The following is a 57671-nucleotide window of genomic DNA, read 5'->3' on the forward strand; positions in this document are numbered from 1 at the left end:
GGGGCCGGGGCCGGGGCCGGGGCCGGGGCCGGGGCCGGGGCCGGGGCCGGGGCCGGGGCCGGGGCCGGGGCCGGGGCCGGGGCCGGGGCCGGGGCCGGGGCGATGTTCCTTCACGCCACGTCGGCCTTCCGGTGGACGCACAGGGCCCAGATGACGAATCCGGACATGGCGATCACGATGACGGACCACACCGGGTAGTACGGCAGTGAGAGGAAGTTGGCGATGATGACGAGCCCGGCGATGCCCACGCCGCAGATCCGTGCCCAGGTCGCCTCACGGAACAGTCCGAAGCTGATGAGCACGGCTACCGCGCCCAGGATGAGGTGTATCCAGCCCCACCCGGTCAGGTCCCACTGGAAGACGTAGTTGGGCGTGGTGAGGAACACCTCGTCCTCGGCGATCGCCATGATGCCGCGGAAGATGCCGAGCAGTCCCGCGAGGGCCAGCATGACGGCGGCGAAGGCGGTCAGTCCCTCGGCCCAGGCGGACCTGGTCGAGTGCGTCCCGGGGGTGTGTGTGGCGGTCATCTCGGTTTTCCTTTCCCTGTCCTCCCGCGTCACGGACGGGAGGCGGCTCCGGTGCCGGCGTCCGCGGACGGGCCGCCGTGGCTGAGGACGAGCTCCTTGGCCCGGCGGAACTCCTCGTCGGTGATGTCACCGCGCGCCCGGAGCTCGGAGAGCCTGGACAGTTCGTCGGCGCTGCTGGTCCGACCGCTCTCGCCCGCGGTCTCGCGGATGTAGGCGTCGAACTGCTCCTGCTGCTTGCGCGCGTGCGAGATCTCGCGGTGGCCCATGGACTTGCCCCGCGCGATGACGTAGATGAGCACGCCGAGGAAGGGCAGGATGATGACGAAGATCAGCCAGCCGGCCTTGCCCCAGCCGCCCAGGCTGTCGTCGCGGAAGATGTCGCCGATGATCCGGAAGAGCAGGATGAACCACAGGATCCACAGGAAGAACCACAGCATGGTCCAGAAGGCGCTCAGCAGCGGATAGTCGTAGGCGAGATAGGTGCCCATCTCTCTGCTCCGTTCCGGGTCGGGCCCGGTTGCCGTTCCGGGCTTCCTTCAGCGTGCGCGGCCCTCGTACGGGAAGGCCTCACCCGCCGCGGGTGAGCGTGGGCGCACAGGGTTGGGGGCGGTCACGGGCTCCGGGCACCGTCAGTCCGGTAGACGCCGCAGCTCCACCACGTGGAGCCCGAGCGACTGGAAGCGGGCCAGCAGTCCGTAGAGGTGCGCCTCGTCCACGACCGGGCCGTACAGCACCGTCTGGCCGGAGATCACCACGTGTTCCAGCTCAGGAAAGGCGCTGACCAGCGTCTCCGACATGTGCCCGTCGACGCGGATCTCGTACTGCATGCTGTGATGGTCCGCCGCGGGGACCCCCGTCGGCCTCACCCTGCGGGGGTGACCCAGCTGTCCGCCTCCGGGCATCACGGCCTCCTGGGGTGTCGGGCCCGCCGCTTCGGCGGTGCCGACGGCGGGACGGTCGGGTTCGGGGGGCCGGGGGGCGGGGTCGGGGTCGCCCCACCCGTGCCGACGGCCGTGCCCGGGCTCGCGGTGGGCAGGTGGCGCGTCACCAGGAAGCTCGCCAGCGTGATGCCGCCGGTCGCGAAGATGGCCGCCTTCAGGCCGTTGAGCTGGGCCGTGGCGTAGGACTCCGTGACGGCGTCCACCTCGCCCGGGGGCAGTCCGGCCTGCTCCGCCGCCGAGTGGACCTGGTCGGTGGAGACGAAGCTGACGCCCGATTCCAGGGCGATGCTCGTCTGCCGGCGGGCCTCTTCGGACAGGCGCGGATTCTGCTCGACCTGCGTGGTGAAGGCCTGGGTCAGAGCGCCGATCAGGATCGACCCGATCAGGGCCGTGCCCAGCGAGGATCCCAGGTTCTGGGCGGTGAACTGCAGCCCGCCGACCTCGCTGCGCTCCTGCTCCCCGGCGGTGGACTGGACGACGTTGCCGAGCTGCGAGGCGAGCAGTCCCATGCCCAGGCCGAGGAGCGCCATGGCCCCGAAGAACTGGGCGTCGTCGATCTCCGGCCGGATCGTGCCGAGCAGCCAGGCGATCGAGGCCGCCAGCACGACCAGAGCCGCCCGCACGACCCGGCGCGGTCCCACCCGGCGCCCGAGGCCGGCCCCGCCCAGGGAGGCGACGAGCATGGTGACGGACACCGGCAGCAGCCGCAGTCCCGTCTGGAAGGCGTCGAAGCCCTGCACCACCTGCAGGTACAGCGGAATGGTGAAGAACAGTCCCAGCAGGATGAGGTTCTGGCTCACGAGGGTCATCAGCCCGGACCTCAGCACGGGTCTGCGGAACAGGGCCAGGTGGACCAAGGGGTCCTCTCCGCGCGCCTCCCGGTGCCGCTCCCAGGCCTGGAAGGCGTAGAGGAGGCCCACTCCGGCCGCGACCACGAACAGGGTGGGTGCGAAGCCGAGCACCGTGAAGGGGGGGTCGCGCGGCGCCACCCATCCCCAGGTCGTGCTCTGCAGCACGCCGAGGACGCCGATGCCCAGGCCGGCGGCGGACAGGACGGCGCCGACGGGGTCCAGGGCGGGGCGCCGGCCCGTCCTGGGCTGTTCCGTGATCGCCCGCCGGAAGAGCAGTACCGCGAGGACCACCACGACCTCGCCGGCGAAGACCAGGCGCCAGGTGAGGTACGTCGTCACCCAGCCGCCCAGCAGCGGGCCCACCGCGATGCCCGCGCCGGCGAGGCCCCCGATGACGCCGTAGGCGACGGACCGGTCCCGTCCCCGGTACGACTCGGCGACGAGGGCCGCCATGGACGGCAGCACCAGGGCGGCGCCGAGCCCTTCGATGATCGACCAGCCGAGCGCCAGGACCCACAGGGTGGGCGACACGGCGGTCAGGGCCGATCCCGTGCCGTAGACGCACATGCCGATCAGGAAGACGCGGCGGCGCCCCAGGATGTCCCCGATCCGGCCACCGATGATCATGAAGGCGGCCATGACCAGGGCGTACAGGGTGATGACGGCCTGGATCGCGGTCACCTCGGTGTCGAAGTCCTCGACCAGCTGGCTGATGGAGACGTTCATGACGGCGGTGTCGAGCACCATCAGGAACTGGGCCGTTCCCAGGACGATCAGAGCACCCCATCGTCTCACCGTGACCACCTCACCGGGTCGTGCCGGGCAGCCGGGTCGCCGTCACGGCGCGGGCGAGGGCCCGCCGATGCCATCGCATCCGAATCGGGGGTCGGTCGCCTCACCCGTCGCGGGTGAGCGGGGGTCACAGCAGACCCAGGTCGCGGGCCCGGCGCACGGCGTCGTTGCGCCGGTGGACCGCCAGCTTCCGGTAGACGCTCTTGAGGTGGGTCTTCACGGTGTTGACCGACAGATAGAGGTCGGCGGCGATGTCCTCGGTCGACATCATCCGGGCGAGCAGCCGCAGCACCTCGCGCTCCCGTTCGCTGAGCGCCTCCACCAGGGGCCCGGCCCCGACGTCGGGACCCGTCGCGGGGCCGTGCGGTCCGGCGGCGGGGCCGTGCTGCGGCCCGGCGACGGGACCGTGCGGTCCGGCGGCGGGGGCGTGAGGCCCGCTCGCGGTGCCGCCGGGTGCGGTCGCGGCCCGGTGCGGCGCGGTCGCGGCGCCGTGCGGCCCGGCGGCGGCGTGCGGCCCGGTCGCGGGCACGAGCCAGCCGGCCGCCAGTGCCCGCAGGGGCGCCGCCGTGAGGAACGGGCCGATCCAGGACCCGGCCTCCAGGAAGGGACGCCGCAGCTCCTCGGGCCCGGCATCCCTGAGCGCCCGGTCGAGCAGCCTGTGCACGGCGGCGAGGTCGCCCGCCTGGCGGGCGGCGCGGGCCCGCAGCAACGCGGCGCGTACGGTCACGGCCGGGCCGACGCGCGGGTGGCCCGGGAGGTCCTCGAGCAGGAGGAGGGCCGCGTTCCGGTCGCCGGCCGCGAGGTGCGCCCGCGCCGCGGCGACGCGGCACATCGGCTGGTCCGCGGCCGCGTCCCGAAGGACCTCGGCGGCGGCCTCCGCGCGGCCTGCGGCCAGGTGGACGGCGGAGGCGACCAGGGCGGCCTGGCCCTGGGCCCACGGGGAGCCTTCGGCGGCGGTGATGTCCTGTTCCGCGGCGGCCAGGGCGGCGCGGGTGCGCCCCTGTGCCAGGAGCAGCCGGGTGGTGGCGAGCCGGCGGGCCGCGGCCGTCACCGGGTCCGGCGCCGGCGCGTCGGGCAGCCGGGCGAGCAGGGCCTCGGCACGGGCCATATCGTCCCGCTCGACCGCCACCGCGGCGAGAACCGGCGGTCCCAGTCCGGGGCCGGCCGGCGAGGGCAGGCCGAACCGCTCCGTCTCCGCCGTCGCCGCGTCGATCCTGCGCTGGGCCCTGCCCGGCCACCCGGTGAGGTAGTCGATGAGCGCGAGCTGTTCCAGGGAGTCCCTCCTCGGCAGTGCCGTGGACGGGTCGCCGGGTCCGCGGGTGACCTCGGCGAGGGCGGCCCGCGCCTCGTCGAGACGTCCGGCCCACAGCCGGGACGAGCCCAGGTGGGTACGGAGCAGGGCGACGAGCTCGGGGTGCGCGTCGAGCAGCGCGGGCGGCACCGACCCCAGCAGTTCCGAGGCGGCCCGGGCGGCCTCCTCCGCACGGTGCGGGGCCCCGGTGAGCCGGCCCGCCAACGCCTGCAGCAGCGCGCAGCCGAGCCGGGCCGCCGTGACGTCGCGATCGGTGTCCGAGGCCAGCCGCTCCTCGGCGTGGTGGAGGTGGGCCAGGCCCCGTTCGAGCTCGTGCCGGGACAGGTGGCGCGCGGCGCGCACGAGGTCCGTGGCCGGGCTCGGCGTCGACGTACCGATCGCCGCCTCCAGCGGTGTCTCCAGGCCGGCGACCAGCTCGGCCAGCTCGTCCGCACGAGGGCCCGCGAACAGCTGCCCGATGGCCAGCCCGTCGACCAGGGTCCCGGCGACGAAGGGCCAGTCCCCCGCGGCCGCGCCGTGGGCCAGCGTCTCCGGCAGTGCCCCGGAGTCGCGCAGCCATCGGGCGGCCCGCCGGTGCAGCTGGCGCTCCAGGCCGGGAGAGCGCCGGCGCAGGTGGGCCAGGAGGATCTCCCGGAACAGCGGATGGAGCCGGTACCAGCCCTGCCCGAAGTCCTCGACGAAGGCGTTGTCGCGCAGCAGTCCGGCCAGGATCGGCGCGGCGTCGTTCCGACCGGTCAGCTCGTCCGCGAGGTCGGGGCGGAACCGGTCCAGCACGCTGACCCGGAGCAGCAGGTCCTGGGTCCGGGGCGGCTGCCGTTCCAGCACCTCGGCGAGCAGGAAGTCGGCGATGGTGCTCCGGCCCGCCTCGAACTCCTTCAGGTAGATCTCCGGATCGGGGCTCAGCCGGGCGGCCAGCGCGCACAGCCGGAGGCCCGCCGCCCACCCCCGGGTGCGCTCGACCAGCGCCCCGGCCGCCGCGACCGACAGGTCGAGGCCGTGCCGCTCCAGGAGGGTGACCGCCTCCTCGGCGGTGAAGGCCAGCTCGGCGGCCCGGATCTCGGTGATCTCGTCGGTCACCCGGTAGCGGTGCAGGGGGAGGAGCGGCTCGGTGCGGGTGACCAGGACGAGGCGGAGTCCGGGGCCGCCGTGGCGCAGGACGAACTCCAGCTGCCGCGCGATCTCCGGTGCGGTCACCCGGTCGAACTCGTCGATCACCACGGTCACGGGCCGGTCGCGGGCGCCGAGCTCCGCGGCGAGCCGGGACAGCAGCGTGTGGTCGACCTGGCTCGCCCGGGCGGGTGAACCGATCGAGGAGGGCATCGGCGCCCCGGCGGCGCGCAGGGCCTGGAGGAAGTGGGCCCAGAACATGCCGGGGCCCTGGATCGCCGCGTCGAGGGTGAGCCAGGCGACCGGCTGCGGGAGGTGGGCGGCCCAGTCGGCGACGAGCAGGGTCTTGCCCGCACCGGCGCACCCTTCGACCACCGTCAGCGGGGTCCGCGGCGCCTGCCCGAGGTGCTCGGCCAGCCGCGCGCGCCGCAGGAACGTGGCGGGCAGCGCCGGCGGGGCGAAGCGGGTCCGCAGGAAGGGGTCTCCCAGCGGGTCGACGCCGGGGACGACGGGTCTTCGCGGGGGGTCACCGCGCAGTGCCGCCACGCTCGCCACCACCCTCCGATCGGATGCCGGGGCAGTCCCTCTCCCCTCAGCAGTTTCCCAGCAAGGTCGCCGTCCCGCTCAGGGACCGATGGACCCCTCCGGGGTACCGGCCGGTCCCTACGGCGGGTCCCGGACGGACCCCCGGGCCGGGGGCGATCCTGCTCGGGGATCTCCCCACACCCCCCTCCCGGGTATCTGAACGCGGGGCTTCGCGGGCGCCTCCCCCGACCCGCCCAGCCACGGGGGTGCCGGCTCAGGACGGGGTGCCGGCGCAGTTCTCCTGGTGTGCCGGCGCAGGTCTCGGGGTGCTGCCTCGGGGGCGGGGGCCGGCGCAGTTCTCGGGGGTGGCGGCTCGGCCGCGGGGTGCCGATTCGGCCGCGGGGGTGGCGGCTCGGCCGCGGGATGCCTGCTCAGGTCGCGGGGGGTGGCGGCTCGGCCGCAGGGGTACCTGCGCAGTTCTCGGGGGTGCGGGCTCGGCCGCGGGGCGCCGGCGCAGGTCTCGGGCGTGGCGGCTCGGCCGCGGGGTGCCAGGTCAGGTCTCGGCGTACCGGCTGAGGTCTCGGGAGTGCCGGCTCGGCCCTGGTGGGTGCCGGGACCGCGGGCCGAGGGCCGTCCGCCCGGCCCGCGGGGCCGCCCGCTCGGGCGGCGGCGTGCCGTCTCAGTCCTCGGGCTGCCCGTCCCGGTCGGGCTGCGCGGGCGTCGCAGGGCCGAAGAGCTCGACGGCCCGGCGGACGCCCGTGAGGCCCTCGGCGAGGGCGCTGACGGAGCCGAGGGCACCCGCGACGAGGAGCAGGGACCGGCGCAGCCGCCAGACTTCCGGGGCGCCGCTCGTCGCCATCGCGTCGAGCGCGGCGAGCTCGTCCTCGGCGATCCCCCGGTCGGCGAACTCCCGTCGGTGTCCGGCCAGTTCGCGCCTGAGCCGGGACACGGCGGCGCGCAGCTCGGCCACCCTCGGGTCCACGCCGTCAGCGGTCACTCGCCTCTGCCCCACGCCTCGCAACACGGCTCTCCCCCCAGGGGGCTCCCCGCCCCCTCCGCACGTCCTTGTGCCGACCCGTCGGGCGGCGGTCAGGCGTCCGGGGTCGCGGGTCAGTTAACTCCTTCGCGCGCCCGGCGCGCCAGCGGGCGGACGCGATTTCAGGCATCCGTGTGGCGCGGCCCTGATGCGGTATGCAGTCCCCATGACGCGTGAGACGGAAGAACCCCTCGTGGCGGGCCTGCTGCTGGCCGCGGGCGGCGGCCGGCGGCTCGGTGGACGCCCCAAGGCCCTGCTCGCCCACCGCGGCCGTCCGCTCGTCGAGCACGCGGTACGGGTGCTGCGCGAGGGCGGCTGCGAAGTGGTGCACGTGGTGCTCGGCGCGGCGGCCGAGCGGGTGCGGGCGGAGGCACGGCTGCCCGGCTGCGTCCTCGTGGACAACCCGGACTGGGCCGAGGGCATGGGCTCCTCGCTACGGGTCGGGCTCGCGTCCCTCAGAGCCGCCGCCCCGCCGGTGGACGCGGCCCTGGTGTCCCTGGTCGACCAGCCGGGGATCGGCCCGCAGGCGGTGGCCCGGGTGGGTGCGGCGTACCGCTCGCACGACACGCTCGCGGCCGCCTCGTACAGAGGGAGGCGCGGGCATCCGGTGCTGTTCGGTGCGGAGCGCTGGGCGGGGATCGCGGCGGAGGCGGTCGGCGACCGGGGCGCACGGGATTACCTGGAGGCGCATCGGGATGCGATCACGCTCGTGGACTGTTCGGATGTGGCCGAGCCCTACGACATCGACACCGAGGCGGACCTGGTGCACCTGGAGTGAAGGTGGTGGCACCCAGCGCCACGTTGTGTCGACCCAAAGAATCTCGACATCAACAAACCATTGAACTTCCACCATGAGGAAACTAGTATCCACTGTTCAGAAGCGCCTGAACTCCCGTGACGGCGCTCCCGGCCGTATCCCGGCGCCTGTGGCACGGCGTGCCACATGACGACGCCCGGCGGCCGGCAGGCACCGCCCGTGAAGTCCGCTGAAGGAAGTGACAGTTCATGTCCGCACCAGCGCCGTCCTCCCTGGTCGTCGTCGAAGCCGAGCCCCTGCCGCGCCAGGAGGAGGTGCTCACCGACGCGGCCCTCGCCTTCGTGGCGGAGCTGCACCGTCGGTTCACCCCGCGCCGGGACGAGCTGCTCGCCCGCCGCGCCGAGCGCCGCGCCGAGATCGCCCGTACGTCCACTCTGGACTTCCTCCCGGAGACCGCGGCGATCCGCGCCGACGACTCCTGGAAGGTCGCGCCCGCTCCGGCGGCGCTGAACGACCGGCGCGTGGAGATCACCGGCCCGACCGACCGCAAGATGACGATCAACGCGCTGAACTCGGGCGCGAAGGTCTGGCTGGCGGACTTCGAGGACGCCTCGGCGCCCACGTGGGAGAACGTGGTCCTCGGCCAGGTCAACCTGATCGACGCCTACACGCGGAACATCGACTTCACGGACCCGCGGTCGGGCAAGTCCTACGCCCTCAAGCCGGCCGACCAGCTCGCCACGGTGGTCATGCGCCCGCGCGGCTGGCACCTGGAGGAGCGTCACCTGACCGTCGACGGGCGCCCGGTCCCGGGCGCGCTGGTCGACTTCGGTCTCTACTTCTTCCACAACGCCCAGCGGCTGATCGACCTCGGCAAGGGCCCGTTCTTCTACCTGCCGAAGACCGAGTCGCACCTGGAGGCCCGCCTCTGGAACGAGATCTTCGTCTTCGCCCAGGACCACGTCGGCATCCCGCAGGGCACCGTCCGCGCCACGGTGCTCATCGAGACCATCACGGCCGCGTACGAGATGGAGGAGATCCTCTACGAACTCCGCGACCACGCCGCCGGGTTGAACGCCGGCCGCTGGGACTACCTGTTCTCCATCGTCAAGAACTTCCGTGACGGCGGCGCCAAGTTCGTCCTGCCGGACCGCAACGCGGTCACGATGACGGCCCCGTTCATGCGCGCGTACACCGAACTCCTCGTCCGCACCTGCCACAAGCGCGGCGCGCACGCGATCGGCGGCATGGCGGCCTTCATCCCGTCCCGCAAGGACGCCGAGGTCAACAAGGTCGCCTTCGAGAAGGTCAAGGCCGACAAGGACCGCGAGGCCGGCGACGGCTTCGACGGTTCCTGGGTCGCCCACCCCGACCTGGTGCCGATCGCGATGGCCTCCTTCGACGCGGTCCTCGGCGACAAGCCGAACCAGAAGGACCGGCTCCGCGAGGACGTGCACGTCGCCGGCCCCGAGCTGATCGACATCGCCTCCCTCGACGCCCAGCCGACCTACGAGGGCCTGCGCAACGCGGTCCAGGTCGGCATCCGCTACATCGAGGCGTGGCTGCGCGGCCTGGGCGCCGTCGCCATCTTCAACCTGATGGAGGACGCGGCCACGGCAGAGATCTCACGCTCGCAGATCTGGCAGTGGATCAACGCGGGCGTCGAGTTCGAGCACGACGGCGAGACCGTGCGCGCGACCCCCGAGCTCGCCCGCACGGTGGCCGCCGAGGAGCTGGCCGCCATCCGTGAGGAGATCGGCGACGCGGCCTTCGCGGCCGGAAAGTGGCAGCAGGCGCACGACCTCCTGCTGCACGTCTCCCTCGACGCCGATTACGCGGACTTCCTGACCCTCCCCGCGTACGACCAGCTGGTCGGCTGACCGCACAGCAGCCGCCCGGCCCGCAGACAGGCCCCGCCCCCGGTGTTCGCACAGCACCGGGGGCGGGGCCTTTTCGCTGTTTGCCGTAGTGCGTGACGGTTTTCGATCCATGGTGTTTCACAAGTCACGTGACGGAACCGCAATACGCCGCTACCTAGCGGTAACAAGCCGGGACGTGTCAGATTCCGCCATGCCACCGGCCGGCGGCTGTCCCCCACGTCGTTGCGTACCTCGCGTACCGCACCCCGCAGGAGCACAGCCATGTCTTCGTCTCCGCACCGCGCCCTGCGCGGACTGCTCGCCCTGTGCGTCGCCGCCGGAATCGTCTCCCTGGCCCCGTCCCCCGCCGCGGCCTCGGCCGGATCCGGCCCCACCGCCGCCGTCACCATGGGCGACAGCTACATCTCCGGCGAGGCCGGCCGCTGGCAGGGCAACAGCCTGACCACCAGCGGCAGCCGCAACGGCACCGACCGCGCCTGGACCGGCAGCGGTTACGACCCGAGCCGCGTCTACGGCACCTCCGAGGCCAACGGCTGCCACCGCTCCGACACCGCCGAGGTGAAGAGCGCGGGCGCCATCGCCTCCCAGCTGATCAACCTCGCCTGCTCCGGGGCCACGACGAAGAACGTGTTCCGCACCGCGAACGGCGGTGTCGCGTACAAGGGCGAGGCCCCGCAGGCCGACCAGCTCGCGGCGGTCGCCGCCGCGAACGACGTGAAGCTGATCGCGCTGTCGATCGGAGGCAACGACCTCGGCTTCGCCGACATCATCACCACCTGCGCGACCGACTACATCGTCTGGTACTCCTACTGCCACGACGACCAGCAGGCCGCGGTCGACGCGAAGATCGACGGGGCCATGGCCAACGTCGGCAAGGCGATCGACGAGATCAGAGCCGTGATGACCGGCGCCGGCTACACCACCTCCGACTACCGGATCGTCCTCCAGTCCTACCCCTCCCCCATCCCCCGCGCCGCCGACAACCGCTACGGCGAGAGCGGCTGGACCCGCACGAACACCGGCGGCTGCCCCTTCTGGAACCTGGACTCCGACTGGGCGCGCGACTCCCTCGTCCCGCAGATCGCGAACCGGCTGAAGGCCGTCGCGACGTCCAAGGGCGCGCAGTTCATGGATCTGCGCGACATGCTGCAGGGCCGCGAGGTGTGCGCGAAGGCCAGCAAGCAGGTCACGTCGACGGTGCCGGCCTCGGCGAGCACGAGCGAGTGGGCGCGGTGGATCGACCAGAACCAGACCCAGGGTCCGCTCCAGGAGAACATGCACCCCAACGCCTACGGGCAGGCCGCGCTCGGCCGCTGCCTCGCCCTCGTCAGCGACCGGCCGAGCGGCAACTTCAGCTGCCGCAACACGCCCGGCACGGGCGCCTCGGGGATGTACCTCACGGCAGGCTGATGCCGAGGGGGCCCAGGACCCGCGCGGTCTCGTGCGGGTCCGCCTCCGCCATCGCCCGGATCAGCGCCGCCGAACCGCCGGGCCAGCGCGCGGCCGCCGCGTCGAAGGCCGCTCGGCGGGCTTCCAGCGGCCCGCGCTTCCCCGGCAGCGCGTCGAGCACCCGCAGCGCGCGGGCGGCGGCCGGCACCAGCACCGGGTCCACCGGCTCCCCGCGGGCCCGCAGCGCCTCCTCCGCCCTCGCCCCGGTCGCCGGCCCGGCGAGGGCGCCTCGCAACGCGACGGCGGGAGCGGCGGTCCAGTCGACCAGGCCGAGCAGCGCGCGGGTGGCGGCGGCTTCGGAGGTGCCGGCGTTGACGGTGCCGAAGGCGTCGAGCAGCTCCGTCCACGCCTCGGCGCCGTCCCCGTGCGCACGCAGCCGGTCGACCAGGACACGGCTCGCGACGGCCGGCGGCCAGCCCGAGGCCGCGGCCACGAGGGTGGCGGCGTCCCATGCGGCCGCCTCGGCGGCGTCGGGTACCGCGACCCGGCGCACCGCGAGCAGATAGCGGACCACGGTGGCGCCGTGCGGGGTCAGCCCGAACGCGTCACCCCGCCGGAAGACGAGCCCGGTCGCGGCGAGCCGGTCGACGACCGCGGCGAGCTCGTGGGCCGGCTTGTCGAGCCGCGCCCGGTCGGTGTCGGTGACCCCGGGCGAGCCGAGGAGCCGGGCGAGTTCGCCGGCCGTCGGAGTGGTGTACGCGGCCGAGGCCGGCGGCGGCACGCGCACCGGCGCGTCCTCCAGGGCCGGGTCGACCGTCCAGTCCTCGAACTCGGCGGCCCTGCGGGCGACCGACTCGGCGGAGCAGCCGCGCTGGTAGAGGGTGTAGAGCAGGTGGGCGGCCTCGCCGCCGTAGGGACCTTCGCCGTCCTCCGTGAGGGCGTCGACGACGTCGGCGAGCGCGTCGGCGTCACGCTCCAGATCCCGGGTGCCGGCAGGGGACGGGGGACGGCCCGCCCCCTCGCCCGCGTCGCCCGCCCCGGTCTCCGGCGGGGGCAGGGGCACGGCGGGGTCGCCGTAGTAGTCGAGGTGTTCGTCGAGGAGGGCGTCGGCGAGGACGAGGTGGGGGAAGTCGTCCGGTCCGGGCGCGAGGTGGGCGTACTCCCCCGCCAGCCCCTCGGCGAGGCCCGCCGCGGTCCACCGGTCGAGGAGGGCGGCGGCGACGGCCCCGATGCCCTGGGCGACGTCGTGGTCGGCGAGGAGCGGCCCGGCGGCCGGCGGATGCTCGGCATCGCGTACGTACGCCCTGGTCAGGGCCTCGGCGAGGAGCACGTCGGCGACGGCGGTGCGCCCCATCAGGTCCGCCCGGCGCACTCCGTCGGGCACCGGCGGCCCGTCGAGACGGGACAGCCAGGCCCGTACGGCCTCGGGGTCGCCGGGATCGGTGCCGTCGGCCCGGAGCAGCTGGGCGTACCAGCGGGGCCAGGTGAGGTTGCCGGGGTCGGTCATGGCGCGCTCGAAGTCGCCGACGGACTCCCCGATCACCGCCTCGACCCGCTCGCGGCGCACGCCGTCGAACCGCTCGGCGAGGGCCCGCAGGACCGCCGGGTACAGGCTCAGCTCCTCGGGTGTCGCGCCCACGAAGGCGGGCAGGTCCTCCACGAGGAGCCGCTTGACGAGGGCGGGCGTCGGCTCCGGCACCCCTGCCCCCCGGTCCGCCCCGCGCAGCGCGAGCAGACTCAGCACGGCGTCCGCGACCCTGAACGCTCCCGGGCCCCGGAACTCGGGACTCGCCGCCAGGAACGCGTCGAGCCCGGTGTTGGTGAGGACGATCTCGGCCACGCTTCCCAGCGTAGTTCGGGGCGGGGCCGGACGCGGGGTCAGCGGGGCGCGTCAGACCGTCACCACGGTGCAGGGCGCGGAGAAGTCGCCCCAGGTGCCGTCGGGGAGCCTGGCGCGCAGGGTGAGGGCGTAGCGGACGCCGGGCGTGGCGGGGACCGCGAGGGTGTAGGTGACCGGTCCCGGCGGGGGTTCGGCCCCCCAGACGACCGTGGTGGCGAAGCGGCCGTTCAGGTGGAGCTGGTGCTCCTTGACGGGGGTGCCGGTGCGGGGCGGGGTCCAGGTGAGGGTGATGGCGCCCTCGGTCGCCCTGGCGGTGAGGCCGGTGGGGGCGGTGTCGGGGCGGGCGCCGGGCGCGGCGGGGGTGGTGAGGTCGGCGGGGGCGCTGTCCGGGGAGGAGTTCTCGGCGGCGTCGCGGGCCCGGACGGTGAAGGTGTAGGCGGTGCCGGGGCGCAGGTGGGTGAGGCGGGCGGTGGTGTCGGTGCCGGGGACGGTGTGGATGCGGGCGCCGGCCTGGTAGACGTCGTAGGCGGTGACCCGGGTGTCGTCGCGGGCGGGCCGCCAGGCGAGGACGGCCGCGGCGCGGCCGGCGAGGGTGGCGCGCAGGGCGGTGGGGCGGGTCGGGGGCGTGCGGTCCTCGACGGTGGAGGCGGGGGTGGTGGCCGTGACGGCCAGGCTGTCCGGCGAGACGTTTCCGGCGGCGTCGCGGGCCCGGACGGTGAAGGTGTGGGGGGTGGCGGGCGCGAGTCCGGTGACGTCGGTCATGAGGGTGCCGGCAGGGAGGTCCTTCACCTTCCGGCCCTGGCGGTAGACCGCGTAGCCGGTGACGCCGCGGTCGTCGGCGGCGGCGCTCCACATGACGTGTACGGTGCTCGCGCTTCCGGCGGTGGCGGTGACGCCGGCGGGCGCGGTGGGGGCCCGGGTGTCCCGGGCGGCCTCGGCGGTGCCGGAGCAGGCGGTGAGGGCGGCGGTGAGGGCGAGCGCGGCGAGGGGCAACCGGGGTGCGGTGAGGGGGCGTTGCATGGGGGGTGCCTCCGTCCCGTAAAGGTCTGGACCTATATGCCACGGTGGGAGGGGCGGGGGCAAGAGGGCGACCGGAAGAGCCGTCACGAGAGCCACGGAAGAAGGGCGCGGGGTGCGTTGTCAGTGGCGTGCGCTTCACTGAAACCATCACTCTCCGTAACGGAATCAGGGGGAACTGTGACGGACCGTACGACGTATGTGACGGTGGCAGGGCTGCGCGGGCGCGGCTGGAGCGACGCGATGATCGGCGAGCTGCTCGGCCAGGCCGATGTCCAGGGGCGCGACCCGAGGCGGTGGACGCTCGCCCCGGTCCGGCTCTATCTCCTCGCGCGGGTCGAGGCGGTCGAGCGGACCCCGGAGTTCCTGGGCTCCGCGGCCGTCGCGGGGCGCGGCTCCGCCGCCGGCGGCGTGGGCGCCGAACGTCGGCGCCGGGCGGTCCTCGCCGCGATCCGCGCCGAGCCCCTCGAGGTGCCCCGGCTGCCCGCCGCCGAGCTGGAACGGCGGGCGGTCCGTCACCGGCACCTGCTGGGGGCTCGGAGCCCCGGCGGCATCGCCGCCGGGGCGATGGTCCGCTGGCAGGTGGGTTACCTCCGCCACGCCCTCTCCCGCTACGACACGCTCCTCGACGGCCTGTACGGCGACACCGGCCGCGCCGAGGCCGAGCGCCTGCTGCGCCGGCGCGTGTACGAGGCGATCGCGACGGCCTATCCGCACCTGGCGCACGAGTGCAGGCGCCGGATGGAGGTGGAGCGGTGAGGGTGCGTCAGCAGGGCGCGGCGAGCGACCGGGCGATCCGGCGGCACGCGGCCGGGATCGGGGCGACGACCGGGACGGCGAGTCGGCGCCGGAGCGTCTCGGCGGCCTCGCCCAGCGGGCCGCCGCCGATGACGACCGCCTCCGCCCCGTCCTGTTCGACGCAGGCGCGGACCGCGGTCTCGAGCGCCGCGAGCAGCACCTCCGGGCGCTCGGCGACCCGTTCGGGGGCGCCGGCGGTGAAGCGCGCCCCGGTGTACCGGGCGCCGAGGCCGAGGCGTTCGACGTGCGCGGCGATCGAGTCGGCCAGGCGCGGTGTGGTCGTGGCGATGCCGAAGCGCCGGCCGCCCGCGGCCGCCTCGGCCATGGCCGCCTCGCCGATACCGACCAACGGCACGGGCACGGGTCCGAGTCCGAGTCCGAGTCCGAGTCCGAGCAAGGGTGCGGGTGCGGGCCCGAGTGCGGGTGCGGGTCCGGGTCCGGGTCCGGGCACGGGTCCGGGTCCGGGCACGGGTCCGGGTCCGGGTGCGGGCACGGGTGCGGGCACGGGTCCGAGTGCGGCCACGGACACCGGGACGACCGGGCTGGGCGGTCCGGGGGCCGTCGGGTCGTCGGGCCCTGCCCCCGGCCGCTCCCGCAGCTCCGGCACCCCCGGGTCGCCGAAGGCGGCGACGATCACGGCCGCGCAGTCGCCCGCGGTCACGGCCTCGTGCACGGCCGCCACGACGTGCGGGACGGCGGCGCGCAGGGCCGTCGGGTCGGTCAGCATCGACGGGCCCTCGGGGACCGTCACGCCGCGGACGCGCAGGCCGGTGCCCGCGAGGGCGCGGCGGGCGAGGGCGGTCATCATGCGGGTCGTCGCCGTGGAGGTGTTGGGGTTGATCAGGACCACGGCCGCCGCCCCGGGCCCCGCGGCGTGCGCGGGTACCGGGGCGGGCGGGGGCGGAGGGACGCGGCTCAGTGGACGTGCGCCGCCTTCGCCGCGGCGGTCTCGGAGATCTCCTCGCCCGGTTCCATCGGAGCGGTCACGGTGTCGTCGTCACCGCGCCTGCCCAGGTGGTTGAAGAGCACGTTGAGGACGACCGCGGCGACGCAGCCGGTCGAGATGCCCGAGTCCAGGATGATCTTCGCCGTCTCGGGGAAGGCGTGGTAGAACTCCGGCTTGGTGATCGGGATGATGCCGACCGCGAGCGAGACGGCCACGATCAGCACGTTGTTGTCCTTCTCCAGACCGGCCTTGACCAGGGTCTGGATGCCGCTCGCGGCGACCGAGCCGAAGAGGACGACGCCCGCACCACCGAGCACCGGCCGCGGCACGACCGAGATCAGCGAGGCGGCCACCGGCGACAGGCCCATCAGGACCAGGAAGCCGCCGCCGCAGGCGACCACGAAGCGGCTGCGGATGCGGGTCATCGCGACCAGGCCGATGTTCTGGGCGAAGGCGCTGCACATGAAGCCGTTGAACAGCGGGCTGAGCGCGGAGCCGAGGGTGTCGGCGCGCAGGCCGGCCGCGATGGTCTTCTCGTCGGCGGGCCGCTCGACGATCTCGCCGAGCGCCAGCATGTCCGCGGTGGACTCGGTCATGGAGACCAGCATGACCACGCACATGGAGATGATCGCGGCGAGCGCGAACTGGGGGGCACCGAAGTGGAAGGGGGTCGGGAAGCCGACGATGTCGGCTTCCGTGACCGGGCTGAAGTCGGTCACGCCGAACGGGATCGCGATGACCGTGCCGACCACCAGGCCGACCAGGACGGCGACCTGCTTGAGGAAGCCGCGGGTGAAGCGGCGCAGCAGCAGAACGATGAGCAGCGTGATGCCGGCGAGCGACAGATAGGTCGTCGAACCGTAGTCGTCGGCCTGCGGGTTGGGTCCTTGCGCCCAGCCGAAGGCGACCGGGAGCAGGGAGACGCCGATGAGCGTGATCACCGAACCCGTCACGACGGGCGGGAAGAAGCGCACCAGGCGGGAGAACCAGGGGGCGGCGATGAAGCCGAGGAGTCCGGCGACGATGATCGCGCCGAAGATCACGGGAAGGGCGTCGGCCTTGTCCTTCGTCGTGTCGACGATCGCGAGCATCGGGGCGACGCCGGCGAAGGTGACACCGTTGACGAACGGCAGCTTGGCACCGATCTTCCAGACGCCGAGGGTCTGGAGGAAGGTCGCGAGACCGGCGGTGAAGAGGCTGGCGCCCGTGAGGAACGTCAGTTCGGTGCCGGAGAGGCCCACGGCCGCTCCGACGATCAGGGGCGGGGCGACGACCCCGGCGTACATGGCGGCCACGTGCTGCAGACCGCTGGTGATCATCTTGGCTGGGGGCAGGGTCTCGTCGACCGGATGCTTGGCTCCGGCGTCGTCGGGGGCGGCGCCGTCGGGGGCGGTGCCTGCGTCTTGTGCATTGCGAACCTGGGGCTTGGCGGCCACGGCGGTTCCTCCGGTCGGTGACACGTCGGCGGTGACGGTGGTTTCAGGGAGGTGGTGCGATGCGGTGCTGGGTGCAGGAGGTGCGGCTCGTTGCGGGGGTGGTGCGTGCGGTGCTGCGGTGCGCCGGCGGAGGGGGTGCGGCGCGGGGACGGTGTGCCTGGTGGGGGACGCGGACACGGGTTCACCGTCCCGGGGGGTGCCGTACGACTTCTGCGTACGCGCACCCCCCGGCCCGGCTGCCGTGGACCCCGCTCGGGTCCACGGCGACCGACCGAGGGCCGTCCCCCTCGGTCGGACTCCATGGGGAGGGTCAGGCCCGGGCCGCGATACGGGCCAGGCGCTGCGCCTCCGTGCGCGCGTCGCGCGCGATCTGCTCCTCGTCGGCGGTGAGCAGACGGTCGTTCTCGACGATCTGCCTGCCGTTGACGAAGGAAGCGGTGACCGGCGCCGCGGCGCCGAGGACGATGGCGGTGACCGGGTCGGCGATCGACGAGTGGCCGAGGCCGTCGACCTTCCAGAGCACGAAGTCGGCGAGCTTGCCCGGCTCCAGGGAGCCGATGCTGTCGGCGCGGCCGAGGACCTGCGCACCGCCGAAGGTGCCGAGGCGCAGGGCCTGGCGGGCGTTGAGCGCGGCCTCGCGGTGGGCGCCGAGGCGGTTGATCAGCAGCGCGTTCCGCAGCTCGGTGTGGAGCTCGCCCGACTCGTTGGACGCGGTGCCGTCGACGCCGAGGCCGACCGGCACGCCCGCCTTGAGCATGTCGGGTACGCGGGCGATGCCGGCGGCCAGACGCGCGTTGGACGAAGGACAGTGGGCCACACCGGTCCTGGTGCGGGCGAAGGCCGCGATGTCGGAGTCGTTCATGTGGACGCAGTGCGCCATCCACACGTCCTCGCCGAGGAAGCCGGTGGACTCGAAGTAGTCCGTCGGGCCCATGCCGAACAGCTCGTGGCAGAACTTCTCCTCCTCCACGGTCTCCGAGCCGTGGGTGTGCATCCGCACACCGAGCCTGCGACCGAGGGCGGCACCCTCGCGCAGCAGTTCGGTGGAGATGGAGAACGGGGAGCAGGGAGCGACGGCGACCTGGGTCATCGCGTCGAAGGAGGCGTCGTGGTGCCTCTTCACCGTCTCCTCGGTCGCGGCGAGGGCGCCCTCGGTGGTCTCGACGGCGAAGTCCGGCGGCAGACCGCCGTCCTTCTCGCTACGGTCCATCGAGCCGCGGGCGAGGGTGAAGCGGACGCCCATGTCGGCGGCGGCGCCGATGATGGCGCCGGACAGGTCGCCGGAGCCCTGCGGAAAGACGTAGTGGTGGTCCATGGCGGTGGTGACACCGCCGCGGGCCATCATGGCCAGCGAACCCTGGGCGGCGACGCGCACCATCTGCTCGTCGATGCGGGCCCAGGTCGGGTAGAGCGCGACCAACCAGTCGAAGAGGTTGTGGTCGGTCGCGAGGCCGCGGGTGATCCACTGGTAGAAGTGGTGGTGCGTGTTGACCAGACCCGGCGTGACGAGGTGGCCGCTGGCGTCGATCCGCCGGACCACGTTCTCCAGCCCCTCGGGGGCGTTGCCGGCACCGAGGGACTCGATCCGGTTGTCGGCGACGACGAGATGGCCGGTGGCGTACTCGGTGTCGTTCGCGTCGACGGTCGCGATCGCCGCGTTCTCGACGACGATGCGTTGTGGTGCTGCCGCAGGCGCTGCCATGGCGGTACTTCCTTCATTCCGGGAGGGTGGGAATCCCCCCACAGGGGTGTCGTGGGGGGAGGGCACGGCAGGACCCTAGGAAGATTTGAGTGCCGGAGCCGTGTGCCCGCTCCGGGTGCCGAGATGGTGGAAGAAGAGGTTCAGCAGGACGGCGACGAGCGCGCCCGCGCTGATGCCGGAGCCGAGCACCGTCTGTGCCCAGGCAGGGAAACCGGCGTAGAAGGTGGGAGCGGCGAGCGGGATGATGCCCGCCCCGAGCGCGACGGCCACCAGGATGATGTTGGAGCTGTCGTCGAGACCCGCTTCCGAGAGGGTGCGGATGCCGCTGACGGCGATCGAGCCGAAGAGGACGATGCCCGCGCCGCCGAGGACCGGCATCGGTACGAGGGAGACCACCGCGCCGAGGACCGGGAAGGCCCCGAGGACGAGGAGCGCGCCGCCGGCGACGGCGACCACGTACCGGCTGCGCACCCGGGTCAGCGAGACCACGCCGACGTTCTGGGCGAAGGCCGAGGTGGGGAAGCCGCCGAAGACCGGGCCGAGCAGGGTGGCGATGCCGTCGGTGCGCAGCCCGCGCGTGATGGTCCTCCCGTCGCTGCGCCGCTCGCAGATCTCGCCGAGGGCCAGCATGCCGGCGCTGGACTCCGTCATGAGGACGAGCATCACGATGCACAGCGAGAGGATCGCGGCGGGCTGGAACTCGGGGGCGCCGAAGGCGAAGGGCGCGGGCAGCGCGGCGACCGGCGCCTCCTTCAGGGCGGTGAAGTCCGCCATGCCGAAGGGGATCGCGGCGAGCGTGCCGACGAAGAGACCGAGCAGCAGGGCGATCTGCTTGACGAAGCCCTTGCCGAAGCGCTGGAAGAGCAGGATGACGACCAGCGTGAAGGCGGCGAGCGCCAGGTACTTCATGGCGCCGAAGTCGGCGGCGTTCTTGTCACCGCCCTGCGCCCAGCCCACCGGTACGGGCATCAGGGTGACGCCGATCAGGGTGATCACGACGCCGGTGACGAGCGGCGGGAAGAAGCGCAGCAGCCGCCCGAAGAAGGGGCCGACGGCGAGGCAGAAGACGCCGGCGACCATCACCGCGCCGTAGATGGCGGGGAGTTGGTGCCCCTTGGCGCTGGTCTCGGCGATCGCGAGCATCGGGGCGATGCCGGCGGAGGAGGCGGCGTTGACGAAGGGCAGCCGGTTTCCGGCGAAGCGGCCGAGACCGAGGGTCTGCAGGATTGTCGCGCAGCCGGCGATGAGCAGGCTGGCGGCGATGAGCCGGGTCATTCCGGCGGCGTCCAGGCCGACGGCCTGGCCGATGATGAGCGGAGGGGTGACGACGCCCGCGTACATGGCGGCGATGTGCTGGAGTGCCGCGGGGACGAGCCGCGAGGCGGGGAGCTTCTCGTCCACGGGGTGGCACTCGGCAGCTGCCGGGGCGGGGGTGGACGGCGGGGTGGAACACGGGCCTTCGGCTGTCGCCGGCCCCTTTGCGGGCTGTGCCATGGAACTTCCCTCCGGTCGTGGGCCCCCGCCCGACTGCGGGACGGGCGGGGGCGACCACTCGGTGCCGCTTAGAGGTTGGTCATGTCGACCGGGATCTGCGCCGTGGCGCCGTCCCGCAGGATGGTGGCCTCGATCAGGCCGTACATGCGGTCGGCGGCGTAGTAGACCTCGTTGTCGTTCTTCAGGCCGAAGGGCTCGAGGTCGACGAGGAAGTGGTGCTTGTTCGGGAGCGAGAAGCGGACCTCGTCGATCTCCGAACGGTGGTTGATGATCCGCGTGGCCATCTGGTACAGCGTCTGCTGCAGCGAGTACGAGTACGTCTCCGCGAAGGCCTCGAGCATGTGCTTCTTGGTCTGCTCGTAGGAGCGCTCCCAGTTCGGCATCCGCTGCTCGTCGTCGCTCCAGCTGAAGCGCCACTGACCCGATACCTGGGTGGCGAGGATCCGGTCGTACGCCTCCTGGAGGGTGGTGTACTTGTCCTTGATGTAGCCCCAGAACTCCGAGTTGGTGGAGTTCATGACGACGAGGTCCTTGAGGCCGGAGATGACCTCGAACTTCTCACCGTCGAAGGTGATCTGGGTGGTGCGGGTCTCCTGGCCCTTGCGGACGAAGGAGTGGTTGACCTCGTCCGAGCCGATGAACTTGGAGTTGGCGTCGGAGCTGGCGATCCGCTCCCAGGAGTACTCCTCGATCCGGATCCGGGCCTTCTTGATCGGCTCCTGGCTCGTCACGAAGTGACGGGCGAGGTGGATGCCGAACTGCTCGGCGGACTCGATGCCGTACTCCTTGGCGAACGCGAAGACGGTGTTCTTCGTCGTGTCGGTGGGGAGGCAGTGGGCGTTGGAACCGGTGAGGTGGACGTCGTCGAGGTCACCGGAGAGGGCGACGGAGACGTTCAGGTCCTTGATGTGGTGCGTTCCGCCGTCGCGCGTGATCTTGACGACGCGGTTCTCTGCTTTGCCGTACTGGTTCTGGCCGAGAATCGTGGGCATGTCTGCTAGCTCCCTCGGTAAACGGAGTAGCCGAACGGGTTGAGCAGCAGCGGCACGTGGTAGTGCTCGCCCGGCACGACGGCGAACGTGATCGCCACCTCCGGGAAGAACGCTCCGGTCGTACCACTGTCCCGATTCGCGGGGGCGTCCTGCTGCGCCTCGGCTTGCTTGTTCTGCTTGCTCAGGAAATACGCCTCGGTCTGGAAGTCGAGACGTACGTGGGTCGTGCCCTCCGGCAGGGCCGGGAGGTCCTTGCATCGCCCGTCCGCGTCGGTGGCGGAGCCGCCCAGGGCGACCCACTCCGCGGCGGAGCCGGCGCGGGCCGCGAGCGTGATGGCCACGCCCTCGGCCGGACGGCCGATGCTGGTGTCCAGGATGTGGGTGGACACCGAGGCGGTGGTGTCGGTGCTCATCAGTTCTCTTCCTCGGTCTCGACGAGACGGGTCAGACGGATGCGGTTGATCTTGCCCAGTTCGGTGCGGACGATCTCCCGCTCCTGCTCGGGCGAGTTCTCGATCCGCGCGCGGATCGCGTCGCGCATCTGCTCGCCGGTCTTGCCGGTGGCGCAGATGAGGAAGACATGACCGAACTTGTCCTGGTAGGCCAGGTTGAGTTCGAGCATCTCGGCCTTGAGCTCCGCGGAGGCGCCGGCCATCCCGCTCTGCTCGCGGGAGGACGTCGGGTCCCCTGCCTTCGGACGACCGATCGGCGGGTGGCCCGCCATCGCGTCGGCCAGGTCCTCGGCGGTCAGCTCGGCCATGGCGGCGTCACTGGCGAGGAAGAGGGCGTCGGCGGTGGCAAACGGGCGCTGGGCGAGCAGCTTGCTCCCCCACGCCGAGCTGGAGCACACCTCGTGGAGCGCGGCGACGGCGTCGCCCTCCGCCGAGGTGTTGAACCGGGTCAGACCCGGTGTCGTACCTGAAGTCACGGGAAGCCTCCGTGGCTGTTTTTCGCTGTGCGTCGGACGGGCTGCGGATAGCTAACGCCCTCCGCAACACCACGTCAACACTTTGTTGAAAACTCGGCCATACAAAAGCCGTCGTCCCGACATCTGGACGACGGCTTGTGGTCAGGCATGATCAACTACGCGTTCTTGGGGGCCTTTTCCCTGTTCAGGGCGGTCTCCCTGTTCAGGTAGTTGTACACGGTGAAGCGGCTGACCCCCAGCGCGCCGGCCACCGTCTCCACCCCGTGGCGCACCGAGAAGGCACCGCGTGCCTCCAGGATCCGTACGACCTCCTGCTTGCTCTTGCGGTCGAGCTCCGAGAGCGGCATCCCGTGCCGCCGTTCCATCGCGGCCAGAATGTGATCCAGCGATTCGGACAGCTGCGGCAGCCGCACGGCGAGCACGTCCTCACCCTCCCAGGCCAGGACCACGTCGTCGGCCCCGGCCTGCTCGGGGACCAGCAGCTCGGCGCCCATGGCGTCGACCAGCGGCTTCACCGCCGCGACCAAGGGGTGCTCGGTCACTTCTCCCCCTCACCGATCGCCTTGCCGACCGTGTCACCGATCGCCTCGTCGATCACATTGACCTGCAGCGACACCCGGGTTGCCCCGGCCGCCAGGGACCTGCGCAGCAGCGCGTCCACCGCGGTCAGCACCGCGTCGGCGCCGCCTTCCGCCGTATTGCCGAAGGGCCCCACGTCGACCGCGTCCAGCTGGGCCGACTGGATGACCTCACGAGCCACGACCGCGTGCGCCGGCGCCTCGTCGAGGTCGAACGGCTCGGTCGTGAACTCCACTCTCAAACGCACCATGCCCCCACGCTACGGGCCGTTCGCGCCCCGCGGGAGCCCCGGACCTGCGAGGTCCTCTTGACAAGGCGGAGCCTCTGCTTGCAACATTCCGTCAGACAGAAACTTACTTCCGCAATACGGAAGGAGCGCCGCCCCTCATGGGATACACGGACCAGCGCTTCGATGTGAACCTGTCGATCCTCTTCACGGAACTCCCGCTCCTGGAGCGCCCCGCGGCCGCCGCCGCGGCGGGCTTCACCGCGGTCGAGCTGTGGTGGCCCTGGATCGACACCGCCACCCCCGACCAGAGCGAGCTCGACGCCCTCAAGCAGGCTCTTGAGGACGCCGGCACCCAGCTGGTGGGCCTGAACTTCTACGCCGGCCAGCTCCCCGGCCCGGACCGCGGCGCGGTCTCCGTGCCCGGCGAGGAGTCGGACCGCTTCCGCGCCAACATCGACGTCGCGGCGGACTTCGCCGCCTCGGTCGGCTGCAAGGCGCTCAACGCGCTCTACGGCAACCGCGTCGAGGGTGTGGACCCGGCCGTCCAGGACGAACTCGCCCTGGAGAACCTGGTCCTGGCCGCCCGCGCGGCCGACCGGGTCGGTGCGATCCTGCTGATCGAGACCCTCAACAAGCCGGAGTCGCCGCTCTACCCGCTGGTGAGCGCCCCCTCCGCGATCGAGATCGTCGGCAAGGTCAACGCGGCCACGGGCCTCGGGAACGCCAAGTTCCTGCTCGACATCTACCACCTGGCCATGAACGGCGAGGACGTCAGCCAGGTCATCGCGCAGTACGCCGACAAGACCGGCCACGTCCAGATCGCCGACATGCCGGGCCGTGGCGCCCCGGGCACCGGCGAGCTCCCCCTCGAGCAGCTGCTCGACGAGCTGAGGAAGGCCGGCTACGACGGCTGGGTGGGCCTGGAGTACAAGGCCGCCGACGCCGCCGCGTCCTTCGCATGGTTGCCCGCCGAGGCCCGCGCCGCCAAGTAGGTCCGGGCGTTCCGCCAGGCGACCCCCCGCCCTTTTCGTACGAAGCTTCAGAGAAGGACCCTCCCCAATGAGCAACCTCGCTGGCTCCTCCCAGCCCACCCTCCCGAAGATCGCGTGGATCGGTCTCGGCATCATGGGCTCCCCCATGTCCGAGAACCTGATCAAGGCCGGCTACTCCGTCACCGGCTTCACCCTCGAGCAGGACAAGCTGGACCGCCTGGCCGCCGCCGGCGGCACCGCGGCCGGCTCGATCGCCGAGGCCGTCAAGGACGCCGACGTGGTCATCACGATGGTGCCCGCCTCCCCGCAGGTCGAGGCCATCTCCTACGGCCCCGAGGGCATCCTGGAGAACGCCAAGTCGGGCGCCCTGATCATCGACATGTCGTCGATCACCCCGCAGACCTCGGTCGACCTGGCGAAGAACGCCAAGGAGAAGGGCATCCGCGTCATCGACGCCCCCGTCTCCGGCGGCGAGGCCGGCGCCATCGAGGCCGTCCTGTCGATCATGGTGGGTGGCGAGCAGGCCGACTTCGACGAGGCCCTCCCGATCCTCGAGGCCCTCGGCAAGGTCATCGTCCTGTGCGGTCCGCACGGCTCCGGCCAGACGGTGAAGGCCGCCAACCAGCTCATCGTCGCGGTCAACATCCAGGCGTGCGCCGAGGCCGTCGTCTTCCTCGAGAAGTCCGGCGTGAACCTGCAGGCCGCCCTGGACGTCCTCAACGGCGGTCTGGCCGGCTCCACGGTCCTGACCCGCAAGAAGGACAACTTCCTGAACCGGGACTTCAAGCCCGGCTTCCGGATCGACCTGCACCACAAGGACATGGGCATCGTCACCGACGCCGCCCGCAACGTCGGCGCGGCCCTCCCGGTCGGCGCCGTGGTCGCCCAGCTCGTCGCCTCCCTGCGTGCGCAGGGCGACGGCGGCCTGGACCACTCGGCCCTGCTGCGCGCCGTCGAGCGCCTCTCCGGCCAGCAGGTCTGATCCCTCCCCCGTCCCGACGGGGCCCTGATTTCCGGACGGCGGCGGCGCTGACAACCTGTCCTGTCGCGCCCAGGCGTCGCCGCCGTCCGGAACACCACACTTCTTTTTCAACAAACTGTTGACGTTGTTCGAGGGGCGTACCTACGCTCCTGAACACTCCCAAACTCAGCAGTGCAGCTCAGGAAGGTCCACCATGTCGAAGCGCGTGCTTACGACCGAGTCCGGCGCCCCGGTCGCCGACAACCAGAACTCCGCCACCGCCGGCGTCGGTGGCCCCATCCTCCTGCAGGACCAGCACCTGCTGGAGAAGCTCGCGCGCTTCAACCGTGAGCGCATCCCGGAGCGCGTGGTGCACGCCCGCGGTTCCGGCGCCTACGGCTACTTCGAGGTGACCGACGACGTCACGGCCTGGACGAAGGCCGCCTTCCTCTCCGAGGTCGGCAAGAAGACCGAGACCTTCCTGCGCTTCTCCACCGTGGCCGACTCGCTCGGTGGCGCGGACGCGGTCCGCGACCCGCGCGGCTTCGCGCTGAAGTTCTACACCGAGGAGGGCAACTACGACCTCGTCGGCAACAACACCCCGGTGTTCTTCATCAAGGACCCGATCAAGTTCCCCGACTTCATCCACTCCCAGAAGCGTGACCCGTTCACGGGCAAGCAGGAGCCGGACAACGTCTGGGACTTCTGGGCGCACGCCCCCGAGGCGACGCACCAGGTGACCTGGCTCATGGGCGACCGCGGCATCCCGGCCTCGTACCGGCACATGAACGGCTACGGCTCGCACACCTACCAGTGGACCAACGAGGCGGGCGAGGCCTTCTTCGTCAAGTACCACTTCAAGACGAACCAGGGCATCCGCTCCCTCTCCGCCGAGCAGGCCGCCGAGCTCGTCGGCAAGGACGCCAACTCGCACCAGACCGACCTGCTGCAGTCCATCGAGCGCGGCGTGAACCCGTCCTGGACGCTCTACGTGCAGGTCATGCCGGCCGCCGAGGCCGCGGACTACCGCTTCAACCCGTTCGACCTCACCAAGGTGTGGCCGCACAGCGACTACCCGCTGCAGCGCGTGGGCCGTCTGGTCCTCGACCGCAACCCGGACAACGTCTTCGCCGAGGTCGAGCAGGCCGCGTTCTCCCCGAACAACTTCGTCCCGGGCATCGGCCCCTCGCCGGACAAGATGCTCCAGGGCCGCCTCTTCGCCTACGCGGACGCCCACCGCTACCGCCTCGGCGTCAACCACACCCAGCTGCCGGTGAACGCCCCGAAGGCGACCACGGCCGACAACTACGGCCGCGACGGCTTCATGGCCACCCGCAACGGTTCGCGTCACGACAAGAACTACGAGCCCAACTCGTACTCCGGCCCGCGCCAGACCGACACCCCGCTCTCCGCGCCGCTCGCCATCCACGGCTGGACCGGCACCCACGCGGCCCCGGAGCACGCCAAGGACGACGACTTCTTCCAGGCCGGTGAGCTCTACCGCCTGATGTCCGAGGACGAGAAGGCCCGCCTGATCGCCAACATCGCCGGCGGCCTCTCCCAGGTCTCGCGCGAGGACCTCATCGAGAAGAACATCGCCCACTTCGCCGCCGCCGACGCCGAGTACGGCCGGCGCGTCGAGGAGGCCGTCCGCGCCCTGCGCGAGGACTGATCCTCCGACACCCCGACTGCGTACGGCATCTGACGGGAGGTCAGTGACCGTACGCAGTCCGGAACACCGGCCCGGATGAGGGGTGGTCGGTGATCCGGACAGCGTGAGGACCGCGGTGGCGCCGAGCCAGTGCGGTGGTAAGGACCTCCGGCCCCCCTTCTTGACCTGAAGGAAGGGGACCGGCCGGAGCGTCCGTCGGCACCACCGCGGTCCCAACGCCCCCCTTCTCGCACGGAAGGGGGCACAGACTCCGCCCGGCGGCGCGAACGTCCTGTCGCGCCAGCCTCGCACCGTCGGGCGGTCACCACGTCGCGCAGTGCGGTTTACGGTCCCGCACAGCGCGCTCGAGGACCAGGGCCTGACCTTGCACAGGGGTCAGGCCCTGGTCCTTTTCCCCGAGGGCGCCGCGCGGTAGACGTAGCCGGGCCGACTCCCCTCGGCGTCCGCCGCCTCGGCACCCGCCACCGCCGCGCGCACGAGACCGTGGTCCGGCGACAGCCGGCAGGCCGGATCGGCGCGGGCCGCGTCACCGGTGAGCGCGTACGCCTGGCAGCGGCAGCCGCCGAAGTCCTCCTCGCGACGCGGACAGGCGCGGCACGGCTCCCGCATCCAGTCGGTGCCGCGGAACCTGCCGAAGGCCGGCGAGTGCTCCCAGATCCAGGCGAGCGGCCGGGTCAGCACGCTCGGGGCGTCGAGGCCGGGCAGTACGGCCGCCGCCGGGCAGGGCAGGACGGTGCCGTCGGGGGTGACGGTGAGCGAGACCTCGCCCCAGCCGCCCATGCAGGGCTTCGGCACTCCCCCGAAGTGATCGGACGCCACCCACACCAGCTCGACGCGCCCGGCCAGCCTCTCCCGCCACCACCGCACCCGACGCTCCGCCCGGGCCAGTTGGGCGGCGCCCGGCAGGAGCGCGGCACGGTTGCGCAGGGCCCAGCCGTAGTACTGCGCGCCGGCCAGCTCGATCCGGTCCGCGCCCCAGTCGAGGCCCCGCTCCACCAGGGCATCGACGGCGTCGAGGTTGTCCCGGTGCAGCACCACGTTGAGACCGAGCGGCAGGCCCGCCTCCCGGACCAGCGCGGCGGCCCGCTCCTTCGCCTCGTACGACCGGCTGCCGGCGATCCGGTCGGAGGCCTGCGCGTCGGCGTGCTGCACCGACAACTGGACGCTGCGCAGCCCGGCCGCCGCCAGACCGGCCAGCCGCTCCTCGTCCAGACCGACGCCGCTGGTGACGAGCTGGGTGTGGACGCCCGCCGACTCCGCGGCCTCGACGATCTCCGCCAGATCCGTGCGCAGCAGCGGTTCACCACCGGACAGGTGGGTCTGCACGACGCCCAGCTCCCCGGCCTGCCGCAGGACGTCCCGCCACTGGGCCGTGTCCAGCTCGCGCGAACGCCTGGTCAGCTCCAGGGGGTTGGAGCAGTACGGGCAGCGCAGCGGGCACAGGTGGGTCAGCTCGGCGAGCAGCGCCCAGGGCCGTGGCACGCCCCCGCCCGCCGTCGTCACCGCAGCCAACCCTCGGCGCGCAGCAGGTCCAGGAACTCCGGGACCTCCTCGGCCACCGGGGCCTCGGGGAAGCGCGCCGTCAGCTCGGCGAGGATCCCGGGTACCGTGCGCCGGCCGTCGCACAGGCCGAGGATGCCGGCGGCCGCGCCGCGCAGCACGGCCACGCGCTCGGGCATGACGAGCAGATCGGTGCCGCGCACCCGGTCGGGTCGGAGCACGACGGCCGGGGCGAGCACGGGGCACCAGCTCATCGGACCTGCTCCGGGGACGCCTGGTCGACGGCGTCGAGCAGGGACCAGAGGACCTCGCACTTGAAGGCGACTGCGGCGACCGCCCGTTCCTGCCCGGCCCGGTCCCGAGCCGAGTCCAGGACCAGCGACAGCGCCTCGTCGCTGTCCCGCCGGCCCTGGTGGACGCGGTCCCGGAAGTAGGCGAGCCCGCCGCTCCGGACCCAGGGGTAGTGCCGCTCGAAGGCCTCCGTGCGGACCCTCATGAGGTCCGGCGCGGACAGTTCGGTGAGCGAGGCAGCGACGGCGTCGAGGACGGGGCGGTGACGACAGAAGTTGACGTACGCGTCGACCGCGAAGCGCACCCCGGGCAGGACCTGCCGGCCGGCGAGGAGACCGGACCGGTCCAGGCCGGCGGCCTCGCCGAGCCGGAGCCAGCGCTCGATACCGCCCTCGCCCGGCGCACGCCCGTCCTGGTCCTCCAGTCGGCGGGCCCACGTGCGGCGCAGCTCGGAGGTGTCGAGCTTGGCCGTGATCAGCGCGTCCTTGACGGGGATGTGCCGCTGGTAGTGGAAGCGGTTGGTGATCCAGCGCCGCACCTCTTCGGGGCTCAACGCACCTTCGTGCATCCGCACGTTGAACGGGTGGCGGTCGTGGTAGCGCTGCCTGACGACGTCGCGGAGCCGTTCCTCGAACTCGGCCCTGCTCCACGGCTCCGCCGCGGCGACTCCGGTCTCCACAGGGGTCACAGCACGATCTCCGTTCCGTCGGCGGCCACTTCGATGCCCAGCCGCATCAGCTCCTTGTGCTGCGGCGCATCGGGGTCGACCAGGGGATTGGTGTTGTTGAGATGGGTGTAGAGGCGGCGGCCCGGCAGGGCGGCGAGCCGCTGGGCCGTACCGTTCGGCCCGGTGATCGGCAGATGGCCCATGGCCGTGGCGGTGAGGTCCGAGCAGCCCGCCGAGAGCGGCTCGTCGTCGTGCCAGAAGGTGCCGTCGACGCACACGCAGTCGGCCTCGGCGACGGCGTCCTGCAACGCGTCCGGCCAGGCACCGAGCGCGGGCGCGTACACGAGGCTCCGCCCGGTGACGCGGTCGGTGAGCCGCAGCGCCACCACCCAGGGATCCCCGCCGGACGCCCGCTCCGGAGCCGCCGCGGCGTAGCGGGGTCGTTTGCCGGAGACGGGTACGGCGCCGATGTGGACGGCGGAACCCGGCACGAGCGGCTCGTCCGGGCTGCCCGGGAGGGGCAGCCGACGCCACGTCACGTCCACGTAGGGGGCGAGCAGTTCACCGAGTCCCTGTCGGTTCCGTACCGCGTCCCGTACGGGATCGGTGGCGATCACCTCGAACCGCCGGGCCTCGCGAAGCCGGGCCAGACCGAGGGTGTGGTCGAGTTCGGCATCGGTGAGGACCACTCCGGCGAGCGGCGTCTGCCGTGGGTGGGCGCCGGGCTGCGGGCGCAGCGCGGGGCACCGTTCGACCTGGTCCGCGATGTCGGGGGTCGCGTTGATCACGTACCAGCGGCCGGGGGCCGCCTCGACGGCGAGCGAGGCGTGCCGCCGGCGGCGCTCGGGGTGGGCGCGCGCACCGGCGCAGCCGCGGCAGGCGCAGTTCCACTGGGGCACACCGCCGCCGGCCGCGGTGCCGAGCACCTGGAGCAGCATGTCAGGGCGCGGTCAGCGGGTGGCCTGGGAGTACCCGGTCACTTCGAGCGCGGTCTCGACGACCGTGTGGCCAGGGGTCTGCCAAGCCGCCTGAGCCGGCGGCGGGGACTTCGCGGGCTCGGAAGACGGTTCCGAGCGGGTGTCCGGGGAGACGGGGGTCCCCGGGGACACGGGCGGGTCCAGGGACGCGGGGGTCCCCGGGGACATGGGCCGGTCCGGGGGCAGGGGGGTGTCCGGGGGCACGGGGGTTTCCGGGGGCACGGGGGTTTCCGGGGTCACCGGGGTGTCCGGGGTCACGGGGATCGCCCGGGTCGCGGCCCGTTCCGCAGCGGGTTCCGGGCGGTCTCCCGGTGCAGTCTGCGACCTCTTCGCCATGAGCACGCCCTGCCCTTCGCCGATAGGTGACGGTCCTCGCCTCAGCGTCGGCCGCCAGGGACGGCCGGGCAAGCGGGGTCGGCCGCTCGGGTGTCCCGCCGCCCGGTTCTCGGGCGCACCGGCAGCCCGAAGAGGCAGACGGTCACCGTCAACGAGCACACCGCGAGCAGGGTCATCGCCGTCTGCGGCGAGGTCAGTTGGGCGAGGCCGCCGGCGAGGGCCGCGCTCAGGCCCTGGAGGGCGAGCATGCCCGAGGCGTGCAGACCGAGCGCGTGGCCGCCCAGCTCGTCCGGGACCAGGGCCGTCAGCCGCTCCTGGTGGAGCAGGCTCGCGCTGTAGCCGACGGCGGACACCGTGATCGCGACCAGCGCGAGGAGCGGTCCGGGGTCCAGGACGAAGATCAGGTACGGGGCCGCGAGCAGCGCCTGCAGGGGGGCGGCGAGCCGGCCTCGCCATCGGGCCGGGAGGAAGCGTCCGACCGCGATGTCCCCGGCCAGCATCCCGACCGCGGCGCACGCGAAGAGGAGTCCGGCCCGCTCGGGGGCGTAGGGGACGAAGAGCGACTCACAGCCGACGACCAGGCCGTTGGGCACCCACAGCGCGAGGTAGACGAGCCGTCGCGGGCGGGAGGACCACAAGCGGGCGTTGGTCCGCCAGGTCTCGGCGGGCGAGGCCCTGCCGGCGGTGCGCGGGGCGCGCCGGGACAGTCCCGCGCGGGCGAGCAGGGCCGCGGCCAGGTAGAGCGCGGCGCCGGTCAGCAGGGTGCCACGCGGCGCGAGCACGGCGAGCAGTACGCCGCCGGCGGCGAAGCCGACGATCTGGCAGACGCCGCCCGCCATGTTGAACACCGAGCGGCCGATCAGATGGCGCTCGCGCGGCAGGATCTCGGTGAGGAGCCCGTAGCGCACTCCCCCGCCCACCGAGCCGACCAGGCCCTGGAGGAAGAGGATCGCGAAGACGGCGCCGACCGGGAGGCCGGGCACGGCCTGGGCCGCGGTGCCGGCCGCGAAGACGAGGGCGACGGCGGCGAGCGCGGCGCGGGGCGGCAGCCGGTCGGCCGCCGAGAGCAGGGTCGTCGCGCCGACGAGCTGGGCGAGCGCCGGGCCGAACATCGCCAGCGCGGCGAGCAGCGGGGAGTGCGTGGCCCGGAAGACGAGGGTGGCGAGACCGAGGCCGGAGACGGTCTGGGCGGCCACCTGGGCGGCGCCGATGAGGAAGAGCGGGGTGAACTCGGGGGTACGGAAGAGATCGCGGTAGCGGGGCATGCGCGGAGTCTCGGGGAGGGCCGTGCGGCGCCGTTATTGTTTCGCGGCAGGGCGAAAGGACAGCGGCGGAAGGACGGGGGCGGGGCGCCGTGGGATGGTGGCGGATCGGTACGGACTCCCTGGCCGGGAGCAGGTTCGTCGTCTCGCCGCTGGCCGAGACGATCGCGGCGCTCAAGACCCTGCACGCGGGGGCGGGCGCCCACGCGGGCGAACGGGCCTGGCTGGCAGCGCACCTGCCCGCGTACCGTGAACGGCTGACCGCCGAACCGCTCGACGCGCTGCTCGTGCGGGCGGCCATCGGGGCCACCTGGAACGCGGACTTCCTGACGCCGACACCGCTGGGCGAGGGCGAGCCGTCCTTCGAGGAGGAGGTCGCGGCCGTCCGCGACGCCGAACCGGGCGACGCGGTCCCGCAGTTGGAGGTGGCGGTGGGCGGTGCCGCACCGGAGCCGCTGCGCACGCGGCGCGATCTGCCGCGGCGGATGGCCGGCGTCCTGGAGTGGGTGTGGCGGGAGACGGTGCTGCCCGACTGGCCGCGGCGGCGCCGGGTCATGGAGGCCGATGTGGTGGCGCGCACCGCCCGCCTGGCCCGCGACGGCTGGACGGCGGCGCTCGACGAACTGCGCCCGGGCCGGATGCGCTGGCTGGGCGACGGGCGGCTGCAGATCAACACCCGTGAGTATCCGCCGCGTTCGGTGGACGGGGGCGGGCTGCTGTTCGTCCCGGTGACACCGGACAAGGGCTGGGTGACGTGGGAGGGTTCGGCGCGGTACGCGATCGTCTACCCGTGCGCCGGGACCCTCACGGACGTCACGGGCCCGATGGTCCCCGAGGCGCTCGGCGCCCTCCTCGGCACGGCCCGCGCCGGGGTCCTCGTACGCCTCGACTCGCCCAAGTCCACCAGTCAGTTGGTGGCGCTGACCGGCCAGGGCCTCGGCTCGGTGGGACGGCACCTGAAGGTGCTGCTCGACGCCGGGCTGGTCCGGCGCAGGCGGGCGGGCCGGTCGGTGCTGTACGACTGGACGGAGGCGGGCGCGGTGCTGGTCCGGGCGCAGGACTGACGGCACGCCGCTCAGGCGGACGGCCCCCGCCCCGGTGCTCGTCGGGGTGGGGGGCGTCGCGTGTCAGGAGGTCCTGACGGGGTGGATCAGACCTGCAGGGCCTTGATCGCGGTGGGCGCGTGGCCCGGCTCGGTGGCCAGGTCCTCGAACTCGGTGACGTCGCTCATGTCGACCGTCTTGCTCATCGCGATGTTGGTGATGCGCTCCAGGATCGCCTCGACGACGACCGGAACCTGGTGCTCGGCGGCCAGCTTCTTGGCCTGCTCGAAGGCCTCGCCCAGCTTCTCCGGGTCGGTGACGCGGATGGCCTTGACGCCCAGGCCCTCGGCGACCTTGACGTGGTCGACGCCGTAGACGCCGATCTCCGGCGTGTTGATGTTCTCGAACTCGAGGTTGACCTCGAAGTTGATGCCGAGACCGCCCTGCGCCTGACGGATCAGGCCCAGGTAGGCGTTGTTCACGAGGACGTGGACGTAGGGGACCTTGTGCTGGGCGGCGACCGCCAGCTCCTCGATCATGAACTGGAAGTCGTAGTCGCCGGACAGGGCGACGACCGGGACGTCCGGCTGCGCGGTGGCGGCACCGATGGCGGCCGGGATGGTCCAGCCGAGCGGGCCGGCCTGGCCGCAGTTGACCCAGTGGCGCGGCTTGTAGACGTGCAGGAACTGCGCGGCGGCGATCTGCGAGAGGCCGATGGTGGTGACGTAGCGCGTCTCCGGGCCGAAGGCCTTGTTCATCTCCTCGTACACGCGCTGCGGCTTCATCGGGATGTTCTCGAAGTGCGTGCGGCGCTGCAGGGTGGCCTTGCGCTCCTGCGCCGAGGCGGCCCAGGCGGTGAAGTCGGGGAGCTTGCCCTCGGCCTTCCACTCCTTGGCGATCTCGATGAAGAGCTCCAGGGCGACCTTGGCGTCGGAGGCGACACCGTAGTCCGGGGCGAAGATCTTGCCGAGCTGGGTGGGCTCGATGTCGACGTGGACGAACTTGCGGCCCTTGGTGTACGCCTCCAGGTTGTAGCCCGTGTGGCGGTTGGCCCAGCGGTTGCCGATGCCGATGACGGTGTCGGACTCCAGGAAGGTCGCGTTGCCGTAGCGGTGCGCGGTCTGGACGCCGACCATGCCGGCGGCCAGCTCGTGGTCGTCCGGGATGGTGCCCCAGCCCATCAGGGTGGAGATGACCGGGATGCCGGTCAGCTCGGCGAACTCGACCAGCAGGTCGGAGGCGTCGGCGTTGATGATGCCGCCACCGGCGACGATCAGCGGGCGCTCGGCCTCCAGGAGGAAGCTCAGGGCCTTCTCGGCCTGGGCGCGGGTCGCGGACGGCTTGTAGACCGGCAGCGGCTCGTACGTCTCCGGGTCGAACTCGATCTCGGTCAGCTGGACGTCGATCGGCAGGTCGATGAGGACCGGGCCGGGACGGCCGGAGCGCATCAGGTGGAAGGCCTGCTGGAAGACGCCCGGGACCTGCGCGGCCTCCAGGACGGTCGTCGCGGCCTTGGTGACCGGCTTGGCGATCGTGGCGATGTCGACGGCCTGGAAGTCCTCCTTGTGGAGCTTCGAGACCGGGGCCTGGCCCGTGATGCAGAGGATCGGGATCGAGTCGGCGATCGCGGAGTACAGGCCGGTGATCATGTCGGTGCCGGCAGGGCCCGAGGTGCCGATGCAGACGCCGATGTTTCCGGCCTTGGCCCGGGTGTAGCCCTCGGCCATGTGGGAGGCGCCCTCGACGTGGCGGGCCAGCGTGTGGCCGATCCCGCCGACGTTCTTGAGCTCGCGGTAGAAGGGGTTGATCGCCGCACCGGGCACACCGAACGCGTTGGTGACGCCTTCGCGCTTGAGGATCTCAACGGCCGCTGCGGCGGCGGTCATACGAGGCATGGGAGTGCTCCTGCTTCGGGGCCTTGTCGGCGTGTTTCCATAATGCGGAAGTACTGTTCTGCTATACGGAAGCAATGTAGGTCGGGGGGTCGAGGGGCGTCAAGAGAGCCCGGACGGGAGCGCCGGGAGGCGCCCGCCACGTGATGGCCGAAGTCGGTCCCTCGAACGGCCGGATTGGGGGACGATGGGGACGCACGACGCAGAGGGGGTTCGGTGTGGGTGAGTCGGTACAGGTGCGCTGCCCGGAGTGCCTCCGCACGCTTCGTTACGCGGCGCCCGCCTTCCCCTGTTCCTGCGGCTCCCCGGTCGCGCCCCCGGTGATCGCGGGCGCAGTCGCCGCGCCCATCACGCACCGCAACTGGTCCGACGAGTGGGTCACCGTCCGCTGCCCCGCCTGCACCCGCGCCTCGGACTGGCCCCATCCGGAGGTCGGCTGCCCGTGCGGGGCGGTGCTGCGGGTGCCGGTACGGACACCGAAGGGCCCGGGCCGGCCCGCGGAGACCCTGGGGTCGCCCCCCGGGCCGGACCTGGGGACCACTTGGGAGCCCCGGGACATCGAGCCGGGCACGGGCGCCCCCGCCTGGGGCGGAGGCGGCGACGTGGCCGGGGCGGCGGACGCGGAGCGGGGCGGCGGCCACGGGGGCGGGGCGGCGGCCACGGACCACCGGGGCACCGACGACGGGCAGGGGTCGACAGGCACGTACCGCCGGGGCACCGGCGACGGACCTGCGGCAGGCACGGCCCGGGGCGACGCCACGGGCACGGCGCCCGCGCACTCGGAGGGCGGGCCCTCCGCCACCGACGGCATCGGCCTCGGCACCGACGGCCCGGGCCGCGGGTCCGGCCCGGGAACCGACCGCGGGTCCGGCCCGGGAACCGACCGCGGGGCCGGCCCTGGACCCGGAGCCGGGGTCGGCCATGGACCCGGAGCCGGGGCCGGATCCGGCCCCGGGCTGGAGTCCGTCGCGCCGGACGCGCACCCCGCCTCCTTCGCCCACCGCCACCCCTCGCCCCCGCCGCCACCCGCCGGGCCCGCCCCCGCGCGCTCCCGCCCGGCTCCCGGCCCGGGGGCCGCACGCTCGGCCTTCCGGCCGGTCACGATCCGCACGGCGCGGGACGCGGTGGCGGCGTCCGCCGGATATCTGCGGTGGCTGGGGTTCCGGGACGTCGTACAGCCCGAGGAGCGGTCGGCGTCCGCCGTGGACCTCCGGGGGCCGGGGCTGGTCGCCCAGGTGGATCCGAGCACACGGCCGACGGGGCTGCGCGCGGTGGAGTGCCTGTGGCTGAACGGCCTGAGCAGTTCGGCCGTGAGCGTCTACTTCTCCCTCGCGGGCTACACCCCCGAGGCCCACGAGCGGGCCGAGGGCCTCGGCATCCCCCTGTTCGTGCTGGACCTCACGGGCACGCCGCAGCCCGTCAACGCGCCGGCGGGTGAGCTGCTCACCACCGGAGCTCCGTAAGTATTTCGGCCATTCGCACGTGACGATCGCCCCTCCCCCGGGCACAACACCCTCGGGGGGTGAACACCATGGGGATGGGGATGTGGTGGTTCCTGGGGGCGGCGGTCGGCCAACTCACGCTGGCGGGGCTGTTGTTGCGTACCCGCAGCCAGGAGCGGCCGGAGCTGCCCCCGCAGGCGCTCGCGCTGTTGCGCGGAGGGCCGCGGGCGGCGGTCACGGTGGCGTTGGTCGCGCTGCACCAGCGCGGGGCGGTGGCGGCGGGGCGCAGGGGGACGATTCGCGCCAACGGCGGCGCGGGGCGCACCCGCGATCCACTGCAGCTGGGTGTGCACCGCTCGCTCCAACGGGCCCTGGCGCTCAGGGTCTTGGCCACCCGACCGAAGGCCCGCCAGGCGCTGGACGCGCTGCGCGCGGAACTGGGCAGAACGGGACTGCTCCGTCCGCCGGGGAGGCTGAGGGCGGCCAGGTTGCTCCTCGCGCTGGTCCCGGGGACGGTCGGCGCGGGCCTGCTGACCACCGGCCTCTCGGGCGCCGCGCTCGCCCTGGGCGCGGTACCCGTGCTGGCCGCGGCGGCGTTGCTGTGCGTGCCGCCGACGACCCGCGCGGCCCGGCGTCTCCTCGCGGGCCTGCGGGCCCGGCACCCCCTGCCGGCCCACCGCCGCGAGGTGACCGACGGCCGTGACGTGCTGCTGTACGTGGCCCTGTACGGCGACCCGGCGCTCGCGCTCTTCCTGCCGCACTTCTCCCGCGACGGCGGCCTCCTCGGCCGCGGCAACCGCGAGGACGGCTACGCCACGGGCCGCGGCTGGAACCCGGACAACGGTCCGGCCTGCACGAGCGGCACACCCGACTGACCGCACCATTCGCCGCCCGCCCGGCGGCGGGCCCCGCGGCCGGCCCCGCGCGGGCCGGTCGCCGCCGACCCTCCGGCCCCGCCGCCGCGCTCGTCGCGCCATACTGGCGTATGCGCATCCGAGTGGCCGCAGCGGCCGAACTCCCCCTGCTCCAGGACATCGAACGCGCCGCGGGCGAGGCCTTCCGCCCCCTCGGCATGGGGGAGATCGCCGACGACGAACCCCTGCCGCTGGACGTCCTGGAGAGCTACCGCTGCGCGGGGCGGGCCTGGGTGGCGGTCGACGAGGGCGACCGGCCCGTCGCGTACCTGCTCACCGACACGGTCGACGGGGCCGCGCACATCGAGCAGGTCTCCGTGCACCCGGACGCCGCCCGCCGGGGCGTCGGGCGGGCGCTGATCGAGCACCTGGCCGCCGCCGCCCGGGAGCAGGGCCTCGCGGCACTGACCCTGACGACCTTCGACCAGGTCCCGTGGAACGCCCCGTACTACGCCCGGCTCGGCTTCCGCCGCCTCGACGAGGGCGACCCCGCGCTCACCGAGGGCCTGCGGGCGATCAGCCAGGCCGAGGCCGCCCACGGACTGGCCGCCTGGCCCCGCGTCTGCATGCGCCGCGAGGTGCCGGCCCCCGTGTGACGCCCCCGCCCGCAAGGCGGGTCGGGCCGCGCCGCCCGCGGGGACGACCTCGACCGGGGAGCCGCAGGACGGACGACCGCGGCGCCGGGGGCCGGCGGTGGTCCGGCAGCCGCAGGGCGGGCAGCCCCGGCCGGACAGCCCTACGACCGACGACCGCGGTCCGCCGCGGCACCGGCGCGGTCCGACCGCCACGCGCCGCGATCCACCGCGATCGACCGCGCCCCGCCGCGCCCCGGGGCCCATCGCTCACCGTCCGCACGTCCCGCGCCCGGACCCGCGCCCGGCCCACGGCGTGGGGTGCACCGCGGCCTCCCCCTCCGGGCCGAACCGCTCCCGCAGCTCCACCTTCCGCACCTTCCCGCTGACCGTCATCGGGAACTCCGTCAGGACCTCCACCCGTCGGGGGATCTTGTAGTGGGCCAGGCGGTCACGGCAGAAGGCCGTGATGTCCTCCAGGGTCGGGGGGTCGGCCGGGTCGCGCGGGATGACGCAGGCCAGGATCTCCTCGCCGTAGCGCTCGTCAGGGACCCCGACGACCTGGACGTCGGCGATCTTGGCGTGGCCGTAGAGGAACTCCTCGATCTCGCGCGGATAGACGTTCTCGCCGCCCCGGATGATCATGTCCTTGATCCGGCCGACGATCTGCACGTAGCCGTCCTCGCGCATCACCGCGAGGTCTCCGGTGTGCATCCAGCGGCCCGCGTCGATCGCCTCGGCGGTCTTCTCGGGCTCGTCCCAGTAGCCGAGCATGACGCTGTACCCGCGGGTGCACAGCTCGCCGGCCGTGCCGCGGTCGACCGTCAGGCCGGTCGCCGGGTCGACGATCTTGACCTCGACGTGCGGCATGACGCGGCCGACGGTGCCGGTGCGCCGTTCCAGGTCGTCGTCGCGCCGGGTCTGCGTGGAGACGGGCGAGGTCTCCGTCATGCCGTAACAGATCGACACCTCGGCCATGTTCATCTCGGCGACCACCCGCTTCATCACCTCCACCGGGCACGGCGAGCCGGCCATGATGCCGGTGCGGAGCGTGGCGAGGTCGTACGAGGCGAAGTCGGGGAGGTTCAGCTCGGCGATGAACATCGTCGGCACGCCGTACAGCGAGGTGCAGCGCTCCTCCTGCACGGCCCGCAGCGTGGCCGCCGGGTCGAACGACGGCGCCGGGATCACCATGCAGGCGCCGTGCGAGGTGGCGGCGAGATTGCCCATGACCATGCCGAAGCAGTGGTAGAAGGGCACCGGGATGCAGATCCGGTCCTGCTCGCTGTAGGCGATCATCTCGCCCACGAAGTAACCGTTGTTGAGGATGTTGTGGTGGGAGAGGGTGGCCCCCTTCGGGAATCCCGTCGTCCCCGACGTGTACTGGATGTTGACCGGCTCGTCGCAGGACAGCCCCTCCGGCACCACGCCCTCCGGCGCACGGCGCGCGAAGAGCTCGTCCCAGCTCGGCTCGCCGAAGTAGACCGTTTCCCGCAACTGCGGGCAGGAACTGCGCACTTGCTCGACCATCGCCCGGTAGTCACTGGTCTTGTGCGTCAGGGTGGCGAACAGCAGGGAGATGCCCGCCTGGTTGAGGACGTACTCCAACTCATGGGCGCGGTAGGCCGGGTTGATGTTCACCATGACCGCGCCGATACGGGCCGTGGCGTACTGCACGAGCACCCACTCGGCGCAGTTGACCGCCCAGATGCCGACCCGGTCGCCCTTGACCACCCCGCTGCCGAGCAGCGCGTCCGCCAACCGGTCCACGTCCGCGCCGAACTGGGCGTACGTCCAGCGGCGCCCGGTGGGCACGTCGACCAGCGCCTCGCGCTCCGGCCACGCGGCGACGGCCCGGTCGAGGTTGGCGCCGATGGTGTCACCGAGGAGGGCCGTGTCCGACACCCCGTGGGCGTACGACGACGTCCGCCGCGCGGACGTCGTGGTGCTCGCGTCCGCCGTCGTCGCGGTGCTCGCGTCCGCCGTCGTCGCGGTGCTCGCGGGCGTCGCCGTGGTCCGGTCGGTCATGCGAGGTCCCCCTCGGTGTACTCGGTGCCGGTCTCACCCTCGGCCGTGAGCTTGCGCAGCTCCACGCGCCGGATCTTGCCCGAGACCGTCTTCGGCAGGTCGGCGAACTCGATCCGGCGGATCCGCTTGTACGGCGCGAGCACCTCGCGCGAGTGGGCGAAGAGCGCCTTCGCGGTGTCGGCGTCCGGCTCCCAGCCCGCCGCGAGGACGACGTACGCCTTGGGGACGGCGAGCCGCAGCGGGTCGGGCGCGGGGACGACGGCGGCCTCGGCGACCGCCTCGTGCTCCAGGAGCGCGCTCTCCAGCTCGAAGGGCGAGATCTTGTAGTCGCTCGCCTTGAACACGTCGTCGGCGCGCCCGATGTACGTGATGTAGCCGTCCTCGTCGCGCGCGCCGATGTCGCCGGTGCGGTAGAAGCCGCCGGCCATGGCCTCGGCCGTACGCTCCGGATCGCCGTGGTAGCCGGTCATCAGGCCCACCGGGTGGGCGGAGAGATCGAGGCAGATCTCGCCCTCCTCGACGTCGGGCGTGCCGGTGACCGGGTCGACCAGGGTGACCCGGAAGCCGGGGCTGGGCCGCCCCATCGAGCCTTCCTTGAGCCGCTGACCGGGGCTGTTGGAGACCTGTACCGCGGTCTCGGTCTGCCCGAAGCCGTCCCGGATGGTGACGCCCCAGGCGCGCCGGACGGACTCGATGACCTCGGGGTTGAGCGGTTCGCCGGCGGCGACGACCTCGCGCGGCGGGGTGGACAGCCGGCCGAGGTCGGCCTGGATGAGCATGCGCCATACGGTCGGCGGGGCGCAGAAGCTGCTGACGCCGTGCTGGTCCATCTCGGCCATCAGACGGGGCGGGTCGAAGCGCGTGTAGTTGTGGATGAAGACGGTCGCCTCGGCGTTCCAGGGCGCGAAGAGGTTGGACCAGGCGTGCTTGGCCCAACCCGGCGACGAGATGTTGAGGTGCACGTCGCCGGGCTGGAGACCGATCCAGTACATCGTCGCCAGGTGCCCGACGGGGTACGAGATGTGGGTGTGCTCGACGAGCTTGGGGCGGGCGGTGGTGCCGGAGGTGAAGTAGAGCATCAGGGTGTCGTCGGCGAGGGTGACGCCGTCGGGCGTGAAGTCCGGGGACTCCGCGTACGCGTGCTCGTAGCCGAGCCAGTCGCCCCCGTCGCCGCCGACCGCGATCCGGGTGTAGTCGCCGGGTACGTCGGCGAACTTGGCGGTGTCCTCCGCCCGCACGAGCACGTGGCGGGCCCGGCCGCGGTCCACCCGGTCGCGCAGGTCCGCGGGGCCGAGCAGCGGGGTGGCGGGGATGACGACGGCGCGCAGCTTCATCGCGGCGAGCATGGTCTCCCAGAGCTCGACCTGGTTGCCGAGCATCACGATCATCCGGTCGCCCGCCCGGACGCCCTGCGCGCGCAGCCAGTTGGCCACCTGGTTGGAGCGGCCGGACATCTCGGCGAAGGTCAGCCGCGTCTCGGCGCCGTCCTCCTCGACGATGTGCAGCGCGGTGCGCTCGTTGCCGGCGGAGATGACGTCGAACCATTCGAGCGCCCAGTTGAACCTTTCGGGGCGGGGCCAGGCGAAGCCCGCGTAGGCCGTGTCGTAGTCCTCCCGGTGCCGGAGCAGGAAGTCGCGGGCGGCCCGGAACCCCTCCGTCGCCTCCGTCGGCTCCGCCGCGCTCGTTGCCGTCATGTGCCCTCCTCGTTGCGGGACCCGTCCCGCACATCGTGTAATCAGTGACCCAGGTCTCACTACCCCCGTTCGGGGGGAGACCGCGCGGACGACGGACGTACGCGGGGCGGGACGGAGGAGGGGCGCATGGTTCCCGAGCACGACGAGTCGGTGGAACTGCGCGCCGCTCTGCTGCGGCTGCGCCGCACCACCGGGCTGCAGGTGGTGTTCGGGGGGCTGCTCCAGGACGGCCGCGCCCTGCGGATCGCGGAACTGGACGGGGCGGTGACGCCCGCGCTGCGCGGCCTGGCGATCTCGACGGGCTCCGGCCTGGGCGGGAAGTGCCTCGCCCTGTCCCGGCCGTGCGCGGTCACGGACTACCCGTCGGCACGGCACATCACGCACGAGTACGACGCCCCGGTCTCGGCGGAGGGGCTGCGCTCGGTGATCGCGGTGCCCGTCGTCGTACGCCGCCGGGTACGCGGAGTCCTGTACGGGGCGCTGCGCGACGCGTTGCCGATCGGCGAGCGGGTCTTCGACGCTGCGGTCGCGGCGGCCCGGGACGTGGAGCAGGCGCTCGCGGTACGGGACGAGGTGCGCCGGCTCGCGGCCGAGCGCGAGGAGATGCGGCAGGCGTACGGGGAGCTGCGCGAGCTCGCCCCGAAGGTGACGGACCCGGAGCTGCGCGAGCGGCTGCTCGCGGTGTGCGGCCGCTTCGAGGCGACCTCGGCACCGGAGGGCCGACCTCCCGCCGTCCTCCTCACCCCCCGCGAGACGGACGTGCTGGCGGCGGTGGCGTCGGGCGCGACGAACGCGGCGGCGGCGCAGCGGCTGGGGCTGCGCCCGGAGACGGTGAAGGGCTATCTGCGCTCGGCGATGCGGAAGCTGGGCGCGCACACGCGCCTGGAGGCGGTGGTGGCGGCGCGCAGGGCGGGTGCTCTGCCGTGATCGGCCCGGGCGGGCGCACGGTCACACGCCCGGGTGCCGCCCCCCGGTCACGCCCTCCGGTCACTGACGGTGGACGATCTCGTGCGGGACGTCCTGGGGCGTCAGGATCCGCAGCGTCCGCTCGGCCTCGGCGGTGAGGGCGGCGCGCTGGGCTCGGGTGGGACGCCCGAAGGCCTCGACGGTCATGACCGTCCGCTCCCGTCCTTCGTCCAGGTGCCAGATCCCGGCGAGGAAGCCGTCGAGCAGGAAGACCCGGTGCGCCTGGTTGCCGGTCCAGGTGCGGGCCCGGTGCTCGGTGGGCACGACGCGGCTGCGGTCGGCGTGGGAGAGCAGCAGGTTGTCGAACTCCGGCAGGAAGCGGGGCGGCGCGGGGGTGTCCTCGTCGGGCCGTGGCGCGTCGGGCAGGTCGAAGAGCTCGGTGCCGCGCTCGTCGCGGAAGACGAGCAGGTCGGGCCGCAGCCGCTCGAAGGCGGGCCGGAGCCTGGTGAGCCCGCACCAGGTCTGCATGTCCTGGACGGAGGCGGGCCCGAAGGCGCGGAGGTACCGCAGCACGGTCGAGTCGAGATCGGCGCCGTCCTCCCCGGCCGGGGCGCCGTCCTCCTCGGCCGGGGCGCCCTCCTCCTCGAACCACTGCCGTGCGGTGGTGAGCGCGACCTGCCCGCTCCTCTCCCAGAGTCCGCGGGGGGTGACCTGCACCATCGGCACGAGGCAGCGCGCGGCGATGCCCAGCGCCTGCGAGTCGGCCCGGGGCCACTCCTGGAGCAGGTGCTCGCGCATCTCCTTGGGGGTACGGGGCCGCTCCTCGACGTACGCGACGGTCAGTGCGGCAAGCCGCTCGAGGTCGACTCCACCGAGGCCCTTGCGGAACATCTTGAGCTCCCGGTCGACGGCCCCGGACTGGACGAGCAGACGCAGCGGGCGCGCGTCGGCGGCGGTGTGGGTGTGCACGGTGGACCGCAGGGAGACGATCCGCCCGACCCGGCGGGACTCCATGAGGCCGGAGAGATCGCCGGGGCGGAATCCGTCGAGCCGGGCGGCGAGCGCAAAGTACGGCGGCTTGGTGTTCTGTGCCTGGAGCCCGACGAGGTGCCGAACCGCCTGCTCGGCGGAGAGCGCGGCACGGCCGAGGAGGAGCTGTCGGTCGAGGGTGGCGCGGTTGAGGGCGCGGAGGGAGAGGAGCGGCGGCGGGGTCTGGAGGGCCATGGGGAAAAGCTAGCGAGGATTGCGGACAGAACGAGTCCTCAACAAGGAGTTCTCGCTGAGGGAGCGGGAAGGACGGGCGGACGGGCACGGCGAGGCGCGGGAGCCCGCGAGCCGGGCGGGGCTCGCCGCCTGACCGCCGGAGGGCGGCGGGCCCCCAGGGCCCGAGCCGGCTGTCGGCCGCCGGACCCACGGGCCACCCGTGGCGCACGGGGCCGCCCGTGGCGCACGGGCCACCAGGGGCCCACCGGGCGCCCGGGCGCAGGGGCCGCCACCCGGGACCCGCAGGCCCGATTCATCACCTATATCCTGCATAGCGCAAGCAGCCCGAAGGAGTCCGCACGAAAAGGCGCCACAGCGGAGCGCCTGCGCAAGACGCCGAGGAGACCGTCCGATGTCCGACCGCCACCCGCGCGCCGCCCGGCGCCGCGCCCCGGAGCCACCGGCCACGGCCTCTCCCGCCGGGCACGAGACGGACCGGCCGAGCGTGGTCCAGGCGACCCTGTACCGCGAGGGCCGCCGGGTCTCCTCGCCCGACACCCTGGCCGAGACCTTCCGTCAGCTCCGCCGACACCCGGACGGCATGGCCTGGATCGGCCTGCAGCGCCCCACCGAGGCGGAACTGCACTCCCTGGCAGCCGAGTTCGACCTCCACGAACTGGCCGTCGAGGACGCCATGGAGGCCCACCAGCGCCCCAAGCTCGAACGCTACGGGGACACCCTCTTCGTCGTGCTGCGCGCCGCCCGCTACCTGGACGCGCAGGAGGAGGTGGACTTCGCGGAGTTGCACGTCTTCGTGGGCCCGGACTTCGTCATCACGGTCCGCCACGGCGCGGCACCGGACCTCTCGGCCGTACGCCGCCGCATGGAGGAGGACCCGGACCTCCTCGCCCTCGGCCCGGAGGCGGTGCTCTACGCGATCCTGGACGCGGTGGTCGACGGCTACGCCCCCGTCGTGGCGGGCGTCCAGAACGACATCGACGAGATCGAGACCGAGGTGTTCGGCGGCGACCCCGCCGTGTCCCGCCGCATCTACGAACTCTCCCGCGAAATGGTCGAGTTCCAGCGCGCCACCCGCCCCCTGGTCGGCATGCTCCACGGCCTGATGGCCGGCTTCGCCAAGTACGGCACGGACGAGGAACTGCAGCGCTATCTCCGCGACGTGGCCGACCACGTCACCCACACCAGCGAGCGCGTCGACGGCTTCCGCCAGGCCCTGACCGAGATCCTGACGGTCAACGCGACCCTGGTCACCCAACAGCAGAACGCGGAGATGCGGGCGCTGGCGGAGGCGGGCTTCGAGCAGAACGAGGAGATCAAGAAGATCTCGTCGTGGGCGGCGATTCTGTTCGCACCGACGTTGGTGGGAACGATCTACGGCATGAACTTCGACAACATGCCGGAGTTGCACTGGGCGGGCGGGTATCCGTTCGCGGTGGTGCTGATGGCGGCGGTGTGCACGAGTCTGTACGTGGTCTTCAAGCGGAAGGACTGGCTGTAACGATCCACCAGACCCTTGATCAACTAAGGGCTGTCCCGTAACTGCTGGTCACGGGTGAGATGATCTTGGTGTGGCTGGTGTGATCACGGCGTCGGAGCCGTCCTGATTCCTTGATCAATGGCCGTGGGACGGGGCTGGCCACCAGTCCGTTCGAGCGCCGGGGACCGATGCCCTTCGCTCATCCCGGCCTTCCACAGTGCAGGTGGTGGCAGCTTCGCGGGCACCGAACGTACGCCTGGAGCCGTCTGGGCACTCGATCCCTTTATCCAGAGCGGCGGCGCTCGGTGTCTTCGAGGCCGCCACCGTCAGCACTGGCCGCTTGATCACTCGTTGGTGTTGGTGGTGCGAGCCCGCCGCACGGTGACCTCCTGATACTCCAGAGCCGTCAGAGCTCTCAAGGAGACCGGGGCCCGTGGGGTGCGCTGGCGCCACGAACGGCTAGTGAGGTGGCGGACCGACCGGGTGGTCGGGTCCTGGAATTAGGTCGCTGCGTGGCCCGCATGCGCTCGCAACCAGCGCAAACACCGCATCTCTGGGGAGGAAAGAGTTGATCTACTGCGGCATCGACTGGGCCGAGAGGACACACGACGTTGCCTTGGTCGACGACACCGGCCAGCGCGGCGGCGTAGGTGATCCCGCTCACGGCTCACCGCCCCCGGAGATCGCTCTGCAGCGTGCTTGAATCACCGGATGATCGACTGGTCCACACTTCACGACGCCTACGGCCCGGCACACGCGATCCCCGGGCTGCTGGACCGAGCCATCGGTCGTGACCAGGAGGCCATCAACGGGCTTTGCGGGCGCTTGTGCCACCAGGGGACGATCACCCCGGCGAGCATCGCCGCACTGCCGCAGCTGGCGGACATCGCGAGGACCGAGGACGCCGGGGACTGGGCGCTCGATCTGGCCGGAGCCATAGCCGGTGGCCTCCTTCAACCTCACGGTGCCGACGAAGAAGTCGCCCGCTGTGCTGCGACCTTGGCCGAGCTTCGCGCCATGGCCGCCGCCCGGCTGCGGCCTGGCCTGGACGGGAAGATCTACCTGAGCCGGCTGCGGGCCATGCTCGCGTTCGACGGCCAGCCCTTGTGGTTCGAGGCCCTGGACGACTTCACCGATTCCTTCGTCACTGTCGCGTGCCCTCACTGCGACGCACCGGTGACGATTGCGGTCGGCGACTACGGATGCTACTCCTCGATCCGGGACTGGAATCTGGGGGATGTCCACCAGGTCCCGCTCAGGCCGGCCGTCCCGCACGAGCTGACCGGCACCGGGAGGATGTTGCACGAGTCAGCCGTACGGGATGGCCAGCAACGGCTCGCCTGGGGCCTGACTCACCTGTTCGGCCAGGCGGAATGTCCAGGATGCGGGAGCGTCTTCGGCATCGCAGATGAGTACGCGGCTGCCAATGCACCCGCCCCATGGGACTTCGCCCGAGGCCACACGAAGGACGCTCTCTGATGACCACCGGCAGGGCCCTCGAAACCGAACGGTGAGCTCATGCCCGCTGTCCCGGCTTGACGGCTTGGCGCCGTGAGGTGTCTGGATGGCCCCGTTCACCGGGCTGAGCCCGCGCAACTTCGGGAAGCTGGTGACGGTTCTGCGGCGTGAGGGTGCGGACGCGGTCCGCAAGGGCCGGCCGTGGAGCCTTCCGCTGGAAGACCGGGCACTGCTGGTCGCGACGTACTGGCGCACGAACTTGACGATGCGACAGCTTGCTCTGCTGTTCGGGGTCTCGAAGTCGGCGGCGGAGACCGCAGCATCGACCACCTCGGCCCGATGCTTGCCCACCAGCCCCGCAAGCGGTTCGGCAAAGACACCGTGCTCATCGTGGACGGCACGCTGGTTCCCACCCGCGACCACAGCGTGGCCTTGCAGTCCAAGACATCTCATGTCGCTGGAGGTCAACTCAGTGAGCTTCTTCAGCGTTGCAACTCCAGGGTGAGGACGGCCTTGGCGATGACGTCATGCGGTTGGGGCTGCATCGGGACCTGCGGAAGATCCGCCAGGACTTCAGGCGGGCGACTCCACGTTCGACGGGTGCCCGTGTGGCGGCCAGGGCACGGTTGCGGGTCTTCTCGGTGGGGGTCAGTTCCTTCAGGGGCCTGCGCTTGATGCTCGTGGTCAGCCACGGACCAGCGCCCTGGTAGGCGAGATCGGCCACGATGGGAACGCCCTGGCGCTCGCAGATCCGGAGGATCCGGTGGGTGCGGGCGGCGGTCAGATCGTGGGTGCGGCCCGGCAGGGCGGGCGAGAGCCACAGCAGCCGGCCGTCGGGATCGGTGACGACCTGCACGTTCACGCCGTGGCGGCGGTGCGTGTGGGAGTAGTCGGCCCGGCCGTCGCCGACCCGGTCGCATTCGGCGAGAGTGCCGTCGAGCAGGACGAAGTCGGGATCCTGGTCGCGCAGCGTCTTCAGCAGCCCCGGTGCACGGGCGCGGCGAGCAGGTCGACGACCGCGCTGGTGTAGGCATGGGCGGTGGACTCGCTGATCCTGAACCCGGCGGCGATCTTCGCCGGAGTGATTTGCTCACACAGGTACACCAGTGCCACCATCGCTCGCCGGGACGGACGGAGCTTGCAGCGCCGGTCGCCCTCACGGGTGACGATCAGCATCGTGACCCACTCCACGAGTGCATGCGGCAGGTCGAGTGCGGCAGGATGGATGACCAACGAGGCCCCCGAGCAACGTGATTGAGACGTCAGACATCTCGATCAACAGCCCGGGGGCCTCGCTTGTTGCGCTTCACGGACCGTCACCCGATCGGTGGCCACATCGAAGAAGCTCAGTGATGACCAGGCCGAACGCCTGCAGTTCGAGCTGGTCATCACTGAGCTGACACGGAAAGCCGCCGGCCCCCTTGGACACCAGAGCCGTTCTGCCGCCCTGGCGCCAGGCGGCGTGCCAGGCGTACGCCGACTTCCGCGACACCCGTAACCTGCGGGCCACCTCCGGCGGCCGCACCCCTTGCTCAAACACCGCGGCCTCGCACCACTTCACGCTTCGCCCGCCCCGCAGCCGTCAGACCGCCGCCATCCGCGTACCTCATGACGAGGATGTAGCACCGCCACGCCTCCTGTCACCCCACCCTTTCAACCTCAGCGTCAGCATTGCCGTCATCGGGACTGGAGCCTGTCAGGCACGTTCCGCACCCTTTGGCCATTCAAAGGACTGAGGTGGCGCCACCAAGGCCGCGAGAACACCCTCCACGCTTTCGTCGGTAAGAGCGATCAAGCTCCACCCGCCGCCCCGGACGGTGAATAGGCCAACCGGAGGGCCATCCTCGTCGAGAACTGCAAAGAAGTCCCGCCATCCAAATCTATTCTTCCGGAACTCATCCAGTGTGGAATACCGGTCTCGATACGTGCCTCGAAGTGTGGACCTCGGCCCAACTCCAACGCGGATCAAACCGGATACCTCCTCAAGGATTTCCGACACAACGGGAGGCGGCAGCAGAACCAACGACTGGCATTTGGCCCTTCGAAGCAGCTCCGCAATCTTCAAAGTGGGCACTTCTCGCAAACTCGCCAAGATGACTCCATTGAGAACGCTGGTAGGCGGTACCCACAGGTGCCGCCTACCAGAGCTTGATTATCAGAACCCGAGATCCTCTAGTCGCGCACCAGGCCATGCCGCCCTGGCTCGACCTTGCATGACCCCTTGGATGATCACTTCAGCCTCGCCGCGAAGTTCATCTTCGACCCATGGCTGATCGTTTACATGGACGTGGAAACGTCCGCTGGGGATGGTGGCTCTAATGACAACTCCACTACCCCCACCTCGGGTAGCCGCTCGAATAGCGGCAGCGGGACTAGTGGTCCAGCTGGTGTAGTCACTATCAGTCATACCGAGATGGTGCATCTCAGGCGTCGAGTCCCCGCCCCGCGGCCTTGCAATTCCTTCCACCGCATCATCAAACGCGGGGTTGGGGCCGCCGGTCTCGCCGCTCACTTCCGCAACTCCCCTATAGACCGTGGTACCGCCACCGCAATTGTGCACAAGCACCGGTGTGGTTCCCGCCAGCACATAGTACGTGTGGATGTCCGTGACGGTGAGGTCATGTGTCCGCTGGCGCTTGTCGAAGTAGCGGATTCCAGTGAGCGTGACCGTGTCGCCAGACGAGGTCCGGAGGGTCATGCCCGGGTGCAGGTCGCCAGCCTCTATCCACTGGTTCTCCAACGGCACCCAGAAGGGGTGCGTCGTCGTGGAGACCAAGGTTGCGGCATTGCCTGCCTGCGTCGAGATGGTGAGGTCGACGAAGTGCTTGTCGTCCTCTGTCACGATCGTGCCAGCCACCTCGCGGACCGTCGTCTCGCCCGTTTCCGGGTCGGTGACGGTGATCTTGTCGCCGAGTTCGACGTCCTCGATCTTCCTGGTCGAGCCGTCTGCCATCAGGACCTTGGTGCCTGGCAGGAAGCTGTGCTTCTTACCGGTGAGGCACTCGGTGGGCCCGCCGCCCTTGCCCGCGAGCGCCTTGACCTTCGCTCGTGCCGCGGCCAGCGCGTCCTTCGCCTTGCTCAGCGCCTTGGAGTTCTGCCAGATCTCCTTCACGCCGCTGATCAGGTCACCCACGAGGCCCGCGACGCGCTTGGCGAGCTTCAGGCCCTTCGCCCAGTCCCAGGGAAGGCCGTACTTGGCAAGGAGCTTGCCGGCGATGCCGCCGGCGAAGCTGCCGGCGATGTTCAGAGCGGTTTCGCCGCAAGCTCCCAGGTCGCCACTGGAGAAGCAGTCGAGGGCGGCGTTGACGCCCAGTTCCTCCATGGCAATGTTGACCAGGGCCTTCACGGCCTGTTTGACGCGCTGCTTGGAGTTGTTGAGGTTTGACTGGGCCCCGTTGACGTCGTTGGACGCCTTGTCCTCGTCCCGCTTTGCCTTGTCCTCGGGAGACGGCTTATACGCGAAGCCACCCGAGCACACTGCACCCGGCTGGATGCAGTCGTCCGACATGAGGCCCGTGGGGTCGGACAGTGTCACCGGGCTGTTGTTCGCGTACGCGTAACCGTTGATCTGCTGCGGCTGCGTGTAGTCGATCAGCGGGTCGACCGAGATGAACTTGCCGAGCTCGGGGTCGTACTCCCGTGCACCGATGTGTGTCAGACCGGTCTGTGCGTCGAGCGTTCCGCCGACGAAGCCCTTCTCACCCGGGAACGTCCCAGTGGAATCGCCTCGCGCGGCGCCGTACGGGTCGAAGCGACGCTGCGAGACCACGCCCGTTGCTGGGTTGATCGCCAGGCTGCTCGTGCCCTGGTGGTCGGAGCCGAGGAAGGACAGCGTGTTGTTGTTCTCGCGAACCGCGATCGTCTGGCCGGCGAAGGAGTAGTACCGGGTCGCCTCGACTGCGGTGCCGTTCTTCGGGAGCTTCAGCTCCATGCCGGGCAGGTAGACCGTTGTCGCGGCGGCGTCGCGGCGAATGACGCGCTCGCCGGAGGCGTCGTACACGTACGTCGTTTCCTGGCCGTCCGCCTCCGTGGTCTTGGACAGCTTCCCCTCGGAGTTCCAGTCCAGGATCTGGGTGTCGCCGCCGAAGGTTCGGGTGTGGGTGTTTCCCCCCGCGTCGTAAGTGAACAGGGGCTGGCGCCCGCCGGTCGGGGTGTTCTCCACGACCTTCGTGACCGCGTGCGGGCCGGCGTTCTCACCGTAAGTGAAGGTCCGCGTCACGTCCTCGGCCGAGTCGAGACCGGTGTCGTGGACGATCTCCTGGGTGCGATTGCCGATCGAGTCCGTCGCGTACGACTTCCAGTACGCGGCCGGCCCGCCGAGCGGGTTCGTACCCGGGGCGGCGGCGCAGGATGATGGCGTCTTGCCGTTCATCGTGGCGCCGACCGTGCCGGAGCCGGTGGCCTCCGTCTCGGTGGCAGCCGGGGTCCAGGCGTCCGACAGTCGCTGGGCGGTGTCGTAGGCGAAGCACTGGACGTCCGGGGAGCTTCCCTTGAGGTCCGCGATCGACAGGATGTTGCCGGCCTGGTCGTACGAGTACTGAGAGTCCTTCGCCAAGCCGACGTTCTCGATGGCCACCGTCGACCTGGTCAGGCGATCGGTGCCCCTCTCATAGAAGAGCTCCTGCTGGACAGCGCGGCTGCCGGTCGAGAGTGTGAGGCCCTTGAGCTGACTCGTCTCGGTGTAGCGCGTGTCCGTGACGTAGCTGGACACGGGGCTGGTCATCGAGACGGGTCGCTGCAGTTCGTCGTAGCTGTAGGCGAAGGTTTCGGTGGGCAGGCCACCCGCAGCTGGCATCGATGTGCTGGCGACCGTGCCGTCGGGCTTGTAGCCGGTGGTGAAGCTGTAGACCCCCTTGAGCAGCCCCTCAGAGGCTGGCACGACGTAGTCGACCCGGAGCGGGCGGTAGAGAGCGTCCCGGTGCTGAACGATGCTGCCGAAGTACTCAGTGGCGCTGGTGTAGCGGAACGAGGCCCATGCCTCTCCGAGGTAGCCCGTCCGGTCGTACTTTGTCTCGGTCAGCTTGGTCCCGGTGTTGGCCTCTCCCTCCCACGTCGTCGTGGGACGCCCGAGCTTGTCGTAGAGGTAGGAGACCTTCTTACTGTTGCCGTTGATCGTCCACTTGGGACGGTCCATGCCGTCGTACGCGGTCTCGGACGTACCGGCGTCCGGGTCGATGCTCTTGGTCTTGCGGCCGAGCTGGTCGTACTCGTACCGCCACTCGTTGTTCTTGGCGTCGGTGACCGTCTCCAGCTGACCGCGCGGCGTGTACGTGTACTTGGTGGTGTCGTACTGCGTCCCGGGACCCACCGGCTCAGGCGAAGCGGTGCGATAGTGCCGGATCTCGCTCACACGGCCGTGAGCATCCGTGATCGTCGTGGTCGGGACGCCGCCCACCGGTGGGTCGACATGAGTCTGGTTGCCGTCGTACTCAGTTGTAGTGCGCCATTGCTCGACCCCACCAATGAGTGAGACCGCCGCAGTGGTCCGGCCAAGGCCGTCGTACTCGAAGGCGGTCTGCGCCGCCACCGCGCCATTGGGCACGAGCAGCAACTCATCCGAAGCGGCGTCGGTCGCGTTGTAGGTCGCGTTGGTCTTCTTCGGCTTGCCCGTTCCGTCGTAGAAGACGTCACCGACCATGCGGGTGCCGTTGGCTCCCTGCGTCTGCAGCTGTCGGGGGCGCAGCAGGCTGTCGTAGTGCTGGTACTCCGCGCTGTACGTGCCGTCGTTCTGGATCTTCTCCGTCTTGACAACGGTCGTCTTGTCGCGACGGACGTTGTAGGAGTACTTGATGCTCGGCGTAGGCGTGGGCGTGGAGGTCTTCGGCCGGTCGGCGAGCCAGACAGAGGTGAGGCGGCCGAGGGCGTCGTACGCCAGGTCCGTGCGTTTCCCGTTCGGGTCAGTCTGGCCGGCCGAGCTGCCCCATGCCTGGGCGTAGTCGGTCGTCGTGGCGTGGCCGAGCACGTTGGTGCTCTTCGTCTTGGAGATCAGGCCGTTGACGTCGGTGTACTCGATGGTCGTCGGGATCTGCTCGGCCACGGGCTTCTGCAGCTGGTCCGCGTCCTTCTGCCGCGTCGGACGGCCGTAGGCGTCGTACTCCGTGGTGCCGGTGACCTGGTAGCTGCCGATGACCCCATCGTGCGCGGTCAGCCGCTCCGTCTGGATGGCGTTGCCGTACGCGTCGTACGTGGTGCGCTCGTCGGCGAGGACCTCGGTCTTGCGGTGAGGGAGCGTGTCGCAATTGACCGAGACGGCCTCGCTGCGTGAGGGCAACTCGTAGACGTTGCGGCCCGCGTTGTCCGCGTACCAGAGGCGGGTACAGCTGTCATCCAGGGCAGTGGAGACATCACCGAGGTCATCGGTCTTCTCCAGCCGTCCGTTGGGTACCGAGACGTCATAGTGCGAGGTCGACTTGGTCGCGATCCAGGTGTTGTCGGGCTTGATGCTGTAGCCGCGGTTGACTCCGGGCTTGACCAGAGTGGCGTGCGTGGTGGCCCAAGTCCGGGTCTGGGTGGCCGTGTCGTGCTTCCACGGTTCGGTGATCGTCTTGGCGATCACCCTTCCGCCCGTTGCGTTGTCGTAGGTCTGTGCCTCGATCTCGAAGCCGGTGAACTCCTGGTGCCCCGTGTACGACTTGCCGGTCGAGTCCGTCACGGTCTCCGTGCGAGTTCCACCGCCCGGGAGCTCGTCCCCATCCAGACCCTGCAGGTACGTGTACGCGATGCGAGTCTTGGCGGTCTGCCCGTCGCCACCTGTGACGACGACCTTGCTGTAGCCCTGCCACTGGCCCCAGGTCAGGAACTTGGGATCTGTGATGCCGTCAGGCTCGGCGTGCCGCCAGCCGGCGTTGCCCTGGTAGTCGTAGTGGGTGGCCAGGTCGTCGCCGCCACCGGTGCGGTCGGTCTCGACGATGTCCTGGACGACGTACTTGTGGAACCAGTCCGTCTTCGGCTCAATGCTGCCGGGCGGGGACCAGATCACCGGGTAGCAGCGCTTGGTGGACGCACCTGGCTGAGGCAACGTCGTCGGCGTGCACTCCCGCGGGGCGTACGTGATGTCCAACTGGGCACCGGTCTCGCTCAGCACCGTGGCCAGCCGGAGCCGTCGGAACGGATCCGTATTGTCCGTGTCGCTGTCGACACGGTTCATCAGGTGGACGCCACCCAGCTCGAGCGACGGCATCTTGGCGCTGCCGCCGACCTTGCCCTCATGGTCGATCTTGGACAGCCAGAGGGTCTTCGTGTCGTCACCGTTGTCGGTGAAGGTGTGCGTGAACGTCCACGCGTCGACGTCGTTGTACTCACCGGCGACCGAGCTCTTGCTCATCTGCGTGGTGATGCCGACGATGCGCTTGGTCGTCCAGAAGGTCTGTGAGCTCTGACTGACCAGACACTTGGTGTTGGGTGCGCAGTTGCGGTCGATGGGGGTATCAGGCCACCGGGCGGCATTGGCAGTCGTGAACTTCGATGGGGCGCAGTCGAAGGTGGCGTCGGGAAGGCAGCGCTCGGCCGTCGTGAAAACGACGCGGGCCGACGCCTTGGTGGTGTAAACCGCGTTGTCCCGCTGGCCGTAGTCGATCCGCTTGAGGTAGCCACCACGGTGGTACGCGGTGCCGTTGACGTCCGTCTTGCCGTTCAGCGCGTAGTAGTTGGTTTCCGCGCCGTAGAAGTACGACATGACGTTGCCGTGGAGGTCCTTGACGTAGTCGAGGTTCCACCGCCAGGCCTGCTTACAGTGCGCGCTGGTGAACGTGGCGTTGTAGCACGGCTCGTTCACGTCGTCGCCGAAGACGGGTGCGGTCCAGGTGGAGGAAGTCTCCTCCTTGCCCGCAGTCCAGCCAGGAAGGCGGTTCAGGCCGAAGTAGTACTCCGTGCCGTCGGTCGTGGTGATCTTCCAGTGCTCACCGTTGTTGTCACCGTTGCCCGTGGCGTAGCCGGCTTTGGTCAGTTGGTCCGCATCCGTCAGCTGCTCGATCTTCGCCCCGTTCTCCGAGGCGAAGTGCCACTTGCCCGACGTATCGTCCTTGACGAGGGCGCTGGCCGATCCATTGAGCATCACGGTGGCGTTGTCGAAGGCCCAGCATTGCTCACCGGACGTGTCATGTCCGTCCTCGGAGCAAGGCTTGTACGAGCGCTCGACGTAGCCGGGCTCGTAACTGAAGCCCTCGCCGACCCAAGAGCCCTGGTTGTTGGTCGCCGAGGTGCGACCGTCGGCCGACTGTGCTGAATAGCCCAGCCCGACCGTCGGCGTCAGGCCGCCAGGGGTCGGCACCATGCGCATCGGGTAGTTCCACGAGAACGCGCCGGAGGAGTTGGACACCGACCAGCTCGCGGAGGGCGACAGCGAGGTGGCCTTGTAGTCGCCCTTCGAGGAGGAGTCACCGGCGGCCACCGCATACACGGTGGCGCCGGTGGTCATCGGTGCGGCGGAGACCACGGCCGTCAGGCTGTTGGTGGCAGTGTTGTTCGTGGACTCGATGACCTTCGGCGTGACCTTGCAGTCCGCACTGCCAGGCGCGTTCGTGGCGGCACACGCGGGGAGCTCGATCAGGCGGAGCCGGGAGCCGTAGGCACCTCCGGCGCCCTCGATGAACTTCGAGTAGTCCAGGGAGATACGTACAGGTGCCGCGGCGAGACTTGCGTCATCCCGCTCGATGGTGAGCAGAGTCGCGCCACCCCAGCGGGCCGCGTTCTTCGCGCCTAGCGATGAGACCTTCACCTTGGCGGGAGAGGAGGCTCCGGTGCGCCCCTTCCCCGCTGCGGCCGACACGGTGACCGGGAGGCCGCCGATGTCCGCCTTCGCAGAGGCGGCCGGGGCAGTCTCTCCGGAGGCACTCGTGCCAGGAGCCGTCAAGGAGAGAACGGCGCTACCGGCCTGGGGCCAAATCGCGCGACCGAGCGTCCTGACCGCGGACTTCCGCGCGTCGTCGAGGGCGCGCGCCTTGGCCTTCGACGCGTTCTTTCCAGAAATGGGGTCGGGATTATCCGAGAATCCCGGAAGCCCGAATGCCTCAGGCTGGACAGGCACCGCTTGCGCGACGCCGGCCGAGAGGGCCAGCGACATCGCAAGGACAGTGCCGGTGACCACACGGCTGGGCATACGGGCGGCCAGTAGACGGCCGCGTATAGGCATGACAAGTCTCCGCTTTGGCAGAAGGGGTGGGAAGAAGGAGATGTTGTGGGGGCCCTGAAGTTGCGTCAGGGCCCACATGGGAAGGGGAGCGGGACTAGATGTTGGGGTCCGGATTGAGACTCGCGGTCCACGTGACGGCGGTCTGGCTGAGTACGCCGCTGTACACCCTGAGTTCGTCGACAGCTCCGGCGAAGTGGTCGTCGGTGGCCGCATGCGAGGAGTGCCCCACCCGCAGTCCGTCCGTGGACAACCACGGCGACTCGTCCAACATCACAGCGTCTTGAATGCTGTGGCCATCGACCCAGAGGCGGGCCTCATGCGTCACGGCGTCATAGGTCAAAGCGATGTGGCTCCCCGCGGTGGACGCAGCAGTGAGGGCGGGAAGAGCGACGACGGTGCGCTTGGCGTCGACAGCATCGGACGCAGCCACGTCCATCTGCCACTTCTGTCCCACCGCGTCATAGCGAATGACGAGCCGGTCTGTGTTCGTTCCGGGGAGCGAAAGCACGGTCTGCGATTTCGTCGGGTCGGGTGCGGTGAGTCTCGCACGAACCGCTACTGAGAAGCTGGAATTCTCCGGCACCACCGGGTCGTCTGTCTCAGCCCAGTCGTCCGACCCGTCGAGCAGCATGTTCACTGAACCCGACATCGGCCCCGGGTCTGCAGCTGGATCCCACTCCACCTTGGGGCCATGCAAGTTCAACACCGGACCGCCGCTCTGCACATTCTGCACTGCCGTGGTGGTCGTCTGCTCGAAGTCCCAGTAACTCTTGCGGACGGGCTTCGTCGCCCGGAATGCGTCCAGCTCGCCACTCGTCAGAATGCGGTTGTACGCGCGCACATCGGCCATACGCCCCCGGAAGTGGGCACTGTAGTCGCCGCTCTTGAGGGTTCGACCGATCTGGAAGAGGCCCATAGCTGTGGAAGCGGAAGGCCTCGGAAGTTCCTCGGCGGGATTCGCGTCGACGTAGAGACGCAGCTTGGGACCTCCCGCCGCTCCCGCGTCGTACTCACCGAGCAGATGCGCCCACGTGCCGGCCGTGACCGACACTTTGGATTTGACGGACGTGGCTTCGTCCGCTTCATCCGCGCCGCGCACGGAGAAGACCCAGGCCTTCGACGCGGCCTCGTATCCGAGCGTGAATCCAGCCTCTTGCTCTCCACTCTGGCTTGCAACCGTCATGTCACTGGCCAGGTCCGCAGGATTGACCCAGGCGCTGACAGTGAAGCTGCGGGCAGTATCCAGAACGGGCTTGTTCGTTTCGAGATATGCCCCGGTCGTGCCATCGAACTGCGCAGAGCTCGCCGCGCCTGCTCCGGTCTCCTGGAGGCCGAACAGCACTCCCGGTCCGGGAGTGGCAACGCTGTTGCCCCATCCGTCTTGCGCGGTCTTGCTGCCTGCGGGGTCACCGAGGCTCCACTGCCCGACCCGACCACTGTGAACAAGGAACGTGAAGGTGTTCTCCGCGCTCGTGTTTCCGGCACCGTCGTACGTCATCACGCGTACCGAGTGGAGACCTGCGGACGTGGGTGTCCAGTCAACGGTTACCGGGGCGCCGCCGACCGTGGGCTTGGTTCCGGAGTCACTTCCGTCGAAGACGTACTTGTAGCCGACGACGTCGGTGTTCTTGGCCGTGAAGGTGAAGGTGCCCGGCTTGCTGATTCCGTCGCGGTAGATGTCGTCCTGCTTGTACGGATCGCCGTCGACATCGGGCATGGAGGGAACTGCAGCATCCCGGCGCACGGCACAGTAGCCGGCACCATTGGCGGAGCTCCACGGCCCCCACGCCTCGCCATCGAACGCACGGGCATGCCACGTAATGGTCGACACATCCGCGATGCCAGTATTAGCGCTCCAGTTGCCAGACAGCGGCTGCATTCCCGACGCGCCATAGACGAACGAGAGATCAGCAACGTTATTGGTCAGCTCATTGTTCAGGTAGAAGTAGTGCGTGCTCGGACGCCACACCCCCACAGAGTCGGCGCCATTGCTGTTCCAGTCGCCGACGACCGGGAGGTCGCTCGCACCGCCGTACCCCATCTCATAGCTGTTCCCGCCTTTGCTGTTGTAGTCGCGCAGGTAGAACATGATGTTCGACGGGCTTCTCATGCCGATGGTGTCAATACCGTCGCCGTTCCAGTCGCCAGCATAGGA

The 57671-nt window shown here is 71.3% G+C and carries 43 protein-coding genes and 3 pseudogenes (1 of these 46 cut by a window edge); 15 read left to right on the forward strand and 31 right to left on the reverse strand.

Annotation, left to right across the window (positions count from 1 at the left end):
• Positions 1–110: 110 nt before the first annotated feature.
• From AB0M16_RS16670 to AB0M16_RS16695, 6 genes are all read right to left on the reverse strand, one after another.
• Positions 111–527, reverse strand: a complete 417-nt coding sequence (locus AB0M16_RS16670) for a hypothetical protein (RefSeq protein WP_365343369.1) — start codon at positions 525–527, stop codon at positions 111–113.
• Positions 528–556: 29 nt separating this feature from the next.
• Positions 557–1015 carry an SHOCT domain-containing protein gene (locus AB0M16_RS16675; protein WP_365343371.1) on the reverse strand — a complete coding sequence of 153 codons (459 nt, stop codon included), beginning with the start codon at positions 1013–1015 and terminating at the stop codon, positions 557–559.
• 141 nt (positions 1016–1156) lie between these two features.
• Positions 1157–1354, reverse strand: coding sequence for a hypothetical protein (locus tag AB0M16_RS16680; RefSeq protein WP_365343373.1), 198 nt, complete (start codon positions 1352–1354; stop codon positions 1157–1159).
• 74 nt (positions 1355–1428) lie between these two features.
• A complete protein-coding gene (locus AB0M16_RS16685; protein WP_365343375.1) occupies positions 1429–3114 on the reverse strand; it encodes an MFS transporter in 1686 nt (561 codons plus the stop codon).
• Positions 3115–3238: 124 nt separating this feature from the next.
• Positions 3239–6076 carry a LuxR C-terminal-related transcriptional regulator gene (locus tag AB0M16_RS16690; protein WP_365343377.1) on the reverse strand — a complete coding sequence of 946 codons (2838 nt, stop codon included), beginning with the start codon at positions 6074–6076 and terminating at the stop codon, positions 3239–3241.
• A 658-nt stretch (positions 6077–6734) separates the two neighbouring features.
• Positions 6735–7079 carry a DUF5955 family protein gene (locus tag AB0M16_RS16695; protein WP_365343379.1) on the reverse strand — a complete coding sequence of 115 codons (345 nt, stop codon included), beginning with the start codon at positions 7077–7079 and terminating at the stop codon, positions 6735–6737.
• Between the two features lie 178 nt (positions 7080–7257).
• Here AB0M16_RS16695 and AB0M16_RS16700 point away from each other — a divergent pair, with 178 nt between their 5' ends.
• From AB0M16_RS16700 to AB0M16_RS16710, 3 genes are all read left to right on the forward strand, one after another.
• The gene (locus AB0M16_RS16700; protein ID WP_365343381.1) at positions 7258–7869 is read left to right on the forward strand and encodes a nucleotidyltransferase family protein; all 612 of its coding nucleotides are present in this window, start codon (positions 7258–7260) and stop codon (positions 7867–7869) included.
• 227 nt (positions 7870–8096) lie between these two features.
• Positions 8097–9728 carry a malate synthase A gene (gene aceB, locus AB0M16_RS16705; RefSeq protein WP_365343383.1) on the forward strand — a complete coding sequence of 544 codons (1632 nt, stop codon included), beginning with the start codon at positions 8097–8099 and terminating at the stop codon, positions 9726–9728.
• Positions 9729–9989: 261 nt separating this feature from the next.
• Entirely contained in the window at positions 9990–11138 is a 1149-nt protein-coding gene (locus AB0M16_RS16710; RefSeq protein ID WP_365343385.1) for a GDSL-type esterase/lipase family protein, read from the forward strand.
• Here AB0M16_RS16710 and AB0M16_RS16715 read toward each other — a convergent pair.
• The gene (locus tag AB0M16_RS16715; RefSeq protein WP_365343387.1) at positions 11125–12957 is read right to left on the reverse strand and encodes a hypothetical protein; all 1833 of its coding nucleotides are present in this window, start codon (positions 12955–12957) and stop codon (positions 11125–11127) included. The genes AB0M16_RS16710 and AB0M16_RS16715 overlap by 14 nt on opposite strands.
• A 51-nt stretch (positions 12958–13008) precedes the next feature.
• A complete protein-coding gene (locus AB0M16_RS16720; protein ID WP_365343389.1) occupies positions 13009–13977 on the reverse strand; it encodes a fibronectin type III domain-containing protein in 969 nt (322 codons plus the stop codon).
• Positions 13978–14154: 177 nt separating this feature from the next.
• Here AB0M16_RS16720 and AB0M16_RS16725 point away from each other — a divergent pair, with 177 nt between their 5' ends.
• On the forward strand, positions 14155–14733 hold the full coding sequence (locus AB0M16_RS16725) for a hypothetical protein (protein ID WP_365343391.1): 579 nt from the start codon (positions 14155–14157) through the stop codon (positions 14731–14733).
• Positions 14734–14740: 7 nt separating this feature from the next.
• On the opposite strand, the gene AB0M16_RS16730 is transcribed toward AB0M16_RS16725, so the two are convergent.
• The 9 genes from AB0M16_RS16730 to AB0M16_RS16770 all read right to left on the reverse strand — a co-directional run bounded on the left by AB0M16_RS16730 (position 14741) and on the right by AB0M16_RS16770 (position 23096).
• Positions 14741–15622: an aspartate/glutamate racemase family protein gene (locus AB0M16_RS16730; RefSeq protein WP_365343393.1), complete on the reverse strand. Its 882-nt coding sequence runs from the start codon at positions 15620–15622 to the stop codon at positions 14741–14743.
• 65 nt (positions 15623–15687) lie between these two features.
• Positions 15688–17037: a nucleobase:cation symporter-2 family protein gene (locus AB0M16_RS16735; RefSeq protein WP_365343628.1), complete on the reverse strand. Its 1350-nt coding sequence runs from the start codon at positions 17035–17037 to the stop codon at positions 15688–15690.
• A 427-nt stretch (positions 17038–17464) separates the two neighbouring features.
• Positions 17465–18856, reverse strand: a complete 1392-nt coding sequence (locus AB0M16_RS16740) for an 8-oxoguanine deaminase (protein ID WP_365343395.1) — start codon at positions 18854–18856, stop codon at positions 17465–17467.
• Positions 18857–18931: 75 nt separating this feature from the next.
• Positions 18932–20350: a nucleobase:cation symporter-2 family protein gene (locus tag AB0M16_RS16745; RefSeq protein WP_365343397.1), complete on the reverse strand. Its 1419-nt coding sequence runs from the start codon at positions 20348–20350 to the stop codon at positions 18932–18934.
• 68 nt (positions 20351–20418) lie between these two features.
• Positions 20419–21342 (reverse strand): factor-independent urate hydroxylase, encoded by a 924-nt coding sequence (gene pucL, locus AB0M16_RS16750; protein WP_365343399.1) that lies wholly within the window; start codon positions 21340–21342, stop codon positions 20419–20421.
• Positions 21343–21347: 5 nt separating this feature from the next.
• Complete coding sequence (gene uraH / locus AB0M16_RS16755) at positions 21348–21755, reverse strand: hydroxyisourate hydrolase (protein WP_365343401.1); 408 nt, start codon at positions 21753–21755, stop codon at positions 21348–21350.
• Positions 21755–22270: a 2-oxo-4-hydroxy-4-carboxy-5-ureidoimidazoline decarboxylase gene (gene uraD / locus AB0M16_RS16760; protein WP_365343403.1), complete on the reverse strand. Its 516-nt coding sequence runs from the start codon at positions 22268–22270 to the stop codon at positions 21755–21757. The genes uraH and uraD overlap by 1 nt, the downstream gene beginning before the upstream one ends.
• Positions 22271–22425: 155 nt before the next feature.
• On the reverse strand, positions 22426–22764 hold the full coding sequence (locus AB0M16_RS16765) for a helix-turn-helix domain-containing protein (RefSeq protein ID WP_365343630.1): 339 nt from the start codon (positions 22762–22764) through the stop codon (positions 22426–22428).
• 44 nt (positions 22765–22808) lie between these two features.
• Positions 22809–23096 carry a hypothetical protein gene (locus AB0M16_RS16770; protein WP_365343632.1) on the reverse strand — a complete coding sequence of 96 codons (288 nt, stop codon included), beginning with the start codon at positions 23094–23096 and terminating at the stop codon, positions 22809–22811.
• Between the two features lie 140 nt (positions 23097–23236).
• Here AB0M16_RS16770 and AB0M16_RS16775 point away from each other — a divergent pair, with 140 nt between their 5' ends.
• The 3 genes from AB0M16_RS16775 to AB0M16_RS16785 all read left to right on the forward strand — a co-directional run bounded on the left by AB0M16_RS16775 (position 23237) and on the right by AB0M16_RS16785 (position 26703).
• Positions 23237–24070 carry a TIM barrel protein gene (locus tag AB0M16_RS16775; RefSeq protein ID WP_365343405.1) on the forward strand — a complete coding sequence of 278 codons (834 nt, stop codon included), beginning with the start codon at positions 23237–23239 and terminating at the stop codon, positions 24068–24070.
• A gap of 67 nt (positions 24071–24137) precedes the next feature.
• Positions 24138–25052 carry a 2-hydroxy-3-oxopropionate reductase gene (locus tag AB0M16_RS16780; RefSeq protein WP_365343407.1) on the forward strand — a complete coding sequence of 305 codons (915 nt, stop codon included), beginning with the start codon at positions 24138–24140 and terminating at the stop codon, positions 25050–25052.
• A 193-nt stretch (positions 25053–25245) separates the two neighbouring features.
• Positions 25246–26703 (forward strand): catalase, encoded by a 1458-nt coding sequence (locus AB0M16_RS16785; RefSeq protein WP_365343409.1) that lies wholly within the window; start codon positions 25246–25248, stop codon positions 26701–26703.
• A gap of 375 nt (positions 26704–27078) precedes the next feature.
• On the opposite strand, the gene pqqE is transcribed toward AB0M16_RS16785, so the two are convergent.
• The 5 genes from pqqE to AB0M16_RS16810 form a co-directional block, all read right to left on the reverse strand.
• Positions 27079–28206: a pyrroloquinoline quinone biosynthesis protein PqqE gene (pqqE, locus tag AB0M16_RS16790; protein ID WP_365343411.1), complete on the reverse strand. Its 1128-nt coding sequence runs from the start codon at positions 28204–28206 to the stop codon at positions 27079–27081.
• Positions 28203–28457 carry a pyrroloquinoline quinone biosynthesis peptide chaperone PqqD gene (gene pqqD, locus AB0M16_RS16795; RefSeq protein ID WP_365343413.1) on the reverse strand — a complete coding sequence of 85 codons (255 nt, stop codon included), beginning with the start codon at positions 28455–28457 and terminating at the stop codon, positions 28203–28205. The genes pqqE and pqqD overlap by 4 nt, the downstream gene beginning before the upstream one ends.
• Complete coding sequence (gene pqqC, locus AB0M16_RS16800; protein ID WP_365343415.1) at positions 28454–29182, reverse strand: pyrroloquinoline-quinone synthase PqqC; 729 nt, start codon at positions 29180–29182, stop codon at positions 28454–28456. Before pqqC ends, pqqD begins: the two co-directional genes overlap by 4 nt.
• The gene (gene pqqB / locus AB0M16_RS16805) at positions 29179–30099 is read right to left on the reverse strand and encodes a pyrroloquinoline quinone biosynthesis protein PqqB (RefSeq protein WP_365343417.1); all 921 of its coding nucleotides are present in this window, start codon (positions 30097–30099) and stop codon (positions 29179–29181) included. The genes pqqC and pqqB overlap by 4 nt, the downstream gene beginning before the upstream one ends.
• A gap of 416 nt (positions 30100–30515) precedes the next feature.
• Complete coding sequence (locus tag AB0M16_RS16810; protein ID WP_365343419.1) at positions 30516–31739, reverse strand: MFS transporter; 1224 nt, start codon at positions 31737–31739, stop codon at positions 30516–30518.
• An 89-nt stretch (positions 31740–31828) separates the two neighbouring features.
• Between AB0M16_RS16810 and AB0M16_RS16815 the strand changes: the two genes are divergently transcribed.
• The gene (locus AB0M16_RS16815; RefSeq protein ID WP_365343421.1) at positions 31829–32800 is read left to right on the forward strand and encodes an ArsR family transcriptional regulator; all 972 of its coding nucleotides are present in this window, start codon (positions 31829–31831) and stop codon (positions 32798–32800) included.
• Positions 32801–32886: 86 nt separating this feature from the next.
• Here AB0M16_RS16815 and gcl read toward each other — a convergent pair whose 3' ends face one another.
• Complete coding sequence (gene gcl / locus AB0M16_RS16820; RefSeq protein ID WP_365343423.1) at positions 32887–34674, reverse strand: glyoxylate carboligase; 1788 nt, start codon at positions 34672–34674, stop codon at positions 32887–32889.
• 215 nt (positions 34675–34889) lie between these two features.
• On the opposite strand from gcl, the pseudogene AB0M16_RS16825 reads away from it, so the two are divergent.
• The 3 genes and pseudogenes from AB0M16_RS16825 to AB0M16_RS16835 form a co-directional block, all read left to right on the forward strand.
• Positions 34890–35144 (forward strand): annotated as a pseudogene (locus tag AB0M16_RS16825) (hypothetical protein); the annotation flags it as partial.
• A gap of 1058 nt (positions 35145–36202) precedes the next feature.
• Positions 36203–36988 carry a TIGR04222 domain-containing membrane protein gene (locus tag AB0M16_RS16830; RefSeq protein ID WP_365343634.1) on the forward strand — a complete coding sequence of 262 codons (786 nt, stop codon included), beginning with the start codon at positions 36203–36205 and terminating at the stop codon, positions 36986–36988.
• 110 nt (positions 36989–37098) lie between these two features.
• Complete coding sequence (locus tag AB0M16_RS16835; protein ID WP_365343425.1) at positions 37099–37623, forward strand: GNAT family N-acetyltransferase; 525 nt, start codon at positions 37099–37101, stop codon at positions 37621–37623.
• A gap of 246 nt (positions 37624–37869) precedes the next feature.
• Here AB0M16_RS16835 and AB0M16_RS16840 read toward each other — a convergent pair whose 3' ends face one another.
• Both AB0M16_RS16840 and AB0M16_RS16845 read right to left on the reverse strand, forming a co-directional pair.
• Positions 37870–39627, reverse strand: a complete 1758-nt coding sequence (locus AB0M16_RS16840) for an AMP-binding protein (RefSeq protein ID WP_365343427.1) — start codon at positions 39625–39627, stop codon at positions 37870–37872.
• Positions 39624–41321: an AMP-binding protein gene (locus tag AB0M16_RS16845; RefSeq protein WP_365343429.1), complete on the reverse strand. Its 1698-nt coding sequence runs from the start codon at positions 41319–41321 to the stop codon at positions 39624–39626. The genes AB0M16_RS16840 and AB0M16_RS16845 overlap by 4 nt, the downstream gene beginning before the upstream one ends.
• A 126-nt stretch (positions 41322–41447) precedes the next feature.
• Between AB0M16_RS16845 and AB0M16_RS16850 the strand changes: the two genes are divergently transcribed.
• Complete coding sequence (locus AB0M16_RS16850; protein WP_365343431.1) at positions 41448–42248, forward strand: LuxR C-terminal-related transcriptional regulator; 801 nt, start codon at positions 41448–41450, stop codon at positions 42246–42248.
• Positions 42249–42308: 60 nt separating this feature from the next.
• Here AB0M16_RS16850 and AB0M16_RS16855 read toward each other — a convergent pair whose 3' ends face one another.
• A complete protein-coding gene (locus AB0M16_RS16855) occupies positions 42309–43451 on the reverse strand; it encodes a winged helix DNA-binding domain-containing protein (RefSeq protein ID WP_365343433.1) in 1143 nt (380 codons plus the stop codon).
• Positions 43452–43842: 391 nt separating this feature from the next.
• Here AB0M16_RS16855 and AB0M16_RS16860 point away from each other — a divergent pair, with 391 nt between their 5' ends.
• The 3 genes and pseudogenes from AB0M16_RS16860 to AB0M16_RS16870 form a co-directional block, all read left to right on the forward strand.
• A complete protein-coding gene (locus tag AB0M16_RS16860; RefSeq protein WP_365343435.1) occupies positions 43843–44949 on the forward strand; it encodes a magnesium and cobalt transport protein CorA in 1107 nt (368 codons plus the stop codon).
• Between the two features lie 690 nt (positions 44950–45639).
• On the forward strand, positions 45640–46407 hold the full coding sequence (locus AB0M16_RS16865) for a hypothetical protein (protein ID WP_365343437.1): 768 nt from the start codon (positions 45640–45642) through the stop codon (positions 46405–46407).
• An 85-nt stretch (positions 46408–46492) separates the two neighbouring features.
• Positions 46493–46830: pseudogene (locus AB0M16_RS16870) on the forward strand (transposase family protein); the annotation flags it as partial.
• Positions 46831–46868: 38 nt separating this feature from the next.
• Here AB0M16_RS16870 and AB0M16_RS16875 read toward each other — a convergent pair.
• The 5 genes and pseudogenes from AB0M16_RS16875 to AB0M16_RS16895 all read right to left on the reverse strand — a co-directional run.
• Positions 46869–47619 (reverse strand): annotated as a pseudogene (locus AB0M16_RS16875) (transposase family protein).
• Positions 47620–47692: 73 nt separating this feature from the next.
• Positions 47693–47947 (reverse strand): helix-turn-helix domain-containing protein, encoded by a 255-nt coding sequence (locus AB0M16_RS16880; protein WP_365343439.1) that lies wholly within the window; start codon positions 47945–47947, stop codon positions 47693–47695.
• A 594-nt stretch (positions 47948–48541) separates the two neighbouring features.
• Positions 48542–55447: a polymorphic toxin-type HINT domain-containing protein gene (locus AB0M16_RS16885; protein ID WP_365343441.1), complete on the reverse strand. Its 6906-nt coding sequence runs from the start codon at positions 55445–55447 to the stop codon at positions 48542–48544.
• A 163-nt stretch (positions 55448–55610) separates the two neighbouring features.
• Positions 55611–57626, reverse strand: coding sequence for a LamG domain-containing protein (locus AB0M16_RS16890; RefSeq protein ID WP_365343443.1), 2016 nt, complete (start codon positions 57624–57626; stop codon positions 55611–55613).
• Positions 57623–57671, reverse strand: the end of a protein-coding gene (locus AB0M16_RS16895; RefSeq protein ID WP_365343445.1) for a VCBS repeat-containing protein. It continues 2105 nt past the right edge of the window; the window shows 49 of its 2154 coding nt (coding positions 2106–2154); its start codon lies off the right edge, out of view — the gene reads right to left on this strand; it ends in the stop codon at positions 57623–57625. The genes AB0M16_RS16890 and AB0M16_RS16895 overlap by 4 nt, the downstream gene beginning before the upstream one ends.

The sequence above is a fragment of the Streptomyces sp. NPDC051921 genome, from assembly GCF_040680975.1.
Classification (GTDB): Bacteria; Actinomycetota; Actinomycetes; order Streptomycetales; family Streptomycetaceae; genus Streptomyces.

What these genes read in the sequence shown, in the direction of transcription:
- AB0M16_RS16670 (WP_365343369.1), bottom strand. Translation starts at nt 527, where the DNA reads ATGACCGCCACACACACCCCCGGGACGCACTCGACCAGGTCCGCCTGG.
- AB0M16_RS16675 (WP_365343371.1), bottom strand. Translation starts at nt 1,015, where the DNA reads ATGGGCACCTATCTCGCCTACGACTATCCGCTGCTGAGCGCCTTCTGG.
- AB0M16_RS16680 (WP_365343373.1), bottom strand. Translation starts at nt 1,354, where the DNA reads ATGCAGTACGAGATCCGCGTCGACGGGCACATGTCGGAGACGCTGGTC.
- AB0M16_RS16700 (WP_365343381.1), top strand. Translation starts at nt 7,258, where the DNA reads ATGACGCGTGAGACGGAAGAACCCCTCGTGGCGGGCCTGCTGCTGGCC.
- aceB (WP_365343383.1), top strand. Translation starts at nt 8,097, where the DNA reads ATGTCCGCACCAGCGCCGTCCTCCCTGGTCGTCGTCGAAGCCGAGCCC.
- AB0M16_RS16710 (WP_365343385.1), top strand. Translation starts at nt 9,990, where the DNA reads ATGTCTTCGTCTCCGCACCGCGCCCTGCGCGGACTGCTCGCCCTGTGC.
- AB0M16_RS16720 (WP_365343389.1), bottom strand. Translation starts at nt 13,977, where the DNA reads ATGCAACGCCCCCTCACCGCACCCCGGTTGCCCCTCGCCGCGCTCGCC.
- AB0M16_RS16735 (WP_365343628.1), bottom strand. Translation starts at nt 17,037, where the DNA reads ATGATCACCAGCGGTCTGCAGCACGTGGCCGCCATGTACGCCGGGGTC.
- AB0M16_RS16740 (WP_365343395.1), bottom strand. Translation starts at nt 18,856, where the DNA reads ATGGCAGCGCCTGCGGCAGCACCACAACGCATCGTCGTCGAGAACGCG.
- AB0M16_RS16745 (WP_365343397.1), bottom strand. Translation starts at nt 20,350, where the DNA reads ATGGCACAGCCCGCAAAGGGGCCGGCGACAGCCGAAGGCCCGTGTTCC.
- pucL (WP_365343399.1), bottom strand. Translation starts at nt 21,342, where the DNA reads ATGCCCACGATTCTCGGCCAGAACCAGTACGGCAAAGCAGAGAACCGC.
- uraH (WP_365343401.1), bottom strand. Translation starts at nt 21,755, where the DNA reads ATGAGCACCGACACCACCGCCTCGGTGTCCACCCACATCCTGGACACC.
- AB0M16_RS16765 (WP_365343630.1), bottom strand. Translation starts at nt 22,764, where the DNA reads ATGGGCGCCGAGCTGCTGGTCCCCGAGCAGGCCGGGGCCGACGACGTG.
- AB0M16_RS16775 (WP_365343405.1), top strand. Translation starts at nt 23,237, where the DNA reads ATGGGATACACGGACCAGCGCTTCGATGTGAACCTGTCGATCCTCTTC.
- AB0M16_RS16780 (WP_365343407.1), top strand. Translation starts at nt 24,138, where the DNA reads ATGAGCAACCTCGCTGGCTCCTCCCAGCCCACCCTCCCGAAGATCGCG.
- AB0M16_RS16785 (WP_365343409.1), top strand. Translation starts at nt 25,246, where the DNA reads ATGTCGAAGCGCGTGCTTACGACCGAGTCCGGCGCCCCGGTCGCCGAC.
- pqqD (WP_365343413.1), bottom strand. Translation starts at nt 28,457, where the DNA reads ATGAGCTGGTGCCCCGTGCTCGCCCCGGCCGTCGTGCTCCGACCCGAC.
- pqqB (WP_365343417.1), bottom strand. Translation starts at nt 30,099, where the DNA reads ATGCTGCTCCAGGTGCTCGGCACCGCGGCCGGCGGCGGTGTGCCCCAG.
- AB0M16_RS16810 (WP_365343419.1), bottom strand. Translation starts at nt 31,739, where the DNA reads ATGCCCCGCTACCGCGATCTCTTCCGTACCCCCGAGTTCACCCCGCTC.
- gcl (WP_365343423.1), bottom strand. Translation starts at nt 34,674, where the DNA reads ATGCCTCGTATGACCGCCGCCGCAGCGGCCGTTGAGATCCTCAAGCGC.
- AB0M16_RS16830 (WP_365343634.1), top strand. Translation starts at nt 36,203, where the DNA reads ATGGGGATGGGGATGTGGTGGTTCCTGGGGGCGGCGGTCGGCCAACTC.
- AB0M16_RS16835 (WP_365343425.1), top strand. Translation starts at nt 37,099, where the DNA reads ATGCGCATCCGAGTGGCCGCAGCGGCCGAACTCCCCCTGCTCCAGGAC.
- AB0M16_RS16840 (WP_365343427.1), bottom strand. Translation starts at nt 39,627, where the DNA reads ATGACCGACCGGACCACGGCGACGCCCGCGAGCACCGCGACGACGGCG.
- AB0M16_RS16845 (WP_365343429.1), bottom strand. Translation starts at nt 41,321, where the DNA reads ATGACGGCAACGAGCGCGGCGGAGCCGACGGAGGCGACGGAGGGGTTC.
- AB0M16_RS16850 (WP_365343431.1), top strand. Translation starts at nt 41,448, where the DNA reads ATGGTTCCCGAGCACGACGAGTCGGTGGAACTGCGCGCCGCTCTGCTG.
- AB0M16_RS16855 (WP_365343433.1), bottom strand. Translation starts at nt 43,451, where the DNA reads ATGGCCCTCCAGACCCCGCCGCCGCTCCTCTCCCTCCGCGCCCTCAAC.
- AB0M16_RS16860 (WP_365343435.1), top strand. Translation starts at nt 43,843, where the DNA reads ATGTCCGACCGCCACCCGCGCGCCGCCCGGCGCCGCGCCCCGGAGCCA.
- AB0M16_RS16865 (WP_365343437.1), top strand. Translation starts at nt 45,640, where the DNA reads ATGATCGACTGGTCCACACTTCACGACGCCTACGGCCCGGCACACGCG.
- AB0M16_RS16885 (WP_365343441.1), bottom strand. Translation starts at nt 55,447, where the DNA reads ATGTCGCTGGCCCTCTCGGCCGGCGTCGCGCAAGCGGTGCCTGTCCAG.
- AB0M16_RS16890 (WP_365343443.1), bottom strand. Translation starts at nt 57,626, where the DNA reads ATGAGAAGCCCGTCGAACATCATGTTCTACCTGCGCGACTACAACAGC.